Here is a 57,671-nt window from a genome sequence, read left to right on the forward strand (position 1 = left end):
TGGAATCGGTAGACACAAGGGATTTAAAATCCCTCGCTTAATAGGCGTGCCAGTTCAAGTCTGGCCTCGGGTACCATTATTCTTAGTCTTTGCTTAGCAATGATGAGAACTTACATACGTAAGTATGGTGCAAAAAAGCCTCAACATTAGTTGGGGCTTTTTTGTATCTGAAATTTGTTTAAATAAAACTTATTACTCATAATCCCTCGTCGTTTTTAAATAGGCGTGCCAGTTCAAGTCTGGCCTCGGGTACCATTATTCTCAGTCTTTGCTTAGCAATGATGAGAACTTACATACGTAAGTATGGTGCAAAAAAGCCTCAATATTAGTTGGGGCTTTTTTGTATCCAAAATTTATTTTAATAAAACATATTACTCATAATCCCTCGTCGTTTTTAAATAGGCGTGCCAGTTCAAGTCTGGCCTCGGGTACCATTATTCTTAGTCTTTGCTTAGCAATGATGAGAACTTACATACGTAAGTATGGTGCAAAAAAGCCTCAATATTAGTTGGGGCTTGTTTGTATCCAAAATTTATTTTAATAAAACATATTACTCAAAATCCCTCGTCGTTTTTAAATAGGCGTGCCAGTTCAAGTCTGGCCTCGGGTATCATTATTCTTAGTCTTTGCTTAGCAATGATGAGAACTTACATACGTAAGTATGGTGCAAAAAAGCCTCAACATTAGTTGGGGCTTTTTGTATCCAAAATTTATTTTAATAAAACATATTACTCATAATCCCTCGTCGTTTTTAAATAGACAACATCAGTTAAACTTTAGCTGGTCTTTCTTTATTCGATGTACTCAATCAAGACTATCTGAAATAAAAAACACACAATACTGAACCATGAACTAAGTTAGAGTTCTTTTTATCAAGAATATTTGGTTTTATGGGAATATTTTTAATGAATCTTCAAACTGTGATCTAATTATTACCAGAATGTCTTTTGTGACTACTTCCTAAAGTCATACAATGGTATAAATAGAAAAAAAGTTGTTCACTTCAATAGTAGGAAAGATGTAATGATATTTTCTCAAATCCCTCAAGCGCCAGCAGATCCTATCTTAGGTTTAACCGATGCCTTTAAAAAAGATACTCGTACAGACAAAGTTAACTTAGGTGTTGGGATATACAAAGACGAAGCAGGTCAAACTCCTGTACTGACATCGGTAAAAAAAGCTGAAGCCATTTTATTAGAGACTGAGAAAACAAAGAACTATCTTGGAATTGAAGGTGTGGAGCGTTATAACCAAGTGGTTCAAAGCTTATTATTTGGTAAAGACAGTGCCATCATACGTGACAAAAGAGCATTTACCGCCCAAGCACCTGGCGGAACAGGTTCTTTACGAGTTGCAGCTGAGTTTTTAGTAAACAACACTGACTCAAATATCTTATGGGTGAGTAACCCGACATGGGCAAACCATCAAAATATTTTTCAAACTGCTGGTTTAGAGATAAAAGAATACGGTTATTACAAAGCTGAAACCCATGACATGGATTTCGATGCTATGGTCACCGATCTAAATACTGCGCAAGCTGGTGACATGGTGCTTTTACATGGCTGCTGTCATAACCCTACAGGCATTGATTTGACTATTGAGCAGTGGCAAATCATCGGTCAACTATGTAGCGACAAGCAATTGGTTCCTTTATTTGATTTTGCTTATCAAGGCTTCGGCGCCGGCATTGAAGAAGATGCACAAGGGTTACGTGCTGTAGCTGCCAAAGTGCCTGAATTATTAGTCGCTAACTCATTCTCAAAAAACTTCGGTCTATATAATGAGCGTATCGGTGCAGTAACCGTTGTTGCTGAAACAGAAGTTGTAGCACAAAAAAGTTTTAGCCAAATCAAAAAGACTATCCGTGCGAGTTACTCAAACCCTCCAGCTCATGGTGGCTTAATTGTGAGTACCATTTTATCTGATGATGGCTTACGTAAAGAATGGGAATCAGAGCTTAGTGCCATGCGTCAACGTATCGCAGAAATGAGAACCTTATTTGTAGATACCTTAAAGCAAGAAGGCGTATCACAAGACTTTAGCTTTATATCACGTCAAAACGGTATGTTTAGTTTTTCTGGTTTAAATAAGCAACAAGTAACTCGTTTAAAAGAAGAGTTTGGTGTTTATATTGTAGGCTCAGGTCGTATTAGCGTTGCAGGAATGACAAAACAAAATATCCCTGTGATTTGTAAAGCGATTGCACAGGTGCTTTAACGATAATGGGCCTTAAAGGCCCATTATTTTTACTTAATCAGTTATCTAAACTTGATATAAAAGCGCTTAAGGTAGTCCATTTTTAATCTCTATTATTGAAATATTTCAGTCTGTTAAAATAGCGATTAATCGCTTTAAGTCATACCTTCTATTACGTGCAAATCTCGGTATAATCACTAAAAAAATTACATAAAGGCTTTTAATTGAAAACAGGTAGAATTGGAAAGTTTACCCTTGCTTTAGCGGGGGTCATCATTGTTATGTTTTTTATCAGAGCTTGGCTAGTACCAACGATTGAACAAATCTTGATAACCACTCCTGATATAAAAGAAAACCCACAGCTTTCAAATCAAGTGCCAGATTTTTCGAGCATTTCAGATATCCCAACTAAGAAACAAACGTTTTTTGATTACATGACGCCTGCAGTCAAACATCAAAATGCAATTATTAGTGCAGAAAGAAAATTTTTAATTGTTATTCTCAATAACCTTCGTAATGGGCAACCGCTTACTGATGCTGATATTTTTAAATTGCAAAAGCTAACTCAAAAATATCGATATCAAGTAAAAAAGTTTGATTTAATCACTCTGACACCGTTACTTGAACGCGTCGATACCTTGCCAGTTAAAATGGTACTAATTCAAGCCGCCAATGAAACTGGTTGGGGCAGCTCTCGCTTCGCTACAGAAGGTAATAATTATTTTGGGCAATGGTGCTTTTCTAAAGGCTGTGGTTTAGTGCCGCAATCAAGAACCCCAGGGCTTAATCATGAAGTTGCATCGTTTGATACCCCAGAGGACTCAATAGCTGCATACCTGCTTAATTTGAATACTAATTCGGCTTACCATTTATTACGTTCAATCAGGGCGGATCTAAGAGCCCAAGATATTGAGCCCACTGCAGAAGAATTGGTCTTTGGCCTGTTACATTACTCAGAACGTAAACATGAATATATCGACGAATTACTTCAAATGATGCGTCATAATAAAAATTATTTAGCTGGATTATAGTTAATGAAAATAACAACAAGATTAGCAATGGCTACAGTGGCTTTCTCGGTAAGCTTTTTTTCAATTGCCGATACGGTATCTATTCCTTATGCCGGTTTTTACGAAAGATTAAAGCAGGTCAACAAAGCCAACTATCAGTTAGTTGAAATTGTGTTTAGTGTGCCTAAAACTCAAGCTTGCACTATTTTAAGCGGGGATATCAGTACTGAGAAAAACCAATATCCATTAACTTTTAATGAGCAGCAGCGGCTTTTTTTACCTTATGATGCTCAGTTAAAATCTGATCGCGGTTTAATTAACTTAACCATGAAGGGTGATCCCACAGGATGTGGCATAGCAATGCAGGTGAGGGCGAAGCAACAGCTTAAATCATATAATCAGCAGCAAATCCTTGCGGTAAAAGATGATATGGATGCGTTATTGGATGGCCAGCAAGGTTTTCCAATGAAGTATTTTAGAAAGCCAATATCTGGTGTTACATTCAGTTTTAACGATACTGACTATCCGGTAACTGTTAGCATTGATAATAAACAGCAGCTTATTAGTGAGCCGCTACAATTGGCTAACTTTACACTCAATGAATTAAATGAGATTTCTTTTTCTGTTACTCCTGCAGTCATTAGCCCGTTTGTCGAGTAAAACATTTTAGATAGATTGAAAAAGCCCTCAATAGAGGGCTTTTGTATATCTACAGCACTTATTAAAGTGCTGTATAATCGAACGTTATGTGGTTACGGCTTGTAGGTACTCACAACATCAATTCTTGCTGCAGCATCAAGATTAATATGGCCGTTGTTACTCATATCAAGAAAATCAAATGCAGGTAGCTCTGATTCAGCCACAGCGCCAGACATAGGTGCGTCAGCATTTCTTTCAAGTGATAAGAAATCAAATTGGTTACGATCAACACCTTGTGACGGCGAGGTATTTTGCATCGCCGTGAAGATGGATTCGATTCTACCAGGGAAATCCACATCCCACTGTTTTAGCATGTCTTTAACTGCACCACGTTTTAAATTTTCTTGTGATCCGCAAAGGTTACATGGAATAATCGGGAACTGTTTCAATTCTGCGTATTCAGCGATGTCTTTTTCTTTACAGTAAGCTAATGGACGGATCACCATGTTAGCCCCATCATCCGAAAGTAATTTTGGTGGCATTGCTTTCATCTTGCCACCAAAGAACATATTTAAGAATAATGTTTCAATGATGTCATCACGGTGGTGACCTAAGGCAATTTTAGTGGCGCCGATCCGCTGTGCGAAACCATATAGGGTTCCTCTACGAAGGCGAGAACATAAAGAGCAAGTGGTTTTACCTTCAGGGATCTTATCTTTGACTATCGAGTAGGTGTCTTTTTCTAAGATATGGTAGGCAACTTTTAAACTATCTAAATAGGCAGGTAGAATATCTTCTGGAAACCCAGGTTGCTTTTGATCTAAATTTACCGCGACAACTTCAAAAGAAATCGGGGCACGTTTTTGTAAATTTAATAAAATATCAAGCATGGCATAACTGTCTTTGCCGCCTGAAAGGCAACACATAACAATGTCACCTTCTTCAATCATTTGATAATCGCCGATAGCACGACCAACTTCATGGCGGAGCTTTTTTTCGAGCTTATTTTGACGATCCAATTGTAGTTTGTTTTGTTGTTGCATTTGCGACATAAAAAAGCGCCCAGTAACCATTTGTTTCAGGGCGCGTATTATTCCAGCATTCTGCCTTAGGGTAAAGGATTTACTCTTCTAGAGGTGACTTATACCCATCTGGCTTGATAGCGAGCAGATCACAGTTAATGCTATCAATAACATGTTCTGCTGTATTACCAATTAGTGCGGCAGAAAAACCTGTACGACCCACTGTACCTAAAATAACTAACTCAGCGTCTAACTTTGTGGCTAATTCAGGAATAATATCTTCAGGCAGACCTTCTTCAACATGGCAATTTTCTAATGGAATATCAAAGCTATGGGCGACAGATTGGATCCGTTGTTCATGCTGCATTCGGACCGTGTCGTTATAACTTGCGGCATCAAACTCTGGCAATTCTATGGCTAAATTGACAGGGGTACCTGGATAGCCATTAACTAAATGCACTTTAGCTGAAAACTTATCGGCTAAATTTAAGGCGTTTTTAATAACTTTGGTATTAAGAGTCTGATGATCTTCATCTTCAGACGCTACATTTATTGCGCAAACAATATTACCTGCTACTGGCCAATCGTGTTCTTTAACCATAAGAACAGGAATAGGCGCTTTACGTAATAAATGCCAATCAGTAGGGGTGAAAATAATTGATTTGAGTTTATCGTGCTCGTGGGTGCTTTTGACCAACAAATCAAATTGTTCATCGATAGCGTATTTAATAACACTTTCAAATGGGCGATTGTGCCAAACTACTTTCGCATCAATAGACATTCCAGTCTTAGTATAACTTTCGATGGCTTCATTTAACCAGGTTTCACGTTGAGCTATAACGCCTTGACGCATAGCTTCACGCTCATTACTGGATAAAATTGATGTCATCTCGTAGGAGAAGTCAAAAATAGTGAGAAATGCAGTGATAGTTGCGTTGGACTTACTCGCTAGCTCAACAGCTCTAGCTAACGCAGGTTGATGATCTGTCATAGGGTTTATGACAACGAGTATCTTATTATAATCCTTCATAAAACCTCCAAGCTAAAATGTTAAACTCTGTTAATTAACTATCACTGTTATTGCCATAAAATACTTTGAGAGAGATCAAACTTTGAAAAGTTGTTAGGCCTAGGTTGCAATCCGCGAATTACCCGCTAACTGACTCAGTGCTTTATGATCAACAATAGTGATGTATTTGCCTTTAACTTCAATAAAGCCTGACTTTTGAAAACGGCCAAGTAAGCGGCTAATTGTTTCAACTGTTAGCCCAAGGTAATTACCAATATCACCACGGGTCATGGTTAATCTAAATTCATGAGGTGAGAAACCGCGGCTACCAAAACGGTTAGCCAGATTGCTGATAAATGCGGCTAGGCGTTCTTCGGCATTCTTTTTAGATAACAACAAAATCATTTCTTGATCGCTCATGATCTCATTACTCATGAGACGCATTATCTGTTGTCTAAGTTTTGGCATACTGCCCGCTAAGGTATCTAAAGTATCAAACGGTATTTCACATACCATTGCAGTTTCTAATGCTTGGGCAAAACTCTGATGAATTTGAGAATGAATTCCATCAAAGCCGATAACGTCACCAGCTAAATGAAAGCCAGTGATTTGTTCATCGCCTTGCTCTGTGATGGTGTAGCTTTTAATTGTGCCAGATCGAATAGCAAATAAAGACTTGAGAGGATCACCAGACTTAAATATTTGGTCACCTTTTTGCACTGGCTTTTTACGCTCAATAATCTCATCGAGTCTATCTAACTCGTTGTTATTAAGCGAGAAGGGGATACATAATGATTCCATACTGCAATCATGACAATGTATCGCACAACCTCCGGTTGATGCTCGAAGTTGTTTAGTTGGGTCTATAGGCATATGTACTCTCAATTAATTACTACTTAGCCATGTTAAACTAATAACAAAGTTACAGCTAGTTTAGCTGCATGATGGCGATATATATAGTTTGTAGCCCAAATACTACAATCAAGATCCCACTTATCATTCGGACCTGCTTTTTTTGTACCCATTGAGCTAACGTTTTCGCCGCTACACCGGCACTGAGTAACGCGGGCAATGTACCTAAACCAAAAGCTAACATGATTAAGGCGCCATCAAGGGCATTACCAGCCGCAACAGCCCAAGTTAGGGTGCTATAGACTAAACCGCATGGTAACCAACCCCATATTATACCAGCCATAACGGCTTGATGTTTATGTTTAATGGGTAACAATTTGTTAGCCAATGGCTTTAAAAAACGCCATAACATTTTGCCCACTTTTTCGATTTGCACAATACCAAACCAAAGCTGGGCGATGTAAAGCCCTGTGGCTATCATCATAATGCCAGCAAAAATACGCAGGCCGATAAGATAGTTATCAAGGTCAAACATATAACCTAAGGCTGCGGTACTGGCTCCAGCTAATGCACCTGCTAGGGTATAACTGAGTATCCTGCCTAGATTGTAGCTTAATAAAAAACTTAACTGATTGGCGAGCTGATTCGATGCTGTATTGGGTAAGTTAGATGCAAATGCGCCAACTAAACCACCACACATGCCAAAGCAATGTGCCGCACCCATTAATCCAACTAAAAAAGCACCCCATACATTGTATTCAATCAATTCTTTTTCTCTGATTCTGTTTCACTTGGTTTATCTTCATCAAATAAAATAGAAACACTTTGACGGTCTAAATCGTCGAATTGTTCACTTTTGACTGCCCAAAAGAAGATGGCAACAGCAATTGCAACAAATAGCATTGCGATAGGAATTAGTACGTAGATGATACTCATATTTTTATCCTGAGTAAGCGTAAGCTGTTAGATACGACAATAATCGAACTAACTGACATTCCAATCGCTGCAATATACGGTACTACATGACCGGTAACCGCTAGCGGTAGAATAATGACATTGTAAGCAAACGCCCAAATTAAGTTTTGTTTTATTATTTTATTTGTTAACTTTGAAACTGTAATTGCTTGATTAAACTTAGATAGTTGATCACCAAGTAAAATCAAATCAGCACTATTTTTAGCGATAGCGCTGCCACTTCCCATCGCGACGGATAAATTGGCTCCGGCTAAAACGGGAGCATCATTAATGCCATCTCCAAACATTGCCACATCTTGTGTTTGTTGTAATTTGTTTATCAAATCTAGTTTATCTTTAGGGTTAAGTCCTGCATAACTATTTTTAACATTAAGCTGCTGCGCGATAGCGTTCACATGGCTGGCACAGTCACCACTAGCAATACTAACATCGATATTTTGATGTTGAAGTTGTTTTATGGTTTCTAGACTATCTACCCTGAGAGCATCCTTTAGGGAAAAACAGGCTGTAATAATGTCATTCACAGACAACCACAACAGTTTGCCGTTACACTGATTGGCATCGACTCCCACAAATTCAGCATTACCAATTTTAACGACATCAGTATTAATGTTACCTGATATGCCTAAGCCAACGTGATGCTGTATGTCGGTGGCACAAATATCACTGTGAGCATGGGCTTTAAATGCACTGGCAATTGGGTGAAGTGAGCCAGTTTCTAATGCGGCGGCATAGGCTAAAACGGTTTGTTCATTTTGGCTATCGGTTAATACAATACTTTCAAGTGAAATAGTGCCGCAGGTTAAGGTACCGGTTTTATCGAATACGACATGGTTGATACGAGGCAGTTTTTCAAATACCCCAGCTTTTCGGGTGATTATACCCAGTTTGGTAAAAATAGCCGTCGCGCAAGTAATCGCAGTTGGCGTAGCAAGGGCGAGGGCACAAGGACAGGTTGCCACTAATACCGATAATGTCACCCAAAAAGCATCTTCTGGTGAAATTTGTAACCACACCACATAGGTTAACGACGCAATTGCTAAAATCGTACCTGAAAAATAACGCGCTAACCTATCAGCCAGTTTCGCAATAGCAGGTTTGGTGTTTGAAGCCACTTCTTGCAAGCGAATAATTTCAGCGACGAGTTGATCTTGTCCTAAAGCGGTGACTTTTACCGTCAGGGCTTGATCAATATTAATTGTGCCAGCAAATACACTGTCATTAATGGTTTTAATGAGAGGCATTTGCTCACCTGTGAGCATTGATTCATTAAGACCCGATTTCCCTTCAATAATATCCCCATCAGCGGCAACGATATCGCCCGGTCTAACAAGGATAATATCGCCTAATTTTAATCGCTTGGCAGGTATTTCTGAAATATCACCATCAAGTTTTAAATGAGCTGTTAATGGCACCAGTTTATGAAGATTACTTGAATTGACGGATGCAGTTTGTTTGGCTTTTTGTTCAAAATAGCGGCCAAGTAATAGGAAGAAAGTAAACATGGAGACAGATTCAAAATACACTTCTCCATTGCCATTAATCGTTGCAAAACAACTGGCAATATAAGCTCCGGCGATTGCAATTGATACCGATAAGTCCATATTGAGTTTACCGCTAAGTAAACTTCTTATGGCGCTGAAATAAAAAGGCTGAGCAGAATAAAATACCACTGGCGCGGCCAAGGTCATACTGACCCAGCGAAAGTAATCGCGCATTTGAGTATCTTGGAGGGTGAAGTAATCAGAGTACAAGGCCAATGCAAACATCATCACTTGCATGGTAGCAAAACCAGCTAAGCCTAAGCGTAATAAAAACTTTCGGCCTTCTGTTTTACTTTGCTTTTCTTGCTCATCCACTTGATAAGGCGCAGCCTGGTAGCCAATACGGCTTATCGCCGCAAGAATTTCACTGAGTTTCAGTGACTCTTCATGCCAACTAACTAAAGCGCGCTGCGTGGTAGAATTTACGCTTATGTTAGTAATACCCGCTAATTGTTTTAGCTTATGTTCAATTAACCATGCGCATGCCGCACAGGTTATACCGTCAATCGAAACTGAAATGGTATTGATACCATCAACTTTGTGGGTAAGGTCTTGTTGAACTTCAGGGATATCATAAGCTGAGTATTGGGCTAATTCAGCTGGGACCAGGGCAGTTTGTTTGCTACCCGGTTCACTTCGATATTGGTAATAACTCGCAAGACCAGAATCAATAATAGCTTGTGAAACCGCCTGACAACCAGGACAGCACATAAGCTGATCTTGGTTGTCGATAAAAGTGGTGAATTCATTGCCAGTTAAAACAGGTTCATTACAGTGATAGCAGTTTTGCATTATATATATTAATTCAACCAGTATTCGACATCATCATGAATTTCAATACGTTGCTGGATTCTCCAGCTTGCATCAAAGCCTTCAAGTCGGACATTCCATGGCCCAGAAATCGCTTCTGATAAACCAATTCGATATGTGCCGTTGCCATCAGCAGTGGCATTAATGTTGAAATCTTTTTCTTCAAGGGTTGGGTGAATAAAACTGACTTTCAATACGGCTTGGTATGCAGGACCGCCATGTTGAGATATTTTAAGTTCGTGATCGTCAACTTCAATTAAGTATTGCATGCCTAAGTTTTTAGCTTGCTTAATTTTACGCAAATCCATATTGATGGCTTTGCCTTCTTTGTAATAATCATCTGAAACCAAGGAGTCAGCATTATCAATGGCGATACTCATCGCAACCATGCTTTTAAGGACAACAACAAAAAGAAGAACAACGATAAACCAAGGCCAAAAGTGCTTATACCAGGGAAGAGGAGCAGACATAAAACGGTCCTAATTATTAACTTTTATTATTAATCTATTTTAACCTGAAAACCATTAATAATCACTTAAAAAAAAGGCCTCGTTTAAACGAGGCCTTTTTTGTTATCAAGCTGTAACTATTTGTTTGATAAGCTATAAACGTATGCAGATACTACATGAACTTTTTCTTCACCTAGGATATCTTTCCACGCTGGCATAACACCTGAACGACCATTTGCAATTGATTGCATAACTTGTAAACGGCTTCCGCCATATAACCAAGCATCATCAGTTAAATTAGGTGCGCCCATAAACTTATTACCAGTGCCATCCATACCATGACAAGCAAAACAGCCTTTCATGAATGAACCTTGACCTTGAGCTGCTAACGTAGCGTCATGATCACGTCCTGATAGTTTAAACACGTATTCAGCTAAGCCACGAATTTCACTATCTTCGATGGGTAATCCGCCTTTAGGAGGCATCATGCCGTTACGACCATTCATCAGCGTTGTCTTAATAGTTGCAGGATCGCCACCATATAACCAATTACCATCGGTTAAATCTGGGAAGCCAACACTACCGCGAGCATCCGAACCATGACATTGAGCACAGTTTTGTAGGAATAAACGCCCACCAACTTTAAGTGCCTCTTCGTCTTTAACTAGCTCTTCAATTGGCGTAGCTAAATAAGCAGCAAAGATAGGGCCGTATTGCTTGTCAGCACTTGCGACTTCACGATCGTACTGAGAAAGGCGTTGCTCTGCAGTAGCTAACTCAACCGCTGCTTTAGACTCTTCGATTGAACGAACACTTTGGTTCGAACTTGTCCAACCAAATAGCCCTTGATAGCTGCCAAGACCGGGGTAAAGTGCTAGATAAATCAAACCAAACACGATACTGATGTAGAACATATAAGACCACCACTTTGGTAGTGGGTTATTGAGTTCTTCAATGCCGTCAAAGCTATGACCCATTGATTCCCCTTCATCAATTCCTGTGTTGTTCTTAGAGCAAGCTCTAAGCAGGAAAAAACAACCGGCGATAACTAATAATGTTGGAAAAATAATCCAAACGTTCCAAAAGATACTCATTACTTATTATCTCCTGAATTATTAGCGCGTGTCGCGATTTCTTCTTCAGAAAAAATCAGATTAGCAGCTTCATCAAATTTGGCTTTGCTTTTTGAGCTATAAGCCCAATAGAAAATACCGGCAAATACCACCATAACAATAATGGTTAGAATGCCTTGTAATGTTCCATAATCCATAACTGCCTCCTTATTTCAGTGCATGACCTAAAGACTGAAGATAAGCAATTAACGCTTCAAGTTCAGTTTTGCCTTTAACAGCAGCTTCAGCACCTGCAATTTCTTCCGCGGTATACAAATTATGATCCGGGTGGAAATTACTTAAGATTTGCATTTTATTGCCCGTTAGTTTTCCATCTAATTTGGTATCTGCTAACCAAGGGTAAGCAGGCATATTAGATTGAGGCACTACACTACGTGGGTCGATTAAATGCACTTCATGCCATTTATCACTGTAACGACCGCCAACACGGGCTAAGTCAGGACCAGTACGTTTAGACCCCCACTGAAATGGGTGGTCCCAAACTGATTCGCCAGCAACAGAGTAGTGACCGTAACGTTCAGTTTCGGCACGTAAAGGACGGATCATTTGGCTGTGACAGTTGTAACAACCTTCACGGACATAAATATCACGACCTTCAATCTGCAAAGCATTGTACGGCTTTAAACCTTCAACTGGTTCAGTAGTATCTTTTTGGAAAAGCAAAGGGGTGATCTGTACTAGACCACCGAAACTAATTGCGATTACAGTAAAAATACCAAGCAGGCCGATGTTTTTTTCGATTATTTCATGATTAAATTTCATCGTTCTGCTCCTTATGCTTTGGCTTCAGCTAATGCTGGAAGGGTGTCTTTAGGGGCATTAACGGTACGCAACACGTTATACGCCATGATAAACATACCCGTTAAGAAGAACACACCACCAATAAAGCGAACAAAGTAGAACGGATAAGATGCTTCTAAGCTTTCAACAAAGCTATAAGTCAAAGTACCGTCAGAGTTAACTGCGCGCCACATTAGACCTTGCATCACACCAGAGATCCACATTGATACTATGTATAAAACTGTACCAATTGTCGCTAACCAGAAATGGACGTTAACTAGGCTAGTACTGTACATACGGCCATGGCCAAATAGCACAGGAATTAAATGGTATAAAGAACCAATTGAAACCATCGCAACCCAACCAAGCGCACCAGAGTGAACGTGACCAACAGTCCAGTCAGTGTAATGAGACAGTGCGTTTACGGTTTTAATTGCCATCATTGGTCCTTCGAAGGTAGACATACCATAGAAAGATAATGAAACAACTAAGAAACGTAATACTGGATCTGTACGCAGTTTATGCCAAGCACCAGACAGTGTCATAATACCGTTAATCATACCGCCCCAAGAAGGTGCGAATAAAATTAGCGACATCACCATACCCAATGTTTGTGTCCAATCAGGTAAAGCAGTGTAATGAAGATGATGCGGACCTGCCCAGATATATAACGCAATCAATGCCCAAAAGTGAACAATTGATAAACGGTAAGAATATACCGGACGACCAGCTTGCTTAGGTACAAAATAGTACATCATACCTAAGAAACCTGCTGTTAATAAGAAACCAACAGCGTTATGGCCATACCACCACTGCACCATGGCATCTACTGCGCCAGAATACATTGAATAGGATTTGAATAAGCTTACTGGTACCGCCATTGAGTTAACAATGTGCAATACTGCAACCGTAATGATGAAAGCACCGAAGAACCAGTTTGCAACGTAAATATGCGATGTTGTTCGTTTGATAATGGTACCAAAGAACACAATTGCATAACTCACCCAGACAATGGTAATGGCGATATCAATTGGCCACTCAAGTTCTGCATATTCTTTACCAGAGGTGAAACCCATTGGTAATGTAATTGCAGCAGAGAGGATAATGGCTTGCCATCCCCAAAACGTGAAAGCAGCTAATTTAGGTGCAAACAGTTTGGTTTGACAAGTGCGTTGTACGATATAGTAGGATGTTGCGAAAAGAGCTGAAGTACCAAACGCGAAAATCACGGCATTCGTATGTAAAGGTCGTAAACGACTATACGTTAACCATGGAGTTTCAAAGTTTAGTTGTGGCCAGATTAACTGGGCCGCAATCAATACACCAACTGCCATACCAACGATTCCCCACAATACTGTGGTTAATGCAAATTGGCGAACAACGGTGTAATTGTAATCAGCGCCTGTAGGCTGGGAATGGTTCATCATAATGCTTCCACGGCTTATTACTTTTACTTTAAAATTAGTAAAGAAAGATCTTTACCTGTTTAGGGTGACAGGTGGTTAAAAAAGTATCTGTTTTAGAGTTGCTTTTTTAATTATTGTCAAGGTGTTACCTCATGTTTTTTATAACTATCACGAGGCAATGTAATGATACTTGAGCTAAGTCAAAAAAGATATATGTGAGCTAGGTGTAAACTTGATCTAGATCAATTTCCTAAAGATAATGTTATCAATATGAATCGAGAGGTTAAAAGTTGTGCAGTTTTTAACAAAATGGATTGTTGGCTCTTTTTTTATAGTGTTTTTAGGTGGATGTAATCCTCAATCAAACACTAAAACAGTAACATCTGCTGTAATAGACAGCAGTTTGTGCCAATTTCAACAAGGGGTATGTAAGTTAAATGTTAACAGTGTCGACATTATGCTGATGATTAACCCCGTTTTCACACCAAGTGAAAAACCTTTGAGTATTGATTTACACTTTTCCGTCCCTGTCACTGATGTAAAAATGCGAATCGAAGGAAGAGACATGTTTATGGGGGTAATACCGGTAAATCTTACTGCAGAAAAAAACAGTAATCCTAACCACTATAAAGGTAGTGCTATTTACGGTTCCTGTAGTAGTAATTATATGGTTTGGCGCGCGCTAGTTAACTATTCAATTGACGGAAAGCCGCAATCAACATGGTTTGATTTTTTAGCTGACAATAAATAGTCAAAGATAAAGACTGAATCTTATTGATAATCATTCTCAATTAGTTATAATAGCCAAAAAATCAATTGAGAAAATAGTATGTCCCAATTAAACATTTCAATATCCATCGATAAACTTGCTAAGTTAATTCAATCAGGCCAATTGTGCGTTGCTGACTTTAGAAGTTTAGACACTCAAACAAAGCAACAGTTATGGCAATTATGTCTGCTCAGTTGTAAAGAACGGATACACTGCCAGCATCCTGCCGATAACCCTAACAACTTAATAGAAATGTTTTCTGAGTTAGGGTGATTTAAGCATTATGAAAACTAAAATCACCTTCTTTAAACCAAGTTAGTACTACCGACATAGTGAATGTCAAACTTCATTAGTAGATGACGAGTTGGTACCTCAAAACGTTAACAGTGCTTAACTACAGCTTGCATCAAACTTTCAAATCAAAGCCAATATTATTGATTAAGTCTAGGTTCAGTTACTGACAAGCTTTTAACGGGCCAATTAATTGTTAGTTTAGTTATTTGATGCCGCCATAATCATTTTATTACGAAGCCACTTATTAGCGGGTTCTTTATCGACATTCACATGCCAATATAAATGCACGTCAATGCCCGGCAATTCAACAGGCATCGGATAAATGTTGATATCAAACAATTCACTGTACATCTCAGCTGCTCTTCTAGGCAATGTGAGCAACATATCGTTATTGGTGATAATACGGCATGCCGAAAAAGGATGTTGGCAGCGTAATGATATTTTACGATGTAAGCCTAAGCGTGATAATTCAAAATCTTCAAGTCCTGGCCCTGTTGAGCGCGAAGACACTAAAACATGTTGAAGATGTAAATAAGTATCCAAATCTAAGCTGCTATTAATAGTTGGGTGCTCCTTGCGTGCCACCACCACCACTTGATCTAGTTCTAGTTGGGTATGCAAAATATTATTGCTAACAGGAATAAGTGCATCAATGGCTAAATCGATATCGCCACTGGCTAATTTATTTTCTAAATCACTACGCCTTACTCGTTTATTACTGCGTAGATTTATCGTCGGAGACTCTTTAGATAAACTTTGCTGTAGTGGCGGTAAATAGTAGGGTTCTAATGAACCATGCAATGACAGTGAAAAATTTTCACGGGAGGTTGACGGCTCAAACTGCCTTGATTGCACCAAACAAACCTGTAGCTGATGTAAGGCTTCACGCACATCCGCAATAACATTCTTTGCCACCGGCGTCGGTCTCATTTCATTACCTTGTCGCACAAATAAAGCATCATCAAAGTGAGCACGCAACTTACCTAAGGAATGACTGACTGCGGGTTGAGACAAATTTAGTACAGAAGCCGCTTTTGTAATATTTCCCTCACAATAAATTGCATCAAAAACCACAAACAAATTTAAATCTATTTTCATGCTGACACCATTGCATCCTTGCTAAAAATCTACACTGCTAACTTTAATCAAAAAAATTCAACCTACGCTGGTTAAAATTTATCAGCCTAACTATTTAAAATATAAATAGTAGGGTATAAGAACTATTCATTTGTTTAATCTAGGTTGCAACCTTAGCATAGTCAAGTCGATTTTAAACAGCCTGATTACAAAGGTAACTAAACCACCAGCAGTTGTTAGTCAATAAACGTGCAGGTGGTAATTAAAAGCTATAAACAAATTGAAGCATCAATAAACGTTTTTTGTTTCGCTGCTTAAAACCCAATATCACACTGAGTATTTATATGGCTGCAATATATTTGATAAGACATGGGCAAGCTTCTTTTGGAAGTGCTGATTACGATCAGCTGTCAAAAAAAGGTGAACAACAAGCACAGCTTCTTGGTGAATATTGGCGCGCAAGAGCCCAGCCAAGTAAGTTTTATTGTGGCGATCTGTTACGCCATGGGCAAACATTATCTGGATTTAATAAAGGTTATCAAACCAGCACAGTACCGATGATTATTCACTCGGGCTTTAATGAATTTGACCATGTTGATATTTTAAAAAAACACCACCCTCAATGGCAAAACTTCCCCAAGATGAGTGAAGATATCAATAAATTGCAGCACCCCAATAAAACCTTTCAAAAAGAATTTGCACTGGCGTTAGAACGCTGGATGTTCAGTGATAAACATGACGAATATAAAGAAAGCTGGCCGCAGTTCAAGTTACGCTGCATCCGTGCGCTACAAAATATAATAGATCAAGAGTTGGCCACTAAACGCCAGCTTAGTGCTAATGATGACAATGCAAAAAAATCAAAAGATATATTGGTATTTACTTCCGGCGGAACAATTTCAGTCATCATTCAACATATCCTTAAATTAACCAATAAAGAATTATTGATGATAAATCAGCAGGTTAGAAACACCAGTGTTACTAAATTATTATTTTCAGAACAGATGCTAAGTATCGATTATTTAAATAATTATAGTCATTTAGAGCAAGCAGGAGAAGACTGGGTAACCTTTAGATAACGCCGCATAAAACAACTTAAAAATAGATAGGGATTAAGCATGGCAGAGATCAACTTATTTGATTTAACAGGGAAAGTAGCATTAGTCACTGGCGCGAGTCGTGGTATTGGTAAAAGTATTGCGAAACTTTTAGGCCAGTACGGCGCGCATGTTATCGTTTCAAGTCGAAAACTTGATGCGTGTAATAAAGTGGTCGATGACATTGTTATCGCTGGCGGCAGTGCAGAGGCAATTGCATGTCATATTGGTGAGATGGAACAAATAGACTCGCTGTTTGCCGCTATTACACAAAAGCATGGCAAGTTAGATATTTTAGTGAACAATGCCGCCGCTAATCCATATTTCGGCCACATTATGGATACTGATTTAAGTGCCTTTCAAAAAACTGTCGACGTTAACATTCGTGGCTATTTCTTTATGTCTACCCAAGGCGCTAAATTGATGAAGCAAAGTGGCGGTGGATCTATTGTCAATGTGGCATCCGTTAATGGCGTTATCCCGGGTGATTATCAAGGTATATATTCGATAACCAAAGCTGCGGTAATTTCAATGACGCACGCTTTTGCCAAAGAATGTGCTCAGTTTAATATTCGAGTTAATGCGTTACTACCTGGCGGCACAGATACTAAATTTGCCTCGGCATTAGTCGACAACCCTAAAATCCTCAAACAAATGATGCATCACGTGCCAATGAAACGTGTGGCGCAGCCAGACGAAATGGCCGGCACAGTATTGTATCTCGTCTCTAACGCTTCTAGCTATACCACAGGCACCGCGATTAATGTGGATGGTGGCTATTTAATCGGTTAATTAACGAGATTTTGGCAAAAGCCGTTATTAATAGCAGTCAATTCGCATCAAATAACTAAAAACAATAACCAATAAAAACCCGTGTTAGGAAAAAAATTATGAGCAGTCAAAACAGCACTATTTCAAGCAACAGCACTATTTCTAACAACAGCACTCCGAATAACACCAATAATAGTATCGATAAACTATTTGAATCTTTCAGCAGCAAAAGTTTGTCATTAAAAAATAAAACCGTGATGGCACCAATGACACGTGCCTTTTCGCCAAACTATATGCCTACTGCAGATGTTGCGGCTTACTATCGTCGCCGCGCAGAAGGTGATGTAGGTTTAATTATTACCGAAGGTACCTTTATTTCCCATAAAGCGGCTAACGGTTATGAAAACGTGCCCGCGATTTATGGAGAGAAGGCCCTTGCAGGCTGGAAGCATGTGGTAGATGAAGTACACGCCGCTGGCGGAAAAATTGCCCCTCAGCTTTGGCATGTGGGGTCTGTCAGAAAATTAGGCATAGGTCCAGATAAAGAAGCGCCTGCCCATAGTCCGTCTGGTTTATACAAACCTGGCGCAGAAAATGGTGTCGCTATGACTCAGGCCGATATTGATGACGTTGTTGCTTCATTTGCCCAAGCAGCATTGGATGCGAAAAATATTGGATTTGATGCTATCGAAGTGCATGGGGCACATGGTTACTTAGTTGATCAGTTTTTCTGGGAAGGCACCAACCAACGCCATGATAAATATGGTGGCTCACTTGAAAATCGCACTCGTTTCGGTGTTGAGATTGTCAAAGCCATACGTGCAGCTGTAGGTGCAGACTTTACAATTATTTTCCGATTTTCTCAGTGGAAACAACAAGATTATAGCGCCAAGCTTTGCCAAACCCCTGAGGAATTAGAAACTTTCTTATGTTTACTCAGCAATGCCGGTGTCGATATATTCCACGCCAGTACCCGCCGTTTCTGGGTTGCTGAATTTGCAGGTTCAGATCTTAATTTAGCGGGCTGGACTAAAAAACTGACTCATAAACCCGTAATTACAGTGGGTAATGTTGGTTTAGATGCAGACTTTATTGGCGAAGGTAATGCTGACTTGTCGGGTACCTCCAATCCAACTGGAATTGATGAACTGTTAGTGCGTTTAAATAATGACGAATTTGATCTCGTCGCAATTGGCCGCGCCTTGTTAGTAGACCCGCAATGGGTTAACAAAATAAAGACCAATGCGATAAATGATATTAAATCGTTTAATAAAAAATCTTTGATGTCGCTGAGTTAGTCGAGCCAAATATATCAATGCTGTCAACATTATAAGGACATATTATGAATTTTGAATACAGTGACAAAGTGCAGCACCTGATTGAGCGTATCAGTCAGTTTATGGATTTACATATTTTTCCTAATGAAGAGGCGATGCATCAACAAGTTGAACTTGAACCATGGTCAACGCCTCCATTAATGGAAGAATTAAAAGCAAAAGCTAAAGCACAAGGGCTGTGGAACTTATTTTTACCTGTGACCTATGGAGAATACAGTGCTGGATTAACCAATTTAGAATACGCACCGCTAGCAGAACTAATGGGCCGCGTGATGTGGGCGCCTGAAGTATTTAACTGCGCTGCACCTGACACTGGCAATATGGAAGTATTAGCTCGTTACGGTAACGAAGCCCAAAAGAAACAATGGTTAGAACCATTACTGGAAGGCAAAATTCGTTCAGCTTTTGCGATGACAGAGCCAGAAGTCGCTTCAAGTGATGCGACCAATATTGAATTACGTATAGAACGTGACGGTAATGAATATGTCATTAATGGCCGTAAATTCTATATCAGTGGCGCATGCCGCAAGCAATGTGAAATTATGATTGTGATGGGTAAAACGGATCCAACAAATAGCAATCGCTACGTACAGCAGTCACAGGTGCTGGTACCAATGGATACCCCTGGTGTGACTTTAGTCAGGCCGATGAAGGTATTTGGTTTTGATGACTCGCCAGAAGGCCACGCTGAAGTCATGTTTGACAATGTCCGTGTACCTGTTGCAAACATTATTGTTGGTGAGGGCAAAGGTTTTGAAATCGCTCAAGGTCGCTTAGGCCCTGGGCGGATACATCATTGCATGCGCTCAGTTGGCATCGCCCAGCGGGCTTTAGATTTAATGTGTAAACGTGTCAGTGAACGTATTGTGTTTGGTCAGCCGATGATAAAACAACAATCGGTACGTGAAGATATTGCAAAGTCAGCCTGTCAGATTGAACAAGCGCGATTGATGACGTTAAAAGCAGCCCAAAAAATGGACACCGAAGGCAATAAAGCCGCTAAAGATTTAATCGCCATGATTAAAATTGTTGCCCCGAATATGTCCCTTGATGTCATCGACCGTGCAATCCAATGCCATGGGGCTGTGGGTGTTAGCCAAGATACATTTTTAGCTCATGCTTGGGCTGGGCAACGAACCTTACGTTTAGCTGATGGACCCGATCAGGTGCATATGATGCAACTGGGACGTGACTTAGTTAAGAAGGTAGCGAATTAACATCTGGCATCACCTGACTGTAATCAAAAGGGTGAAGTGGTTTTGATTCGCGACACTAAATTAAGTTAACTATTGACCCTAAGTGGTCTAAAAGAGAATTGCCAATGTTAGACGATAATTTAATAGACCTTAAACAATTAACTCAGTATCTAGAGCGCCATATTGCGGGTTTTAAGGGTCCCATTACGCTTGAAAAGTTTGCCGGTGGCCAGTCTAACCCGACGTTTAAATTGCAAGCGGCAACAGGTAACTATGTGCTGCGCAGGCAACCACCTGGCAAGTTGCTAAAGTCAGCCCATGCTGTGGATCGCGAATATAAAGTGATCAAAGCATTGCAAGATACTAAGGTGCCAGTCGCAAAGGTATATCACTTATGTGAGGACCCAAACATCATCGGCTCGATGTTCTATGTGATGGAGTATTGTGATGGCACTGTGTATTGGAGTGCATCTTTATCTGACATAGCCACGAATGAGCAACGTACAGCAATGTATGATGAAATGAACAAAGTATTGGTAGCGCTGCATAGTGTTGATGTCGAGCAGGTAGGGTTAAGTGATTATGGTAAAGCAGGTAACTATTTTGAGCGTCAATTAGCCCGTTGGACTTCTCAATACCGCCAGACTGAAATTACCCCCATTAAAGCGATGAATGATCTAAGCCAATGGCTAGAAGCGAATTTACCTAATGATGACGGTCGAAGCTGTCTAGTCCATGGCGATTTTCGCCTAGACAATATGATGTTTGCCAAAGACTCAGCCAAGGTCATTGCACTGCTGGATTGGGAATTATCAACGTTAGGCCACCCGTATGCTGATTTAGCTTATCAATGTATGCAACTAAGAATGCCTGCAGGTATGGGTAGCATCGACGGATTGAAAGGTGTTGATCGTACTAGTTTAGGTATCCCTACCGAAGAGGAATATGTAGCCCGATATTGCCAAAGAATGGGTATCGAGCGCATTGAAAATTGGGTGTTTTATCTCGCATTTAGTTTCTTCAGGTTAGCCGCTATTGCTCAAGGCGTTGCTAAACGCGCATCCCAAGGCAATGCATCAAACGAAAATGCTAATAAAGTCGGCGCATTTGTCGAACCGTTAGCAAAAATGGCCCTACAAGTAATCGCCCAAAAATAACTTGCAGCTTTCACTGCTATAACCAAATAAACCACGAATTACAGGAGTTATCTCATGGATCCATTATTAGATTTTAGCGGTAGAGTCGCCATCATAACCGGGGCGGCACAAGGTTTTGGACAACTACTTGCCCAAGAACTAGCAAATCGCGGCGCTAAACTAGTGATCAGCGATATCAATGAAGCAGGTGTTCGTAAAGTGGCAGATGATATTGCGGCAACAGGCGCAGAAATTCTAGCCATGAAATGCGATGTTTCAAAAAATGACCAGTGTAAATTAATGGTAGACACTGCCATGGAGGTATTTGGTCGTGTAGATATTGGAGTCAATAACGCCGGGGTTGCCCATGAGTTTATGCCGTTTCATCAGATAGATGAATCTATTATGGATAGCCAATTTGCGGTAAACGTTAAAGGTGTGCAATTTGGCATGCGTCATCAAATACAACAAATGCTGACCCAAGGAGAAGGGGTCATTCTTAATGTCAGTTCTATGGCGGGTATTGGCGGCGCGGCATTAGGCAGTGCTTATTCAATGGCAAAACATGCGGTTATTGGCTTAACCAAAACCGCTGCGGTTGAATATGGCCGCGCCAATATACGGGTTAATGCAATTTGTCCATTCTTTACGCTAACCCCTATGGTCACCAATTTTGCAGATGCTGAGCAGCAACAAAAAATGAGCCGCGGCGCACCTATGAAACGCCTTGGTGAGCCCAAAGAAATAGTCGCGGTGATGTTGATGATGCTATCGCCAGCAAATACCTATATGACAGGCCAATGTATCGCAGTAGATGGCGGAGTATCAGCCCTTTAAAAGGTAACTTTTAGCCAGAGTGAGTTAGTCACGCTTAGGGAATCACTGTTTTACAGGATTTACAGCGAGTTTTTGACCAATAAAGAGAACAAATTATGCCAGCTCGTTTAATGAATCAACGCGATCTTGAATTTATGCTTTATGAACTGTTTGATAGTGAGGCTTTGATTACTCGTGAGCGTTACCAAGATCATGATCGACAAACATTTAATGAAGTCGTTAATACCGCTAAAGCCATTGCAGAGAAGCATTTTCTTCCCATTCGCCAAAAGTTAGATACACATCAACCGACATTTGATGGCACTAAAGTGCATCTCATACCTGAATTAAAACCTGCTATTGATGCCGTCAATGAATCAGGTATTGCTGCAGCCACCGCAGATTACGATGTCGGTGGAATGCAACTGCCGCCAATTGTCGCCAGTGCAGCTGGCGCTTATCTTAGTGTGGCTGGGGGCGTAGGTATGGGTTACAACATGCTAACAACGGCAAACGCCAATTTACTTGAAGCCCACGGCAGTGATGAACTGATTGAAACCTGGGTTAAACCAATGCGTGAAGGTCGCTTCATGGGTACCATGGCGATGACTGAACCGGGAAGTGGCTCTGGTTTAGGGGATTTAACTACCAAAGCGATTAAAGCTGAAGATGGCAGTTATCGCATAACGGGTAATAAAATATTTATTTCGGGCGGTGATCACGATCTCAGTGAAAATATCGTCCATTTGGTGCTTGCCCGTCTCCGTGGCGCACCGCAAGGGGTAAAAGGTATTTCACTTTTTGTCGTCCCTAAATTTTTATTAAATGAAGACGGCACAATCGGTAACGATAATGAAGTGGCATTGGCAGGATTATTTCATAAAATGGGCGGCCGGGCGCAAACCTCAACGGCGCTGAATTTTGGTGAAAAAAATGGTTCAATAGGTTACTTGGTGGGTGAAGAACATTGCGGTTTGAAATACATGTTTCACATGATGAATGAAGCCCGCATCATGGTCGGCATGAGTGGCGCTGTACTTGCTGTCGCCGGTTATCAGTACTCAGTTGATTATGCCAAAAACCGTCCACAAGGTCGTTTACCTTCTTGTAAAGACCCGTTATCCCCTATGGTCAATATTATTGAGCATGCAGATGTAAAACGTATGCTATTAGCGCAAAAGGCCATTGCAGAAGGTGCTTTATCATTAGTGTTATACGGCACCCAATTAAGTGATGACGAGAAAACAGCGCCAACCATAGAGCAACGACAATATGCTCACACGCTATTAGACTTTTTAACCCCCATCATTAAAACCTGGCCATCTGAATATGGGCCTAAAGCCAACTCCTATGCGATTCAGGTAATGGGAGGCCATGGTTATATTAATGAGCATCCTGTGGAAATGTTCTATCGTGATAACCGTCTTAATCCGATACACGAAGGCACAACAGGCATTCAATCATTAGATTTAATGACCCGCAAAGTGCCTATGAACAAGATGCAGGGTTATATAGCAACATTGGACGAAATAACTAAAACCATTGCTGTAGCAAAAAAACACCCAAATTTAAAAGTGTTTTCGAGTCGGTTAAGTGATGCAGTAAGGTTATTAAAAGTTACTACTGACTCAGTATTAACGGCAATGTCGACTGAAAATATAGACTTAGCATTAGCAAATTCAGTTAAATATCTGGAATTGTTTGGCCACATTATTATTGCATGGCTATGGTTAAAACAAGCGATAGTAGCCACAGAAGCACTCAGTAAAAAGCCGCATCAAGCAGATGAAAACTTTTATCAAGGTAAGCTGCAGGCTCAGCAATATTTTTATCGATTTGAACTACCGAAAATTGAGCACTGGTCAACCATTTTGTTAACCTCTGACAGTACAAGTTTTGATATGCAACCTGATTGGTTTTAAAGGTTGTATTGTGTATCTGGTGATTTTGAAGCTTAACTTATAAATTAATTTATAACCCCCTCAAAAGCATGATTGATTTTATCAGTCATGCTTTTTTATTATCAGGGTAAATTTTCATTCAATTTATCTTTTTAACTTCCACATCTACTATTCGCTACGGGAATGTGAAGGTATCAAAACTATTCATTTGTTTAATCTTGTTGCTCACATTAGCATGAGTTAATGCTTAATTTTTATTCATTAATTAAATGTGACAAGGGAATGACAACATAATGCCAACAGTAATTAATAGAGAAGACATTGGAAAGTATATCGGCTTTCAAGCTGAGGCTACTGATTGGCATACCATTACTCAAGAGCAAATAAACCAATTTGCAGATTGCACGCTCGATCATCAATTTATCCATGTAGATGAACAAAAAGCCAAATCGACCCCCTTCGGCAGCACCATTGCTCACGGTTTTTTATCTTTGTCTATGTTGTCTCATTTTGCCGAAGACTTCAGCGTCATCATCGATGGTTTTTATATGGGCTTAAATGCCGGTTTCGATAAAGTGCGATTTTTACAACCTGTAACGGTTAACAGTCGTGTTCGTGCTTTTGCAAAAACCTTATCTATTGAAGAGAAAAAACCAGGACAATTTAGATTATCTACCGAAGTAACAATAGAAATAGAAGGCTGTGATACACCAGCGCTGGTTGCTCAATGGATTTCAGTACAAATGGTTAAATAAAGACTTTTCTGGAACCACAATAACAAGAAAGAAATATAACAATTAGGAAATCATTATGACGATGAGTTTTGACGGAAAAGTGGCAATAGTTACTGGCGCTGGAAATGGTTTAGGGCGTTCTCACGCATTAGAGTTAGCTAAAAGAGGCGCTAAAGTGGTGGTTAACGATTTAGGCGGTGCTCGAGATGGCAGCGGCGCTTCAAGTGCAGCCTCTCAAGAAGTGGTTAGATTGATTGAGACTATGGGCGGAGAAGCCATAAGTCATGGTGCAAATGTGGCTAATTTTAACGAAGTGGAAGACATGGTGCAGCAGGCCATGGCGAAGTGGGGGCGGGTTGATATTCTTATCAACAATGCTGGTATCTTACGCGATAAATCATTTTCTAAAATGCTCCTAGATGACTTCAAGTTAGTGATGGATGTCCACGTTATGGGATCAGTGAACTGCACTAAAGCGGTTTGGGAAATCATGAAACAGCAAAATTATGGCCGTATTGTGATGACCACATCCTCAAGTGGCATGTACGGTAACTTTGGCCAGTCAAATTATGGCGCGGCGAAAATGGCGGTGTTAGGTTTGATGAATACCTTAGTACTTGAAGGCGCTAAAAATAACATTCGAATTAATGCGTTAGCGCCTACTGCAGGTACACGAATGACGGAAGATTTAATGCCAGAAGAAATTGTAAAAGCATTCGCACCTGAGGCGGTAACTGCTGGGATGCTAACCTTATGTGATGATGAAGCGCCTAATCGATTCATTTTATGTGCCGGAGCTGGCGGGTATTCTAGCGCAAGCATCTTTGAAACGGACGGGTGCTTTTTACCTCAATCTTCACAAACCCCAGAACAAGTCCGTGCTCATTGGGATGAGTTAACGGCGCAAGAAAGCCAAACAGAACTCACTTCAGGCGCCAAGCAAGGTGAGAAATTTGTTATGAAAGCAATGGCGTTTATGCAATCTCAGCACTAATTCTTAAACTAATAATTTTACATACAATCATAATACATTTAGCGACTCAGTTTTGTTTGCTTTATACCGAACCTAACAATATAAAAACTAAAATAATTAAAATAAGAGAGGGGATTTATGAGAGAAGCCGTCATAGTTTCAGCTGCACGTTCACCGATAGGCAAAGCTTATCGGGGCGCTTTTAACGATCTTTCTGCGCCGACTTTAGCAGCTGCTACGGTCACAGCCGCCATAGAACGAGCTGGAATTGAGCCAAGTGATATTGATGACTGCATCTTTGGCGTGGTGTTAACTCAGGGCAATCAAGGAATGAATTTTGGCCGTCAGGTTGCCATGGCGGCTAATTTACCCGTTTCAGTTCCCGGAATGACAATTGATCGTCAATGTTCTTCAGGCTTAATGTCGATTTCAATCGCGGCCAACCAAATTGTCTGTGATGGTTCGCAAATCGTTGTCGCAGGGGGCTGTGAATCACTGAGTTTAGTGCAAAACGATAAAATAAATAGCTACAGGGTAGTTGATCCAAACGTAAAAGCTTATCGCCCCGCCATTTATATGCCGATGCTTGATACTGCTGAAGTAGTCGCAAAGCGTTATAACATTTCTAGAGAACAACAAGACCACTACGCTTTATTATCACAACAACGTACTGCAGCAGCGCAAGCGGCTGGAAAGTTTGATGATGAGATAGTGCCAGTAACTTGCACTAAATTAGTCATGGATAAAGAAACAGGAGGGGTTACACCGCAACAGGTAACCTTAACTAAAGATGAAGGCAATCGTCCATCAACCAATTTAGCGGGTTTATCGGGTTTAAAAGTCGTTAAAGACAATGGCTCCATAACTGGCGGTAACGCATCACAGTTATCAGATGGCGCTGCTGCAGTGGTTGTTATGGAGCGTGAACTCGCCAAAGAGCGAGGTCTTGAACCATTAGGGGTTTATCGCGGTTCAGTGGTGACAGGCTGTGAACCCGATGAAATGGGTATTGGTCCTATTTATGCCATTCCTAAATTACTCGAGCGTCACGGCTTAACCATGGATGACATCGGTTTGTGGGAAATAAACGAAGCTTTTGCTGTTCAAGTGTTGTATTGCGCAGAATACTTAAATATTCCAGAAGATCGGTTAAACGTTAATGGTGGTGCAATTTCTATCGGCCACCCGTATGGTATGAGTGGCACTCGAATGGTAATGCATGCATTAATTGAAGGTAAGCGTCGTGGGGTTAAATACGTAGTCATAAGTATGTGTATTGGTGGCGGACAAGGTGCAGCGGGCTTGTTTGAAGTGCTTTAAGGTTTAACAATAATAAATAAGAGGCAAGTATTATGGAAAAGATTTGGCTTGAAAAAAGTTATCCACCTGGGGTTGAATTTGAGATTGATCCAGATAAATACAGTTCATTAGCTGAGTTGTTTTTTAAATATACCAAGTTATATAAAGACAACACCGCCTTCGTTAATATGGATGTTGCTATTAGCTATGCAGAACTTGAGCAACAGGCTACTGATTTTGCGGCCTATCTACAACAAGAGCTAGGGCTAGTAAAAGGTGATAAATTTGCAATTATGATCCCTAATTTATTGCAATATCCCATAGCCCTGTTTGGTGCGCTGATAGCTGGGCTTACTGTCGTCAATGTTAACCCGCTTTATACTCCTCGGGAACTTGAGCATCAACTCAAGGATTCTGGCGCCAAAGCTATTCTCATTCTCGAAAACTTTGCCAATGTACTACAAGCCGTTATTGATAAGACCGCTGTAGAACAAGTGATTATCACTGCTGTAGGTGACCGCTTAGGAACAATTAAAGGTGCTTTAATTAATACCGCGCTAAGACATGTAAAAAAACAAGTCCCAGAATATAACTTACCTCAAGCAATAAAATTTAATAAAGCCTTAGCTTTAGGCAGTAAATTATCTTTTACTCCAGTTGAAATTGTCGGTGCTGATTTAGCTTTTTTACAATACACCGGCGGCACGACAGGCCCATCAAAAGGGGCTATGTTAACCCACCGTAATATGGTGGCAAATATAGAGCAATCTAAAGCTGTAACTAAGAATGTTTATGAAATAGGTAAAGAAATCATGATTACGGCTTTGCCGCTTTATCATATCTTTGCACTTACATCGAACTGCCTAGCCTTTATGCCTTTTGGTGGTAAAAATATTCTAATCACCAATCCACGTGATATGGACGGCTTTGTTAAAGAGTTAGCTAAATATCCTTTTACTGCTATTACAGGGGTGAATACCTTATTCAATGGCTTATTACATACCCCAGGTTTTGACAAACTAGATTTTAGTTCTCTTAAAATGGGCTTTGGTGGCGGTATGTCAGTCCAACGGCCCGTCGCAGAACTGTGGGAAAAAGTAACTAAGACTCGCTTATTAGAAGGTTATGGATTAACAGAATGCGCCCCATTAGTCACCATGAGCCCATATAACCAACAAAGTTATAACGGTTCCATTGGCGTGCCAGCCTCGTCAACGGATATCCGCTTAGTAGGCCCCGATGGTGAAGACGTTGCCAATGGTGATCCCGGTGAAATGTGGGTTAAAGGCCCACAAGTGATGAAGGGTTATCATAATCGCCAAGATGCTACTGATGAAATCATTATCGATGGCTGGTTAGCAACCGGCGATATTGCCACCATGGATGAAAATGGCTTTTTTACCATTGTTGACCGTAAAAAGGACATGATTATTGTCTCCGGCTTTAACGTTTTCCCTAACGAAATTGAAGAAGTACTCGTTAGCCATGAAGGCATATTAGAAGCCGCTGCTGTTGCAGCGCCAAGTGATGCAACTGGAGAAATGGTCAAAGTGTTTGTGGTTAGAAAAGATCCTGATTTAGACGAAGCCGCGGTATATGAGCACTGCACTGAATTACTGACTAATTATAAGCGCCCTAAAGAAGTGACCTTCTTAGATGAATTACCTAAAAGTAATGTCGGTAAAGTACTTAGAAAAGAGCTTCGTTCTTAGTCAATAACCTAGTAGTAAGATTGCATTTGAATTTAACGTTCTAAATTTCAATACTTTAATAGCAGATCAGGGGCATAATGACCTGATCTGTTTTCCGCTGCCATGATTTAGCAATCATTATAGATATTCATTAATGACAAAGCTTAGTTTCTTAGTGTGACCCATCTGAAAAATAACAAGAAATACAGGAACAAATATATGAAATTTAAAAAACTGCCCATAAGCCAACTGTCAGTTTCTATTATGCTATTTTTAGCAGGCTCAGTAACGTTACAAGCTAATGATTTAGCAGAGGTGGGTATTGAATTAGATGCAGCTAAAGCTGCTATTGATATTGATGAAAACAGCTTTAGCTGTATCCGCGATATGACACCAGTAAGGCATTTTTATGTGGACAACATACTTGGTGATCTTGACGCAACATTGGCAGTAGCCAATGCCCCTGAGGGAGCAAAATATCCTCCAGGCTCAGTAGTACAGTTGGTACCAACAGAAGTGATGGTAAAAGGCAAGGCGGGTTCATCTCCTGTCACAGGTGATTGGGAATTTTTTGAGTTAGAAGTCAGTGAGGACGGCTCAAAAATAGTTAATCGCGGCTTTGTTGATGTCAATAACCGTTTTGGCGGCAATTGTTTTACTTGTCATTTACCTGCTCGCGATAAGTGGGACTTTATCTGTGAATCAAATCATGGTTGTGAACCCATTCCAATCGATCACAGCATGACGGGGGCGCTGCAACGCTCAGATCCTCGCTGCGGCGAAGAAGCACTTGAATCTGGCGACAGTATGGCGTTATTTAAATTAAAAACCATGGTGGTTATTGGTTCGGTTAAAAAGTGGTTTGAAGACCTTTTTTAACCACACTGCTATTAAGAGTAAAGTGAATAAGCTTTGCTCTTTTTTATGGAAATTTTAAAAGTAAGATTAACCAAGTCAGGGATGAACATGAATGAAGTCAAAACCCATTACCGAAATTGTAATATTTGTGAAGCCATGTGTGGCTTGGAAATTAAATATCAAGACAAACAAATCTTATCGATAAAGGGCGATCAAAACGATCCTTTTAGTAAAGGTTACAATTGCCCTAAAGCCACCGCGTTAGAAGATTTTTATTACGACAAAGATCGTTTAAAAACCCCCATTAAACGTACTACATCAGGTTGGGTTGATATCTCATGGGAAGAGGCATTTGATGAAATAACCGAGAAATTCAAAGCGATTCAACATAAACATGGCAAAAACGCATTGGCAGTTTATTTGGGCAACCCTAATGCCCACAGCCTTGGCAATGCCATTTTGCTAAAACCCTTTTCAAAGTCTTTGGGCACCATAAACCGTTTTAGCTCAGCTTCGGCTGATCAATTACCCCATCATGTAGCATCTAACTTCATGTTTGGTGCCGGTATGTTAATCCCAGTACCAGACATTGATCGCACCGACTTTATGCTAATTATTGGTGGTAACCCTGTTGTGTCAAACGGCAGCATGATGACAGCGCCAAATGTTATCGGGCGCATGAAGGCGATTCAAAAAAGAGGTGGTAAGGTTGTCGTCGTCGATCCTAAATGTTCACGTACCGCTAAAATTGCCGATCAGCATCTGTTTATTCGCCCAGAAAAAGACGCTTTACTGCTATTTGCGCTGATCCATTGTGTATTTACGTCTAACAAAGTGAATTTACGTCACTTAGCCGCCATGACTGATGGTGTTGAGACACTTGAATCTGTCGCAAAAGACTATGCGCCTGAAGATGTTGCTGAATTTGTTGGTATCGATGCACAGAGTATTCGCCAGCTAGCTGCTGATATGACCGCCGCAGATTCAGCCGTTTGTTATAGCCGTATGGGCGCCTCAACACAAACCTTTGGTGGTTTATGCCAATGGTTAACCAATGTACTGAATATCATCACAGGTAATTTTGATCGTGCTGGTGGCGCTATGTTTCCTCAGCCTGCTTATGATTTACTAAGAAACCACGTAAAAGGGCATAAATCATCATTTGGCCAATATCACTCTCGGGTTAGAAAGCTGCCATTTTTTAACGGGGAATTCCCAGTCTCCACCTTGGCTGAAGAAATACAAACACCAGGTGAAGGTCAAATAAAGAGTTTGATTACTATTGCGGGCAATCCGGTACTGTCTGCGCCCAATGGCAAGCAATTAGCGGATGCATTTACTGAGTTGGATTACATGGTGTCGGTGGATATCTACCTTAATGAAACCACAAAATACGCCGATATTATTCTACCCGGCACCACTGGCGTTGAAAATTCGCATTTTGATATCTTCTTTAACTCTTTTTCAGTAAGGAACACGGTTAAATACTCAGCGCCATTGTTTGAAAAAAATGCTAATCAGCGTAGTGACTGGCAAATTTTAAAAGAAATATCATCACGTATGACCAATACCCCCATGGATCCTTATACACCAGAGATGATCTTAGATATGGAATTAACCCAAGGGCCTTATGGCGAAGAGGGTATGAGTTTACAAAAGCTTATTGATAACCCACATGGGATTGATATCGGCCCACTCATGCCGTGTATTGAACAAAGGATTAAAACAGCTTCAGGTAAAATAGATTTAGCGCCGCAAATATACCTCGATGACTTATCACGTTTAAATGCGTTGATGACCACTGCGCCAAGAGATCAAATATACCCATTTGATTTAATCGGTCGCCGATTAGTAAAAAGTCACAATACCTGGACGCAAAACTCTGCGCGTTTAGTTAAAGGTAAAAATCCCTGCACCTTAGAAATCCATACCCAAGATGCGCAAACCCTCGGTATTAAACAAGGACAATTGCTTAAGGTGAGTTCTCGGGTGGGTGAAATCCACATAGAAGCCGCAATTACCAATGACATTCTCCAAGGCGTGGTGTGTATGCCTCAAGGTTGGGGGCATAATCAACAAGGTACACGCATGTCCATTGCAGCAACACAGGCGGGTGTCAGTATGAATGACTTAACGGATGCAAGTAAGGTCGACACGTTAACGGGTAATGCCGTACTTAATGGTATACCCGTTGCTATTGAACTTGCGTAACTGTAGGGGAAACATGACAGATGAAATACTTTACACCGTTATTTGTTTTTATTGCTGGTTGGATACTCTTAATATTTAGTGATACTTTGGTGACAATTGATCTTGTTAATGGTTTGCTGCAATTACTCATGTTCACCTTGGTGGTATGTATACCTACATGGCGTACAGGCCGAATGTCCTAGGTTGATATAGGTTGGCCATGGGGCTCACACTCATTGGTATTATGACTTGGTGTTACAGTGACGGCGATTCAACCCGTGTCGCATTAGTCAGTATGGCTTATATTTTTGCTGGTAGCCGAATGGGGTTTGGGGCGTTAAAACTGTGGACATCAGGTCACCTGCAAAAAGAATTGCCACGTTATGAATACCAAAAACGTCGCTGGCAACTAACGTGGCGTTAGCGCAGCAAATAGAGGCGATAATACAAGGTTTGGCCAATGCATCTTATTTGGCTTTACCTGCATTTATTATTGCAGCCAATACAGACTCACAAATTTCAATATTTGAAATTATCGGCATTATTGTGTGGCTGGCTGCATTTGCGATGGAAACTATTGCCGATATACAAAAGTTAGCTTTTTTGAAAGCGATGAAATCGACAGGGATTAAGAATCAGGTTTGTAATGTGGGCTTATGGCGATTTAGTCGTCATCCAAATTATTTTGCTGAATGGATGGTGTGGAATGGATTAGTCATTGCCGCTATTCCATCATGGCTAGCCTTATACCAACAAGAGACAGTGGTTGTTTGCGGATTATTAGGTGTAGGTTTACTGATTACCTCCAAAATAATGTACACCACCTTAGTTGTTTATACTGGCGCAGTGCCTTCTGATTTCTATTCAGTGCAAAAACGCCCTGAATATAAGGCATACCAACAAACAACTAATATCTTTTTCCCTGGGCTGAAAAAAAACGGTAAATAAAACACTAACTAACATTAAAACTAGCATTAGAACTAAAACTAAAAATATAACTATCACCAATAGGTAAAAGCATGTTTAAAAGTACTGACAACTATATTGCGTCAAGCGATCTCACTATGGCTGTGAATGCCGCCATCGCGTTAGAAAAACCGTTATTGATTAAAGGCGAGCCGGGTACCGGTAAAACACAATTAGCGGAAGAGTTAGCTAAATCTTTAAATTGTAAGTTGTATCAGTGGCACATTAAGTCGACTACTAAAGCGCAGCAAGGATTGTACGAATACGATGCGGTGTCACGCCTTAGAGACAGTCAGTTAGGTGACGCACGTGTGCATGATATTTCAAACTATATCGTTAAAGGTAAGTTATGGCAGGCTTTTGAAGAAGAGCAAAGACCGATCTTACTTATTGATGAAATTGATAAAGCTGACATCGAATTTCCCAACGATTTACTGCAAGAGTTAGACAAGATGGAGTTTCATGTTTATGAAACTCAGCAAGTGATTAAAGCTAAACAAAGACCCATTATCATCATTACCTCAAACAACGAAAAAGAACTGCCAGATGCCTTTTTAAGACGCTGCTTTTTCCATTACATTAAATTCCCGACCAAAGTTGAAATGGAAAAAATCATCGATGTGCATCACCCTGATGTGAAGCAACAACTACTCAAGCAAAGCTTAGAAGTATTTTTTGACCTACGAGAAGTGAATGGTATTAAGAAAAAGCCGTCAACCTCTGAACTTATTGATTGGATCAAGCTATTAATATCAGATGATATTTCTCAAGCGAGCCTATTGGATAAAAATTCTGACGTTATTCCGTTATTTGGTGCGCTGCTTAAAAATGAACAAGATGTGTCACTACTTGAAAAACTGGCTTTTATGAGTCGAAGAAATCGCTAATCGCTAAAGAAAGGTAGTGAAATCATGTTTATTGATTTTTTTCTTACGTTGAAAAAACATAACGTACCTTGCAGTTTGCGTGAGTTATTAGATCTTATTGCCTTATTAAAAAAAGGCGTGGTGTTTGCAAGCGTTGAAGATTTTTATAATTTAGCCAAAATCGTGATGGTAAAAGACGAAATTTATTACGACAAATATGACAACGCTTTTGCGGAATACTTTAAAGGCATAGAAAGCATTGATGTGTTCGATCAAATCTTGCCTGAAGATTGGCTACGTAAAGAATTTGAAAAGCATTTAAGTGACGAAGAAAAGCAAAAACTCAAAGCGCTAGGCGGCCTCGAACAGCTTATGAAGGCACTAAAAGAGCGACTTGAAGAACAAAAAAAACGTCATGCTGGTGGTAATAAATGGGTCGGCACTGGTGGCACATCACCTTTTGGCGCTTATGGCTATAACCCTGAAGGCATAAGAGTGGGGCAAGAGGGTAACCGTAATAATAGCGCCGTTAAAGTCTGGGATAAACGTGAGTTTAAAAACTTCGACCAAGACCGAGAGCTAGGTACCCGTAATATCAAGTTAGCATTAAAAAAATTACGTAAATTTGCCCGAACTGGTGCCAGTGAAAAGTTAGATATAGACACCACTATTCGCTCCACTGCTCAAAATGGTGGCTTGTTAGATGTACACATGGAGCCTGAGCGTCACAATGCGGTAAAAGTGCTGATGTTTTTTGATGTTGGCGGCTCAATGGATGATTACATTCAAACCTGTGAAGAGCTTTTTTCTGCAGCCCATACTGAATTCAAACAATTAAAATTTTTCTATTTTCATAATTGTTTATATGACAAAGTATGGCAAGACAACAGCAGACGCTATCAACAAACCATTGACCTTGAAGAAGTCATCAGAACATACGGATCAGATTATAAAGTCATATTTGTCGGCGATGCGACAATGGGGCCTTATGAAATTGTCGCCCGCGGTGGCAGTGTTGAACACTGGAACGACAAACCTGGCAGTGATTATATGAATCGGCTATTAGGCCACTTCAATAAAGTGACCTGGTTAAATCCACAACCAGAGCAGCATTGGTCTTATCATCACTCGATATCGATAATTCAGCAGTTAATGGATAACAAAATGTACCCTCTAACTGTTGATGGTATTGGTAGGGCAATCAAAGAACTTAGTTAACTCGCGATATAAAATCGACAAGCTACAGCTACAAATTAAGCTAAAAATAATTCAAGGAAGAAATAAGCGGTTTTTGTGAAGTATCCCAAAAACCGTATTTAAAGTTATGATTATAAAAGATATTAATATCACTCAAAAAGCCATTGAGCTGTTTTTATTCACCATTGTCGTCAGTGTTTTTCTAAATGACATTATCATTAATGAACATACCTTAGCCGCTAACCATCTGTTGTATTCAGTGTTAGCGGTTATCCTATTAAGTCTATATCGGCTAGATATTCGTCCCGACCAGCAAAATAAAATTCACCATCAAGGTGTAAAAAAAACATTTATTTATAGCCTACTGTTTATTGTAATTTACCTTTGTGGTCCAATCGCCACAGCAAGATATGGTCATGTTTTACTGACTACGCTAGGTAAATATGAGCATGTTAACCATGAGTTCATTGTTAAATATGTGAGTACAGCCTATAGCAGTCAATATTGTACTGGCGCTGTTTACATTAAAAGTTACCAATTATTCGGCAATGACCGTATATGCGGCGTACCTAAATCACTTTGGTTTAGGTTAAAAAAAGGTGATACATTAACCGTTAAAGGTAGACAAACTAGCCTAGCGTTTGAATATCAGACCGTGAAGTTAATCAACAACACTAGCGGAAGCTAACCGCTGTAACAACAAGGTTTTATGAATAAGGATTAGGTGTGAATAACATACAAAAAATAGCTGGCGTTGCTGCACTTTTTGAAGCTGTTATTTACATATCAGCTTTTATATTTTTTGGTGCGTGTTGGGATTACCCAGTCAGTGCAGGTGATACACAAAAACTCAGTTATCTAATTCATCATCAATCAATTTTATCAATCGTTAATTTTGTTATGTATGTCGCTTTTGGGCTTTTTTTAGCCATATTAGTTATAGCGATCCATCAACGGATGAAAACCAAAGCGCCTCTTTTGTCACAAACGGCTACAGTCTTCGGTATTATTTGGGTTGGCCTTGTCATCGCAAGTGGCATGATTGCAAATGTTGGATTAGCAGCTGTTATCAATTTGTCAGCCCAAAATCCACAGCAAGCAATGACCCTTTTAATGGTTATAAACACAATCGTTGAGGCTTTTGGAGGCGGCAACGAAATTGTCGGCGGCTTATGGGTTCTATTATTGAGTGTTGCAGGGTTAAAAGCGATTGAATTACCGAAATGGTTACACTATTTCGGACTATTAATTGGAACTGTCGGTGTTCTTACAATTTATCCTGCTGAAATCCTCACTGAAATATTTGGCTTAAGCCAAATAGTGTGGTTCTCTTGGCTAGGTATGGCAATGCTTGTAAACCTTAACAGCGAATAGGGCGTTCAAACGGCTGAATGACCATTGCAGTCACTAAGTAAATTACTATGGAGTTAACTTTAAAGATAAATATGCAAAAAGTTTCGCACCTTGTAGTAAATAAAAATAGGCCGCCAGAAGCTAAGACTATTGTTAGTTTTACTTTATAAATATAGCTGACTAATTTAGCTGCTATTAAGTAATAACATTATTAATACCATTAGCGTTGTTACCAGTCTTTGACTATGGCCTTAATCATATTGGCAGTATTTTGTGGTTGCTCTAGGGGGAACATATGACCACCATTGGGTATCATGGAAACTTCAATGTTGTTTAAGTTTGCAAAGCGAGTGAAATACTTAACCGGGAATACGTCAGTTTTTTCGCCATAAATAAGTGCAGCTGGGACCTTAAGTTGGTTTTTATATCTGGCTAAGTTACAAGGTAAATGTCTGAAAATATCGGCTTCAACTTCGGGGGTAAAGCTTAATTCTAAGCGTTTATTGCGCTGGGTTACACCATGGTCAACGTAATCTTTTAAACACCTTGGATCAAAGTTTTTAAATAAATTTTTCTGTGCGAAGTAACCAACTAAGTTAGTGTTTAGCGGCCAATGACGTTGACGGTTTTGTGCCCGGCCTGCAGGAGACCATTTATCAATAAGACGAGTCTTTTTAACAACTTTAAGCACATGACTGAAAGGACCTGTCACCACAGGCGGATCTAACATGATTACACCACGAAACAACTCTGGATGTTGGCATGCTGCAAGAAATGACAGAATGCCACCAAATGAATGACCAATACATATCACTTTTTCATCTTGCTGTTTTAAATAATCAAGCAACTCAGTAACCAAGTGCTGCCAATTAGTGTGTATAGGGTATTTATGATTATGCCCATATTGATCATGAGCAATGGTACTGAACTTTTCATTAAATTCACCGAGAAATGTTTTATAACTTCCTGCAGGAAATCCATTGGCGTGAACGAGGTTAATCAGTGGCTTGGTCATAGTTACTTCATACCATGTTTGATTACTTTTGGTTTAAAATCTTTTTATAAAATCTTGTTATAAAAGCTTTTATAAAAAGGCTATTGTCGATTTAAACACTGTTTGGTTAATTCAATCGAGCAATAGCCCTACAGCGAGTTAGAATATTTTTGAATTATCAATTGGTGTTAGCTCTTGAAACTCTGGTGCTCGTTTTTGCGCTTTGGCAGTAAAAGTTTCCATCATGTCATTTTGCGGTTGGAACATACCACTTTGCCAAGCCGCCATATAATTTAAGCTGTCTGCTACAGAATGATCGCGGCCATAATTTATCATCTCTTTACAGCCTGCTACCGCCAATGGTGAGCGAGCAGCAATTTCAGCTGCTATTGCCATTACGCCTGTTAACATGCTTTGTTGATCTTCAAATACCTGATTAACCAGACCTGCATCTTTGGCTTCATTGGCTGGCATTCTGCGACCGGTATAGGCTAATTCTTTAACTAAACCCATTGAGATTAATTTAGGTAAACGCTGTAATGTGCCTAAGTCAGCGGTCATGCCTAATTTAGTTTCTTCAATACTGAAAAAAGCATCACTGGTACAATAACGACAATCAGCAGCGCTGACCATATCAACCGCGCCACCAATACAACCACCTTGAACGGCCATTAATACTGGCATTCTGGCACTTTCTAATACGTTGAAGCACTCTTGTAGCCTTAATACTAAGCGGCGTAATTGCTCATGTTTACGGCCTAATTCAATATTCTTATCATTATTACTTTGGGTAAAAACGGCTAGATCCATTCCTGCACAGAAATGTTTACCTGTTGATGAAATAACAATGACACGAGCAGCAGCTTGATCATTTATCTGTTGAATCACTTTTGGGAATTCATCCCAAAAATCAATATTCATTGAATTAAATTCATCAGGACGATTAAGCTTGATATGAGCAATTTTAGCGTTAACTTCTACAGTCAAACTGTTAAACTTTTCATTGTTATTCATAGTATTAACCTTATAAAATTAACGTGCTTTGGGCATCGATTTCTATCGCGCTATCTAACGCGGCAAGGATTGCGTGACGTTCTTTTAGTTTGGTGCCGTGATGTGATTTCATATCAAGAGATTGCATATGCTTAGCCACTGCATAGGCAGTTGCCATCAGGTGCTCAGGTTCAACAACTTGATCAAGAAAACCTGCTGAAACCGCTGTTTGTGGGGCAAACAGTTCAGCGACTATAACTGAACGAGTAAGATAATTACGTGGGATACGATTTCGCGCAAGCTCAATACCGGCATTGTGCATTGTCATGCCTATAGCGACTTCATTTAAACCAATTTTAAAATCACCCGCACAGCCAATACGGTAGTCACAACTGAGTAATAAAAATGCCCCTTTGGCAATCGCGTGTCCGTTACATGCCCCAATAATAGGGGTCGGGAACGCCAGCATTCTGCGGGCTAACTTAGAGCCTGCGGTTACCAGTGCTATTGCAGCCTCTGAACTAGACTTCATGGTTTTAAGATCAAAGCCACCTGAAAATATTCCGGCTTGGCCTGTTAAAATAACTACGGCTTGTTGCTGCTCAGCAGCATCTAAAGCGACATTAATTTCTGTAATTATCTCTGGCGAGATAGCATTAACTTTGCCATTGTTTAGCGTAATTACATGTATATTGTTGTCGATTTCGACCTTGATAAGTTCCATTTGCTACCTTTTTAGTTTTAGTTGTCTGTTTTTATTGTCAATCGTTGGTTGTAATATTGTTGCTGTTAATTACTTTATACAGTATTTACTCTAATAAAAAGTCCTATCCGTGTTTTAACACTAATTGATAGGCCGCTCTTTGTTGAACTTTGCAGAGGTAAGCTTTGATATTGTCTTGTCCCTTGAGTAATTTTAAACTCATGGCTATCTCTAACATTATGGTCATCATGATATCGGCGGCGCTAAAGTCATTGCCTGCAAAGTAACTGTGGCTTGCTAAATATTGGTCAATATAAGCAAAGTCGATTGCTAATTCTTTGGCAATATAACCATCTAGTGGGTAACTACCGGCACGGGGTTCCATTTGCAATAATAAAGTCGTGATAACGGGTAAAGCCAGTGAGCCTTCGGCAAAATGTAACCATTCAAGGTATTGATAATATTGGCTGCTATTTGTGTCTGGTCTTAAATGCGTTGAATAATCTTGGTTTAAGATATATTCCATAATGGCACCAGACTCACATATGGTTATGTCATCATCAACCATGATGGGGGATTTACCCAGAGGGTGTATGGCATATAACGCCTTCGGTGCGAGGTTAGTGTTTGGATCACGCTGATGTATGATTAACTCATAGGGTAACTTCATCTCTTCAAGTAACCATAAAACGCGTTTAGATCTTGATTTAACTAAATGGTGAACTGTAATCATATGAGTATCTTCCGTGTTGTTAATTTTTTAAAGGGCTTCATTTCGCGATATCTAACTGCACTTTCGGTTTATCGGCGCGATTAAACTTTGAATTAAATATTCTGACGAGTACACCTGCAGTAAATAGCATGGTTAACGTATAAATAGCAGGTGTAAATGACATTTTATAATTGGCCAATAAGGTCAGCGCCATGAACATGGATAAAGTACTATTTTGTAAACCTACTTCGATGGTAATTGAAGTGCGCTGAGCAAGGTTTAAACCAAGCCACTTACTTGAATAGTAGCCCAGCGCCATGGTTGAAATATTGAGCAATATTGAAACTGGCCCTGCAGCGATAAGGGCTGAAACCACAATGTCTTTTTGAATGTATGTCAAAAAGATAATTAATAAGGTTAAAAATAAAATACCAAATTTAGACACATGAACTTGTGTACTGTCAGCTAATTTGGGGGCAAATCGCTTTATTAACATCCCGATGCCAATAGGCAATATTGTCAGCTTCATTAAACTTATCATGGTGGTAATAATCGGTAATGAGAACTCAGTACCTTTACCCATAAAGTGCTCAAGCGATAAGTTAAGTATCACTGGAATGGTAAATACCGTTATGATGCTGGCTATTGCTGTCATCGAAACTGACAGCGCGACATCTCCTTTGGCTAAATGGGTAAACATATTCGAAGTCGTACCACCTGGACATAGTACTAACAGCATGACGCCTACGGCATATTCTGGTTCTAAAGGCATGACACTTGCCAATACAAACCCTATAAGCGGCAAAAGTATGAGTTGATTAACCAAACCGATAGATACAGCTTTAGGGTACTTTACCACTCGCTTAAAATCTTTAGGAATAAGAGAAAGCCCCATTCCCATCATGATTAAAAATATACAAATTGGAATCACTTTTGTGTTTACAAATTTGACTAATTCAATACTTTCCATACGAACCTCAGGTTTAACAGACCTTGCTGCTGGCCAATTTAAATGAATTGATATTATTAATTACCAAGAAACAATTTGGCCCACAGATGCATCGGCTTTACCTGCTAATACTTGTTGGTAAATGGCATCTAATTCAGTAACGTTATGAGTTGTGTTGATGGTTATGTTCACACGGCAAAACTCAATGTAACGCAGTAATGCTAAATTCATCTGGTTCATCATTTCGGTGGCACCATATTCTGCAGCACGTTTTTTAAGCTGGTTTGGTGCAAAAAAGAACTCTGGTTTTGCGCCCGGCAAGCTAGCAACGTTAAAACCATCCGAGATATCAATATCTTGGTGATGAGTTGCCCCTATTCGACACGAATAACGCAGTGAGTCTGCAAAGTGGTAATGTATTGCTGAAAGTGTTGATTGACCGCCAGCCATATCAACTAAAATTGATGTGACACCGCTGTCGAGTGACGCTATTTGTTGGTAGCTGACAACTTGATCATAACAAGCTAATGACTCAACAAATTTACGATTAGATTCAGAGGTGATACCAATAGCAGGGCGTTCGCCTCTGTCTTTAATTGAGAAGGCCAGGGCAATGCTGGTTTTACTTGATGCACTGGTGATGAGGTATTGAGCTGCGTCAAAGTAATTATTATCAAACATAAAGTCATCAACTAACCATGAAGTGGTAAATAAACCTCGAAGTAAAATATCAAATTCTTCGTTATTTATCTGATAATAAGGATTAGTATTAACCCGATCAAAGCGACTATAAACAGGTGAAAGACCTTCTCGGCATGGATTTATATCAGAAAATCCCGTTGTAGCGATATTGCCAGCAATAACGGTTAAATGAGTCGCCATTGGCATAAATCCCCAAAGCCTTTCTCCCACTTTAATATGTTGGCAATTTGAAGCAATAACATCTGCATAGCCCATTACTGGGAGTCGCCCCCATTGGGCTTGCTCAGTGCTATTTGCCGTTGGGAAAAATCGCCAATAACCTAAAGCATCTCCGGTGACGCCGTAGCTAATGTTGTTTGCTGTAAGAGCAAATTTATCTACTTTCAGCAGTAATTCATTTTCAGCTAAAGGCTGTTCAATATTAAGTGGTACTACTCGGGTTTGGATTAAATTTGATTTTGAAACTTCAAAAACAAATGCACTGTGGGTTAACGTTTGTGATTGGGTCATAACAAGCCTTTATTTTTGTGATTATGTATTAATAAAATGATTCATGACGTGGTTTATCTCTGCAGGTCTTTCGTGTTGTAACCAGTGACTGCAATTTTTGAAACGCACTATGGTGCAATCCGGAACGTATTGGTTAATATCGGTAAGATTCTCATTAACAAAGGCTTGGTCTCGTTCACCCCATAAAATAAGCGTTGGAAGGTTAATACGTATATTGGGTATTTTTATTGTCGCGATGTCTTTAATTGGACTCAATTGACCCGAGTCTTCACTTTTTGACGAGCAGTTATTTTGTTGTTTTAGCGCAGAATGATTAGTGTTTTCTTTTGCCGCTAATTGCGGCATTGCACGGTAATATTGCAGCATGCCATTAATGCCGCCTTGTTGACTCCAAACCTGACGGTACTCAGCTTTGGTTTTATTGCTAAATGTACTTTTATAAGCACTTACCATGATGTTCTCAGCTAGGTATTGATAGTTATTTTGCTGTAATAAATGCTCTGCATTTTGACTAATTAAGTCATGAATATAGGTACTCTTTTGGCGTTGTAGTGGGTTGTTAACCATTTCTCGGGTGAAGGTACTTGGATGCGCGGCATTCAAAATAATCAGTTTACATATTAGTTGTGGATGAAAGGCTGCAAGGGGCCAAGCGATGGCGCCGCCCCAATCATGGGCAACTAAAATCACTGCGCTATTTGGGCTAATGTGTTTAATAAACTTTGAAAAGAAAGCGATTAAATTGGGGACAGAGTAAAAATCAACTTCAGTAGGTTTATCACTTAAGTTGTACCCAGGTAAATCAGGCGCTATAACCCGATAATTTTCAGCGAAATAACTTAATTGCTTACGCCAAACGCCCCAATATTCAGGAAAACCATGAAGGAAAATGATCGTTGGCTTTGCTTCTGTGCCTGATACAATATTCGATTCAACATAGTGAATGTTGGTCTGATCTATTAACGCAAACTTATGCTCCAACTGCATGTTGATTCTCTTTTAATGTCATATATAAAAAGGCATTTATTCGAAAAAACTGACTGCATTATCGATTAACTCTCTGTCTGTTCTGGTTTTATTTACAGGATTAGTGTCATCAGCAAAGCCAAAAGACATGCCAAATAAGATGCCGCGTTCCTCAGGTAGGTTTAATGCTTCTCGCACAGGATCAGGAAATTGACCTAAGGCACCTTGCATACAATTTGATATGCCATGCTGAGCAAGAACTAATGAAAGTGTTTGCGCGTAAATACCTAAATCTACTGCACCCATAATGTCTAAATATTTATCCATGGTAAAAAATACCGCATGGGGAGCATCAAAGAATTGCCAGTTACGCAGCATTGCCATTTGACGCGCTTTCTTATCTTCTCTGGCTATGCCTAATTCGGTGTAAAGCGCATTTGCTGATCCAAACTGACGCTCGCGGTGTACGCCACTGTATTGTGCCGTCCAGTTAAAGTCTGGGTTTGGCTTGGCGCCGCTCATTAATAATTCCATGAATTGATGTTGTAATTTGTGTTTTGTTTTTCCCGACACCACACAGGCTTGCCAAGGTTGAACATTACAATTGGAAGGGGATAATTGCACCGTTTCAAAAATGTGTTTTAAGGTTTCTTGTGGTACAGGCTTATTCAAAAACGCACGTGCTGAATAGCGTTGTTTTAAAATCGTTTCAATAGGCATTTGCTTACTCTTTACTTAGTATAAAAATGTAGAGTGTTATTAATTGCGTTAAAGGTTAAAGCCAACAGCGACAATGTAAGTCATTGTCACTATTGGCTTTCTCTTAACTAAAACTCATAGGAAATGTTAGCACCGAAAGTACGAGGTTGATTTGGGTAGCCATTAAAACTACCTGCTTGAATCGGAGGCGGGAATGCTGACAATAAGTATTCGTCGTTGGTTAAATTACGTACCCAAAGCTGTAGATTGATACCATTGCCAAAGGCTAATCCGGTGCTGGCATTAACGGTATTAACTTCGCGAGTTAATGAATCAGGCACGTTTTCAGCTAATTTAGTGTCACTTTCATATAAGTAATCAACTCTAGCGTAGCCATATATGTCCTCACCGATTTCATAATTATAAGCAAGTCCTGCTGTCAGGCTTAAATCAGAGATACCAGCTGGTTTTTCACCGGATAAATCCACAGGCCCGTCTAGACCTGATGCGCCAACAAAGGAATCATAAACAGGGTCAAGGTAAGTCCCAGCAAAGGTGATTGACCAATCACTGTTTAAATTATATTTGGAGTCAAATTCAATCCCTTGAGTACTTTGCTTACCTGCATTAGCTAGCACAAATCCAGTACCGATAAAGATAGATGATTGAAATCCTTCAATAGTTTGATCAAAAAATGTGGCATTAAAAGCGCCATTTTCAAAACGTGTTTTAATACCAAGCTCGTAAACGGTAGCTTCTTCAGGAGAGGCATAACGTCCGCCATAAGCTTGGTTAGGTTGTGAAATACCGGCAGTTTCTAATGCCTCTTGATCTGATGCAAAAGGGCTACTATAACGGGACAAATTCCATGACGTTGCTTTAAAGCCTGTTGCAGCTGTGGCAAATATATTGACGTTATTGTTGATTTCGTAGGCTAGGCGAAATGACCAGGTGGTTTTGCTGTCATCTGTTTTATGGTTTTCTACCACGTTAGGTAATTCCATCATTGGCGGTAAAAATTGTAAGCCTTTCAATACTGGAACTGCAGGAGCTAGTTGGGGGATCGAACCAATGGGCACACCAAACAAGGTAAGATCATTATCTAAATCAATTGCAGAAAATACATCAGTATTAGTTTGTTCTATGGTGATGTCTTTTTGGTCATTAATATAACTGACACCAAAAATAGCCGTTAGCTGTTCAGTGATATGGTAATCAAAGCTTGCGAACAGAGAATAGGAATCATTTTTTTGTTCAAACTCTGAGTTAACGGCTGAGGTGTTTGAAAAAAATGTTCCTGGTTCAAGACCATATACTCCTTCAACACCTGCTAATAACCCTGGGGCACCGCCTGCAGCGGTTAATACATCAAAGTAGTTTCGAATATCATTACCGTAATATAAAGTATCGCCAGTAATCACTTCTTCATGGAACAGATAGGCACCGACCATCCATTCAAAGTCTCGCTCGCCTGTTGAAGTTAAGCGCAACTCTTGAGTGACGGTTTCTATTTCTGTGTGACCACCTTCAGTGAGAATATCTAAAGACGTGTAATCAACATCATTCTTAAATCCTGAATCATTACTGCGATAAGCACTGATTGACGTTAATGCAAAACCATCAAAATCAACGTCAATTTGTAGTGAGGCACCGCCATCTTCGACATTATTGTCAGGATTTGAATTAAGTGCAGATTGATAAGAAAATGAATCATTTTCGTCGATAACAATGCCACCTAATGCGCGAACGGCAGCAGTAGTAGGTCCATTAATTGAATCTTCAACAGCGCAGCAGGCCTCTTGAATTTCGCTATAGTCGGCTATTAAGCGAAATTTAACATCTTCAGTGGGTTCATATAAAGCTTGCCCTCGAATGTTCCAACGGTCGCGGTCATTAACATCTGACAGACCAACAATACTTTCAGCATAACCATCGCGAGCGTTATAACCGCCCGATAAACTCACGGCAAACGTATCAGAGAGCCCATTAGTTATATAGCCTTTAACTATTTGTTGATTGTAATTGCCATAGCCTAATTCAACCATGCCTTCTAAATCATATGAAGGTTCCATGGTAGTTACGCTGATCACACCAGCAGATGCATTTTTACCAAATAAGGTACTTTGGGGGCCACTGAGCACTTCTATTTGTTGAACTCGCGGTAAGTCACCTATTTGCGCCGCTGCGCGGGAGCGGTAGACACCATCAATGAACACACCAACCGATGGCTCAATCCCGGTATTATTGGTGCCATTACCAAATCCACGAATTGAGAAGTTAGTATTGGTAGAGCGCTGTAATGGCGTAACCCGTAAAGTGGGCACCAATGTTTGTAGATCGTTAATATCAAGCGTATTTGACTGTTTAATTGCAGCGCCGTCGACTACGGTTACCGCCACTGGTGACTCTTGCAGGCTTTTTAGGCGTTTAGAGGCTGTGACATAGATGACTTCGATATCATCTTTTTCTTCTGAGTTGGTGTTTACTTCTTCAGCAATAGCCGATGAATTAAGTACCCCACAAACGGCTAACGCGGTTAAAGAGTGCTTAAAGATTTGTACTGTTTTTACATTCATATTTATCCCCAAGAATGACCAATAGTTATTAAGTAACCTTGTCAACAAACTGATTTACTTAAGTTATTTGTGACACTTGAGTGCTTTATTAATAACCAGTAAACATCTAGTTTTTATTTGCGTTATTCAATAACTGCAAGGGAATAAATTAGAAGCTAACCTAAGCTTCTGAATATAACTAACTACCACTTTTATGAACGTTTAAACGCCAAATCATGCTATGTGGAGTTTCTGTATTTATCCAATCAATTGTTTTAATAGATAACTATTCATGTAAGGAATACAGGCAGGGCTCAGTCTATGTATATGGTATGGAAATTACATCGAGGAACAAATACCCACTGACCCGATTAACTAAATAGCTTAAATCAATACCATATTATTTTTACTAATAGATCGTCATAAGTATTATGCATTTGGATAATAGCTTTAGTTAACTTAGCATCGAATATTCGGAAATGTTATTTGTGTGAATTATCATCCAAATAGTCAGTTACCACCTTAAATAAAATAATTATTTGGAGAATGACAATGCCTGACTACAAAGCGCCCATACGCGATTTTAAATTTGTGATGCAAGAGTTACTTGGCTGTGAAAGCCATTACCAAGGTCTTGGTTATGAAGATGCAAGTATAGATATGATTGATGCCATCATTGCTGAGGCGGCTAAATTAACTGAACAAGTCGTGGCACCATTAAACCAAATTGGCGACCAACAAGGTTGTACTTGGACTGACGGAAACGTCACAACTCCTGATGGCTTTAAAGATGCCTATAAACAGTATGTAGAAGGTGGATGGCCAACGTTATCGCAATCACCTGAATTTGGTGGGCAAGGCTTACCGCACTCATTAAATATGAACATTGCCGAGATGTTTTCTAGTGCGAATCATAGTTTTGCCATGTATCCAGGCTTAAGTCATGGCGCTTTGGCGACGATTGAAGCCCACGGCAGTGAAACCCAAAAGCAGCAGTTTATGCCAAAACTTGTTGAAGGAACATGGACTGGCACCATGTGCTTAACTGAACCACATTGTGGCACTGATTTAGGCATGTTGCGCACCAAAGCTGAGCTTAACGAAGATGGAACCTATTCGTTGTCAGGGACAAAAATCTTTATCTCTGCAGGTGAACATGATTTATCAGATAATATTGTTCATATTGTTATTGCGCGTATACCTGGCGCACCAGAAGGTAATAAGGGCATTTCGTTATTTATCGTACCTAAGTTTAATGTAAACGAAGATGGCAGTATTTCAGATCGTAATGGCGTGAGCTGCGGTTCTATCGAACATAAAATGGGTATCAATGGTAATGCCACCTGCGTGATTAATTTCGATGCTGCTACTGGCCACTTAATTGGCGAACCAAACCGTGGCCTTAAGTGCATGTTTACCTTTATGAATGCAGCCAGAATAGGTGTTGCAAGCGAAGGGGTTGCTGCTGCAGAAGCTTCATTTCAAGGTGCTTTAGCCTATGCCAAAGACCGTCTACAAATGCGATCAATTAGCGGAGTGAAAAATCCACAAGGACCAGCTGATCCTATTATTGTGCATCCAGATGTACGAAGAATGCTATTAACTCAAAAATCAATTGCTGAAGGTGGTCGCGCTTTATTATCTTATTTAGCCCAACTAGTTGATATTGTCCATGCAGAAAAAAATGAAGCAGTAAAAGCTGAAACTGAAACTAAATTGGCTTTTTTAACCCCAATTGCAAAAGCATTTTTGTCTGAACTTGGTTTTGAAGCGACCAGTCATGGAGTACAAATATTTGGTGGTCATGGATTTATAAAAGAGTGGGGCATGGAGCAACTCATGCGAGACACTAAAATTAGCTGTTTATATGAAGGTACAACCGGTATTCAAGCACTGGATTTATTAGCGCGAAAAATAATAGGTACCCAAGGTGAAATATTAAAACCATTTTCAAAAGATGTGACGCTATTTTGCCAACAAAATATGGACGATCAAGCTATGGCTGAGTTTATCCAACCCATCATGGCATACGCTAAAGAGTGGCATGAACTTACTGTTACTATTGGTGCTAAAGCAACAAAGAACCCTGATGAAATAGGCGGGGCTTCAGTAGATTACTTGATGTTTGCTGGCTACGTTACATTAGCCTTTTTCTGGGCAAGAATGGCAAAAGTGGCTCAAGAAAAGTTAAAGACTGATACATCTGAAAAAGCATTTTACCAAGCGAAAATAAAAACCGCACAGTTCTTTATCCAACGTATGTTGCCAAGAGCTAAAGGTCATGCCGCCTGTATTCAGAACGGTGTAGATTCGATGATGGCATTAGATAGCAAAGATTTTGTTTTCTAAACTTTGAGACCTTATTCATATAACCCGCAAAGTAGGTTTTGCGGGTTATGTGTTTTACAAGGCTAATCAGCCATTTCCCAATGAGCATCCTCAAAACTAAGTTGCTGCAATAAAGCAATTAAACTGCTTAGTACTGGCCCTGATTGATGTTGCCGAGAAACTAAGCAACCAACAGGCGTTATCCAGCCTTTGTGTTCATGTGCTACTGGTAAACAAACAATATCATCTGATTGAATTTGTTTAACTAATAATGCTGGCACATTTGCCCAACCAACGCCTTGCTGCACTAGTTCAATTAATGTTTGGTGTGTATTGGCATACCAAAGCATTGAGCTAATACCATAACTAAACCACAGTTCATTTTGTTTAAAACTACGATGCACACATTGACGATAGCGCTTTAAATCGGCTCCTTGAACAATATCAAGATTAGCCAAGTGGTGATCTTTTGATGAAATGGTAAAAAACCTCGCTTGACCCAACAGGAAAAAATCCATATCAACTTTTAGTTCACCATCAGCATATATGATACCTACTTGCACTTTCCCTATTCGAATCCATTCTTCTATATCAAATGAAGAGGCAGTGATAATTTCGACATTTGTAATAGGGAATTTGTCGGCCAATGAGGCTAAAACCGATAACAGTTTACTGTCAACAAGACTTTCATCTATCGCTATCACTAACTCGTGTTCATCCTTGTTCGTCAAGGACTCCACTTTTTGATCAAAATACTGCTGTTGATGCAATATTGATTGGGCTACAGGTAGTAAAGCTGCACCGTTTGCCGTTAATACAGGGATGTTTTTTTCACGGTTAAACAACTCTTGGTTAACCGATATTTCCAGGTTAGCAATAGCCTGACTTACGCCAGATTGTGCTCTTTTTAATTTTCGCGCGGCCGCGGAAAAGGAACCCGTTTCACACACAGTTACAAAGACTTTTAATTGCTCAAAACTATACATAATCTGACCACGAATAAATTAATTACCACAAGGTATCACGAAAGATGATGGCTGTTAACTTTGTTTAGCGGTTTTAAAAGTCATAATAGCGACTTGTTTTATTCAGTAATGCTTGTTGGAGCGATAGTTATGGGTACCTTAGAAAGGGTTTTTCACTCGGTTTTGTTTGAAGTTTTAGCAGTATCAATGTCAATTGCAGGATTGGCTTTATTTACAGATCATGAGGTTAGTTCATTATCAGGAACTATGATAACAATCGCTTCAATTGCCATGGTTTGGAACTATATTTTTAATATGGCATTTGACCGAATAGTTAAGGGTGAAAAAGAAAAAAGAACCTTTTCAACACGTATTATTCATGTTGGTTTGTTTGAAGCTGGGTTATTATTCTTCACGATTCCAGTGATGACTTATATCCTCAAGATCAGCTTATGGGATGCTTTTATTCTTGATTTAGGGGTTACCATTTTTATTACCATTTATGCATTTGTTTTCAACTTAAGTTACGATCATTTGAGAGCATTTTACTTAAAAAATAAAGCAGCTAAAAAGGCATCGTTAGCTCATTCTATATCTTCATAAAGTATGAAATTTAGTTAAATAATTATGCTTAAGTTACTGTTTAACTGCCATAAGACGGTAAAAAAGCAGATACCCTAATCAGTATCTGCTTTTACTTATCTACAAAATAATCTACTTAAATATTACTGTCTTTGAGGTGTAATTAAGTACTTTTCACCAGTCGCTTGCTTAGCATAAGCAGCTATCGATTTTAAATTCAAAACCTCAGCTAATGTCACTTCATGTGTGTAGTGACTTGCAAATGTTGTAGTAATTTCATCAGCTACACGTTTACGCATAGCGACGACAGTTTCTGTGCCGAGTTTACCCAGTGCATTAAATAATAAAAATCCATTAACACCCCAAGCAAAACCGAAGTTACGGTTAAGCGTAATAGGTCCACGGTTTAATGCGCCGTAAATGTAAATATTTTTTAAGTTTATTGAAATTTATAGCTGTTTCAGCAAACGTTCCAATTGAATCTGTATAGTGGTTAAGAATCTCAAATGAAGTTACATAGGACGAATACTTAATGATAAAATCTGCCTAAGCATGTAACCAATATCAGTCGTTCATTACATCAAACAATAAAAATCGGATAATACCTCTCGTATTTTTTCAATTTCATAAGGTTTCCCTAAATGACCATTCATGCCTATTTTCTTATAATATTCAATGTCACCTTCTGTGATATTTGCTGTTAAGGCAATAATATTTAAATCATCTGCACTATAGCTTTTACGTAGTTCTATAGTAGCTTCTTTACCATCCATTATTGGCATTTGAATGTCCATTAATACAACACGATAATTTTTCTTCATTATCAATTCGATTGCCGAGCGACCGTTTTCTGCTAAATCAACATGAAAGCCCAATTTTGTTAATAGTTTTTTGGCTATCAACTGATTTATTTTATTATCTTCAACTAGTAAAATACTATTTTTTCCTTTAACAAGCTGATTACTTTCACTTTTGTAAGCTTCTGAATTTTCCTTTAAAAACAATAGAGGGGTATCAATGTTACTATTAAGATTAATTGTTTTACTTAATGACAAAAAGGTTAACGGTTTAGCTAAATATAAAATTGTGCTCTCTACTGGTGCATGTTTTTCGATGTATGCTTGACTATAGGCACTGCATATAACTAATGTTTCCGGACAACAATTTTTAGTCTTTATTTCATTAATAAAATCTAATCCAGTTTCGCCATCTAAACTCCAATCAACCAAAGCTATATCGAATCTATTTTGCTGGCAAAGATTAATTGCTTCTTTTACGCTACTTGAAACTTTAACAGTTGAGCCAATAGCTTCTGCCATTTTTTGTATCACATTTTGTGTAACTTTATTATTTTCAAGCAATAATAAATGTTTACTATTCCGCTGTATTAGGTTTAAATTTCCTTTATTTTCATCGACTAATCCTAAAGGTAAGGTTACGCGAAATGTTGAGCCATGTGCTAGTTTACTCAAGACATTTATTTCACCATCCATTAAATCGACAAGTAATTTACTAATTGCAAGACCTAATCCTGAACCGCCATATTTTCTCGTAGTCGATTGATCTGCTTGTGAGAATCGTTCGAATAGTTTTGACTGTTGTTCATCTGATAAACCTATTCCAGTATCTTTTATTTCATAAATAATTGTTTGTGACTGCTCATTATCATTCCCCAATGAAGCCTTGAAAATAACATGACCTTCCTCAGTAAATTTTATTGCATTTGATAGCAAGTTTAATAAAATCTGATTCACTCTGACTGGGTCACCCATTATTTCTAATGGTATATCCGGCGATATATCAAAAATCAACTCGATACCTTTGTCTTCCGCTACCATGCCAAGCATCATGATAAGATTATCGATTAATTTATTATGCTCCCAAGGTATATTTTCAATTGTTAACTTACCAGATTCAATTTTAGAAAAGTCTAAAATGTCATTAATTATTACTAACAATGAATCTGCTGAGAACTTAACTTTCTCAAGGTAATTACGTTGTTCTTGATCTAACTCAGTTTGTAATGTCAATTCAACTAAACCGATAACGCCAGTCATTGGCGTTCTAATTTCATGTGACATATTAGCTAAAAATTGTGTTTTGACTTCTACAGCTTTGCGATGTAATTCAGATGTTTCTTCTAAAGCGTATTGATGACGTTTAATAATTATTATAAAGAGGAACAGTAAAGGAAATAAAGAACAAAAAAAGGTAACAATCTGATTGAATTGTATGTTTTCAATATCTTTATTTAGTAGGTCTAACTCTTCTATAATCGAGTCAACTACCCTCATATCAATAAGCCTTTGCCGATAATGAGCGGTTAATTCGTAGTTTTCTAATATGAATACACTGTGCAACTTAACTAACTTTAAATATTGATAATTTTCAACTTGGCCATCCTCTGTAATATCTAATAATTTTCTAAGTGAGGATTCATTTTTTTTATTTGGTAAAGTCAATAACGAAAATATTTGTAAACGTATAGCATTTATAATTTGTATAATATTTTTATCATCTACGTTAGGTTTTTGAGCTATTAATCTTAGAGAAGTCTTCATCGTACTGGCTAACTGTATGTAATGTAATGAGTTTTCTTTATACTCGTTTAGTAAGCCATCAAATTTATTATTAAGCCTCACCTTTAATAGTATAGATTCAATTTCAAATTGTATTTGAGCTAGTTTATCATAGTGCTGCTGGTCACTAAAATTTGCATTTAGTAGCTGTACTTTATGCTGAGGTATTAACAGTTCAAGTTGTTGTAAAGGTTTTACTTTTATTTCTTTTTCTTTGTTTTCTTGAATAGAAATAACCCATAAAGTAGAAAACATTGTAAATAAAAACAAGCATGTAAACTCAGGAATATATTTTAAATTAATCATCATAATTTACCTCTATTACTTGAGAGGTAAATGCATGTAATAGTGCCACTATATCGTCAAGCTCTGAATCAGTTAACTGCCTGCCCAACTGAGAGCTAGCCATAATACGAACTGCTTCTGTTAAGCTTTCAACTGCACCATTATGAAAGTATGGCCCAGTTTCAGTAATATTCCGGAGGCTAGGTACTTTAAAGACATACTTATCTTTATCAAGACCCGTGACTTCAAATTTACCTAAATCTAATGTTAATTTTTTGGGTATTGTATTTATTCTTCCTAATTTCTGAAAAATATTACCGCCTATATTTCTTCCTTGATGGCAAGTACTACAGCCATAATTGATAAAGTAATTTAAACCTCTCTTTTGTTGATCTGTTAAGGCAGTTTTATCCCCTAATAAATACCTATCAATTGGTGCATTCGGTGTAATTAAAGATTCTTCAAAAGTAGTAATTGCTTTGATAATATTTTCAGATGTTATGCCCTCATAGCTTAAGTCTTGAAATGTTTCGCTAAAATAACTATCTTGTTTAAGCTTTTTAATTATCTCAGGCCAAGTAGAACCCATTTCAACCGGGTTATGAATTGGACCTTCGATTTGCTCTCTAAGTGAGGCGGCTCTACCATCCCAAAATTGTCTAAAATTAAATACGGAATTAAGTACGGTGGGGGAGTTACGTACACCTTGCCCATTATTTACTCCAATTGATACAGGAAAACTGTCGTCACCTCCAAAGTCCAATAAGTGGCATGATGAGCAAGAGATTGTATTATTTTTAGATAACAAAGGACTATGAAATAGCGCTTTACCGAGGATTAACCACTGTTTATCAATTTCTAGTCTGCGTGGAATTGGCTGAATAGGGCTATCAACTTTCTCAAAATAGTAGTGAGTTTTTGTATGTGACTTTTCTGCTTTTTTTTCTATCGTTGCCATGTACACAGTTGCAGGAACTACTGAGCAAATCAGAATGCCAGAAATTATCAATATATAATATTTTTTGTACATAACGAGTGTCTTAATCCCTTAAGTATTTAGCTAGAACAAAAAGCTATCACTAACGTTATTATATAATAGTTCAATATTTGAAATATTGTTTGTATACATATCAAAAAAGGTAAATTAATTACTCCAATTCTCATAAATTGTATTACCTATGAGTCCGAAGTGGCACTATACATTTAGCCATAGATATGAGGTTATCAGCCTTTATCTTTTGCTTTTTTTAGTTAAGTCGCTCACTCTATTTTGTACAAAAGGGGTTAGGGGACTTAACAGTTATTGTTTGATTCATTCCACGAAAAACTAGCTTCTAATATTGTCAATTTCAGTTTGCTTTGACCCAACTGTACGATTGTTTATCTAAATAATAAAAAACCTATAACAAATAGAAATAAAACCAATTAATTACTTTGTACAATATATGATTAGAGGTGAGCTTTGATACTGTTATTTAAGGTAATCAAAATCCCAATATAATTACAGATGGTTAAACGAATGCTGTAATAACTTTAAAAATAAACTAACGAGTATCTTTGTCGCGCTATATAATTTTTATGTACCAGGGAAATGACTCCTGAGAGTCTGTGAGGCTATGTGTTTTAGCAATTTATGCACCTCTGTTTAAATTATACAGGCCAAGTCCTTAGTAAAAGTCGCAGATTTCACGTAGCGACGCCTAATTATTAAGCATTTTCTTATTCGAGTTAGCTTGTTTAATAATTGTCTTTTTATCTAAATACTAAACTGTTATTTATTATCTATAAATTTCATACACTTAATGTTAACTAGTATTAATAGGTAATGATATTCAGTTTATAAAGAACACCAGAAAACATACTTCATTAACTTTAGTGTCAGTTTTTGTGTAGTAAATCAATACATGTATGCGGAGTTAACAGCTTACTATATGTTTTCAGTTCGTCTGTAGTTATCTTGCTGAGGGCATAGTTATTGGTACAAGGGCAAATAAAAATCTCATTGCGCCGTAAAATCTCGATCTAAGTGGCAGGGCTGTTAATCCAAGTTAAGAAGTAGATCTTGTGCTATTTAATTTCAAGAACTTACGAGGATTTTGCAAAGATCTTTTTCTACTATTTCTAAGCTAACAGATAGATCTTCATAGCGTTTGCAAGTTAACGACTAGATCTTCAATATCATTCAACGAAATCCATGCATAGCAAGGGCTGCGAGAATTCTCAGGTATATAAATACAATATATACAAATGCTAATAATGTCTATTAATACCTACTCTAAAATAAGCTATAACTTAATGCTTCCTCACGGCTAGCAACAGCCATTATTTTATACATCTCTTTTGCGAATTCAGGGTTTTTCATATTGTTATTGATTTGCTCTATATATGAATTTAATAATACCGTTTGTTCACCCCAACTTTTGCTTTTCAAACATTCATAATCTGGCTTAGGGCTATTATATGTTTCATTAGGTTTATGGTTCATTAAAGCCTTAGCTGTATTTAAGTGTCTGCATAGCTCATAAAATTCACCAAACCATGGTTTGGAATAACTTGTATAGTTAATATTTTTATAATCAAAGTCTAAATCTAACAAGTTTTCGTCCAAATGTTGTGTATGCCTAGAGGTAATTTTTTTAAACTCGTGGCTAAAATAAAACTTGTGAGACTCCATTGGCCAGTCAGTAGTAGAACCAATATTAACCTCTTTACCTGTTGGATATATTCGATCATTTATTGGGTAGTGCGTATGAGCAGAAATGTAAGTCCATTTATTATTTGAGGTTACTGATGATTCAAACAACTCTATTAGCTTCTTACGTTCGCTGGTATCTAGTTCGTCTAATGTTCCATGACCCGCAAAAATAAAGTCTTTACCACTAAATTTGGAGTTTTGAATAATTTCTTTAATATCATTTAATTGATCATCGCCAATACAAGCATGGGTTCCTGCATTTTCGGAGTAAAAATATTTTCCTGCTCTTGCGTTTACACATACTGATGAGTCAAGCAGAACTGTAATGGTATTATTGTCTAATGAATAAGCTTGTACTAAATAAGAACCATAAGGTTTTAATAAGAAGCTTTCAGAAGGAAGCCTTACTTTTCCGTCTTCTTTTATAAATGTTGGCTCGAACCACTTCCCAATTAATATAAAAGGACGTTCTGCAATCGAGGAGTTGGGCTTACTCTTTATAATATATTCATTAAATTGACTATCTTTTGATAGTAGTTCGCTATCGATATCTACATTATAATTATTTAAATGGCTAATATATTTAGCCATCCACCTAATCTTATTCATAGGAGTACTGCTAGAGCCTTGCAAGCACGCATCTCGCCAATTCATTTTGCCGGTTGGCTTTTCTGATAAATTCCACCAACTTGTATCTGAAGGCAATCCATTGGCAATTACTTTTGGAGGCCAAACACTATTAGGTAAAGTGCTAGCAACTTTATCGTGAAGTGTATAACCATTAGTAGTCCCCATTAAGTAACTATCATGATTTCCATGTGCCTTTAGCCAAACAGTATTAGGTGTAGCCTTTGTGATTGTTTTGTAAAAAGTTTCATACTCACCACTACAACCAATATTGGTAGCATCTCCGAGGACAAGAGTTACATTAGCTTCATTTCCGACTTTTAAGCTATTTTCTATAAGTCTTTGAAATGAATATCTGGCTAATATGTTTAATTCTGGAGGGCGAACTGCTACTTTTGAAGCTATATCAGATACACCAAACATTTGTTTCAAGCTGCTACCGTAGATGTTATGAATCTGAGGATCTGCTACAACTACAAAGCTAGATAACTTTTCATCTGCTTCATTATTTTCATTAAGACGAGTTATATTTGTAGCTTCTTCCTTCACTGTTGCACAAGAACATAAAATTATAGTTAATATTGGAAGGTATAAATTTTTCATTATTAAATCCTTTTTAATTCAGCTACGTTTATTAACAGAATTCATTTATCAATCTCATTCTACAATAATTAAAATTAGTCTAATTGACGAACTCTTTATTAATTTATGAAAACAGGCATATCGTTTAAACATTGAGGATTTAAATGTCTAAATGTTTAACATCAAGAATTTATTAGCATTGTCATAAATCATTGCTTTATATTGAGTTTTGTTAATTATTCCTTCAGCTACTGCACGTCTGAAGTTACTAACGGAATTACAAAGATATGCATTTGCCCCTATGTCCTTTGATATCATGTACCAATCTGAACCATAGGTTATTTTGTTAAATAACTCTTTTCCGTAAGCTTGAAATGTCACTAAATCAGACTTCAATGTTTGATAATCTGTATATTCGTGATAACCAAAGTCAGCATAAACATTCTCATAATTCAACATTAAGTCTAAAAAGCCTTCCCGCCAATGTGATCCAATATTCCCACCGGTGTCGCCCATATGTCCAAAATTTACTCGCATATCTTTACGTTGTTTTAAAATCTCTTTCCAATATGTCGATGATGCAAGCTTCTCTGAACCTGGTTGTCCACCCTTAGAATGGGTAGTATGAGATGTAACATAGCCTTTATGTTTTTCAACGATATCGAATATTTTATTTATTCCAGATGAAATAATATCTTTAGTTATTCCTTTACCGCCACATTGATAATTCTCAACACCACTTCTAAAATCTCCAGTTATGGAGTAACCAATTGATGGGTAAAGCTTTACCCCTTTATATATACCACCGTCGAAGGCATCTTCAATTAGGTCGCAATAATTATTATCATGTGCAGCTTTCCAAGGGTTTACTCCAAGTACAGGAATAGCATATCCATTAG

Annotated in this window: 52 protein-coding genes and 1 pseudogene (1 of these 53 running past the window's edge); 26 read left to right on the top strand and 27 right to left on the bottom strand. The window is 38.8% G+C overall.

Translation table 11 applies throughout. The features are described 5' to 3' along the window. Positions 1-1,023: 1,023 nt before the first annotated feature. The 3 genes from Q4557_RS16685 to Q4557_RS16695 all read left to right on the top strand — a co-directional run bounded on the left by Q4557_RS16685 (position 1,024) and on the right by Q4557_RS16695 (position 3,866). Entirely contained in the window at positions 1,024-2,217 is a 1,194-nt protein-coding gene (locus Q4557_RS16685; protein ID WP_102435403.1) for an amino acid aminotransferase, read from the top strand. Between the two features lie 203 nt (positions 2,218-2,420). After that, positions 2,421-3,227 carry a glucosaminidase domain-containing protein gene (locus Q4557_RS16690; protein WP_102435401.1) on the top strand — a complete coding sequence of 269 codons (807 nt, stop codon included), beginning with the start codon at positions 2,421-2,423 and terminating at the stop codon, positions 3,225-3,227. A 3-nt stretch (positions 3,228-3,230) separates the two neighbouring features. Continuing rightward, on the top strand, positions 3,231-3,866 hold the full coding sequence (locus Q4557_RS16695) for a DUF2987 domain-containing protein (RefSeq protein ID WP_198589348.1): 636 nt from the start codon (positions 3,231-3,233) through the stop codon (positions 3,864-3,866). A 92-nt stretch (positions 3,867-3,958) separates the two neighbouring features. Here Q4557_RS16695 and ttcA read toward each other — a convergent pair whose 3' ends face one another. From ttcA to ccoN, 11 genes are all read right to left on the bottom strand, one after another. After that, positions 3,959-4,897 (bottom strand): tRNA 2-thiocytidine(32) synthetase TtcA, encoded by a 939-nt coding sequence (ttcA, locus tag Q4557_RS16700; protein WP_198589347.1) that lies wholly within the window; start codon positions 4,895-4,897, stop codon positions 3,959-3,961. A gap of 70 nt (positions 4,898-4,967) precedes the next feature. Beyond that, positions 4,968-5,897, bottom strand: coding sequence for a universal stress protein UspE (uspE, locus tag Q4557_RS16705; protein WP_303414082.1), 930 nt, complete (start codon positions 5,895-5,897; stop codon positions 4,968-4,970). A 99-nt stretch (positions 5,898-5,996) separates the two neighbouring features. Beyond that, positions 5,997-6,749 (bottom strand): electron transport transcriptional regulator EtrA, encoded by a 753-nt coding sequence (etrA, locus tag Q4557_RS16710; protein ID WP_102435395.1) that lies wholly within the window; start codon positions 6,747-6,749, stop codon positions 5,997-5,999. A gap of 55 nt (positions 6,750-6,804) precedes the next feature. Continuing rightward, entirely contained in the window at positions 6,805-7,494 is a 690-nt protein-coding gene (locus tag Q4557_RS16715) for a sulfite exporter TauE/SafE family protein (protein ID WP_102435393.1), read from the bottom strand. Continuing rightward, positions 7,491-7,664 carry a cbb3-type cytochrome oxidase assembly protein CcoS gene (gene ccoS / locus Q4557_RS16720; protein WP_102435391.1) on the bottom strand — a complete coding sequence of 58 codons (174 nt, stop codon included), beginning with the start codon at positions 7,662-7,664 and terminating at the stop codon, positions 7,491-7,493. The genes Q4557_RS16715 and ccoS overlap by 4 nt, the downstream gene beginning before the upstream one ends. Next, entirely contained in the window at positions 7,661-10,039 is a 2,379-nt protein-coding gene (locus Q4557_RS16725; protein ID WP_102520581.1) for a heavy metal translocating P-type ATPase, read from the bottom strand. The genes ccoS and Q4557_RS16725 overlap by 4 nt, the downstream gene beginning before the upstream one ends. 8 nt (positions 10,040-10,047) lie before the next feature. Continuing rightward, positions 10,048-10,527, bottom strand: a complete 480-nt coding sequence (locus tag Q4557_RS16730; RefSeq protein ID WP_076536711.1) for a FixH family protein — start codon at positions 10,525-10,527, stop codon at positions 10,048-10,050. A gap of 116 nt (positions 10,528-10,643) precedes the next feature. Then, positions 10,644-11,600, bottom strand: a complete 957-nt coding sequence (ccoP, locus tag Q4557_RS16735) for a cytochrome-c oxidase, cbb3-type subunit III (RefSeq protein ID WP_102439471.1) — start codon at positions 11,598-11,600, stop codon at positions 10,644-10,646. Next, entirely contained in the window at positions 11,600-11,776 is a 177-nt protein-coding gene (locus tag Q4557_RS16740; protein ID WP_102439470.1) for a cbb3-type cytochrome c oxidase subunit 3, read from the bottom strand. Before Q4557_RS16740 ends, ccoP begins: the two co-directional genes overlap by 1 nt. Before the next feature lie 10 nt (positions 11,777-11,786). Then, positions 11,787-12,401: a cytochrome-c oxidase, cbb3-type subunit II gene (ccoO, locus tag Q4557_RS16745; RefSeq protein ID WP_102439469.1), complete on the bottom strand. Its 615-nt coding sequence runs from the start codon at positions 12,399-12,401 to the stop codon at positions 11,787-11,789. Positions 12,402-12,412: 11 nt separating this feature from the next. Continuing rightward, on the bottom strand, positions 12,413-13,846 hold the full coding sequence (ccoN, locus tag Q4557_RS16750; RefSeq protein WP_102439468.1) for a cytochrome-c oxidase, cbb3-type subunit I: 1,434 nt from the start codon (positions 13,844-13,846) through the stop codon (positions 12,413-12,415). A gap of 271 nt (positions 13,847-14,117) precedes the next feature. On the opposite strand from ccoN, the gene Q4557_RS16755 reads away from it, so the two are divergent. Then, positions 14,118-14,576, top strand: a complete 459-nt coding sequence (locus Q4557_RS16755; RefSeq protein ID WP_303414107.1) for a hypothetical protein — start codon at positions 14,118-14,120, stop codon at positions 14,574-14,576. 78 nt (positions 14,577-14,654) lie between these two features. Beyond that, a complete protein-coding gene (locus Q4557_RS16760) occupies positions 14,655-14,867 on the top strand; it encodes a hypothetical protein (protein ID WP_102439466.1) in 213 nt (70 codons plus the stop codon). 219 nt (positions 14,868-15,086) lie between these two features. Here Q4557_RS16760 and Q4557_RS16765 read toward each other — a convergent pair whose 3' ends face one another. Next, a complete protein-coding gene (locus Q4557_RS16765) occupies positions 15,087-15,986 on the bottom strand; it encodes a LysR family transcriptional regulator (RefSeq protein ID WP_102520578.1) in 900 nt (299 codons plus the stop codon). A 323-nt stretch (positions 15,987-16,309) separates the two neighbouring features. Between Q4557_RS16765 and Q4557_RS16770 the strand changes: the two genes are divergently transcribed. From Q4557_RS16770 to Q4557_RS16860, 19 genes are all read left to right on the top strand, one after another. Continuing rightward, positions 16,310-17,044 carry a histidine phosphatase family protein gene (locus Q4557_RS16770; RefSeq protein WP_102439464.1) on the top strand — a complete coding sequence of 245 codons (735 nt, stop codon included), beginning with the start codon at positions 16,310-16,312 and terminating at the stop codon, positions 17,042-17,044. A 39-nt stretch (positions 17,045-17,083) separates the two neighbouring features. Next, entirely contained in the window at positions 17,084-17,854 is a 771-nt protein-coding gene (locus tag Q4557_RS16775) for an SDR family oxidoreductase (protein WP_303414108.1), read from the top strand. Positions 17,855-17,952: 98 nt separating this feature from the next. Beyond that, complete coding sequence (locus Q4557_RS16780; RefSeq protein WP_303414109.1) at positions 17,953-19,131, top strand: NADH:flavin oxidoreductase; 1,179 nt, start codon at positions 17,953-17,955, stop codon at positions 19,129-19,131. A gap of 44 nt (positions 19,132-19,175) precedes the next feature. Further along, on the top strand, positions 19,176-20,387 hold the full coding sequence (locus Q4557_RS16785) for an acyl-CoA dehydrogenase family protein (RefSeq protein WP_303414110.1): 1,212 nt from the start codon (positions 19,176-19,178) through the stop codon (positions 20,385-20,387). 104 nt (positions 20,388-20,491) lie between these two features. Next, complete coding sequence (locus Q4557_RS16790; RefSeq protein WP_102439461.1) at positions 20,492-21,523, top strand: phosphotransferase family protein; 1,032 nt, start codon at positions 20,492-20,494, stop codon at positions 21,521-21,523. Between the two features lie 54 nt (positions 21,524-21,577). Beyond that, positions 21,578-22,339 (top strand): SDR family NAD(P)-dependent oxidoreductase, encoded by a 762-nt coding sequence (locus Q4557_RS16795; protein WP_303414111.1) that lies wholly within the window; start codon positions 21,578-21,580, stop codon positions 22,337-22,339. Between the two features lie 95 nt (positions 22,340-22,434). Further along, complete coding sequence (locus tag Q4557_RS16800) at positions 22,435-24,240, top strand: acyl-CoA dehydrogenase (RefSeq protein WP_303414112.1); 1,806 nt, start codon at positions 22,435-22,437, stop codon at positions 24,238-24,240. Positions 24,241-24,512: 272 nt separating this feature from the next. Beyond that, positions 24,513-24,974 carry a MaoC family dehydratase gene (locus Q4557_RS16805; RefSeq protein WP_102439458.1) on the top strand — a complete coding sequence of 154 codons (462 nt, stop codon included), beginning with the start codon at positions 24,513-24,515 and terminating at the stop codon, positions 24,972-24,974. A 55-nt stretch (positions 24,975-25,029) separates the two neighbouring features. Beyond that, positions 25,030-25,947: an SDR family NAD(P)-dependent oxidoreductase gene (locus Q4557_RS16810; protein WP_102439457.1), complete on the top strand. Its 918-nt coding sequence runs from the start codon at positions 25,030-25,032 to the stop codon at positions 25,945-25,947. A 117-nt stretch (positions 25,948-26,064) separates the two neighbouring features. Further along, the gene (locus Q4557_RS16815) at positions 26,065-27,246 is read left to right on the top strand and encodes an acetyl-CoA C-acyltransferase (protein WP_303414113.1); all 1,182 of its coding nucleotides are present in this window, start codon (positions 26,065-26,067) and stop codon (positions 27,244-27,246) included. Positions 27,247-27,278: 32 nt separating this feature from the next. Then, the gene (locus Q4557_RS16820) at positions 27,279-28,937 is read left to right on the top strand and encodes an AMP-binding protein (protein WP_303414114.1); all 1,659 of its coding nucleotides are present in this window, start codon (positions 27,279-27,281) and stop codon (positions 28,935-28,937) included. A gap of 198 nt (positions 28,938-29,135) precedes the next feature. Beyond that, positions 29,136-29,795, top strand: a complete 660-nt coding sequence (locus Q4557_RS16825; RefSeq protein WP_241905016.1) for a hypothetical protein — start codon at positions 29,136-29,138, stop codon at positions 29,793-29,795. Between the two features lie 87 nt (positions 29,796-29,882). Beyond that, complete coding sequence (locus tag Q4557_RS16830; protein WP_303414115.1) at positions 29,883-31,985, top strand: molybdopterin-dependent oxidoreductase; 2,103 nt, start codon at positions 29,883-29,885, stop codon at positions 31,983-31,985. A 199-nt stretch (positions 31,986-32,184) separates the two neighbouring features. Next, positions 32,185-32,388, top strand: a complete 204-nt coding sequence (locus Q4557_RS16835) for a hypothetical protein (RefSeq protein ID WP_303414116.1) — start codon at positions 32,185-32,187, stop codon at positions 32,386-32,388. Beyond that, positions 32,379-32,912 carry a DUF1295 domain-containing protein gene (locus Q4557_RS16840; protein WP_303414117.1) on the top strand — a complete coding sequence of 178 codons (534 nt, stop codon included), beginning with the start codon at positions 32,379-32,381 and terminating at the stop codon, positions 32,910-32,912. The genes Q4557_RS16835 and Q4557_RS16840 overlap by 10 nt, the downstream gene beginning before the upstream one ends. 71 nt (positions 32,913-32,983) lie before the next feature. Beyond that, positions 32,984-33,817: a MoxR family ATPase gene (locus Q4557_RS16845; protein WP_102439454.1), complete on the top strand. Its 834-nt coding sequence runs from the start codon at positions 32,984-32,986 to the stop codon at positions 33,815-33,817. Between the two features lie 24 nt (positions 33,818-33,841). Continuing rightward, on the top strand, positions 33,842-35,014 hold the full coding sequence (locus Q4557_RS16850; RefSeq protein WP_303414118.1) for a VWA domain-containing protein: 1,173 nt from the start codon (positions 33,842-33,844) through the stop codon (positions 35,012-35,014). Between the two features lie 106 nt (positions 35,015-35,120). Beyond that, positions 35,121-35,681: a hypothetical protein gene (locus tag Q4557_RS16855; protein WP_303414119.1), complete on the top strand. Its 561-nt coding sequence runs from the start codon at positions 35,121-35,123 to the stop codon at positions 35,679-35,681. 38 nt (positions 35,682-35,719) lie between these two features. Beyond that, positions 35,720-36,367, top strand: coding sequence for a DUF4386 family protein (locus Q4557_RS16860; RefSeq protein WP_303414121.1), 648 nt, complete (start codon positions 35,720-35,722; stop codon positions 36,365-36,367). A 208-nt stretch (positions 36,368-36,575) separates the two neighbouring features. On the opposite strand, the gene Q4557_RS16865 is transcribed toward Q4557_RS16860, so the two are convergent. From Q4557_RS16865 to Q4557_RS16905, 9 genes are all read right to left on the bottom strand, one after another. Beyond that, positions 36,576-37,361, bottom strand: coding sequence for an alpha/beta fold hydrolase (locus tag Q4557_RS16865; RefSeq protein WP_303414123.1), 786 nt, complete (start codon positions 37,359-37,361; stop codon positions 36,576-36,578). A gap of 138 nt (positions 37,362-37,499) precedes the next feature. Next, on the bottom strand, positions 37,500-38,354 hold the full coding sequence (locus Q4557_RS16870) for a crotonase/enoyl-CoA hydratase family protein (RefSeq protein ID WP_102439303.1): 855 nt from the start codon (positions 38,352-38,354) through the stop codon (positions 37,500-37,502). Between the two features lie 10 nt (positions 38,355-38,364). Next, positions 38,365-39,057, bottom strand: coding sequence for a crotonase/enoyl-CoA hydratase family protein (locus Q4557_RS16875; RefSeq protein WP_303414126.1), 693 nt, complete (start codon positions 39,055-39,057; stop codon positions 38,365-38,367). A 103-nt stretch (positions 39,058-39,160) separates the two neighbouring features. Further along, positions 39,161-39,769 (bottom strand): glutathione S-transferase family protein, encoded by a 609-nt coding sequence (locus tag Q4557_RS16880; protein WP_303414128.1) that lies wholly within the window; start codon positions 39,767-39,769, stop codon positions 39,161-39,163. Between the two features lie 37 nt (positions 39,770-39,806). Next, complete coding sequence (locus Q4557_RS16885; RefSeq protein ID WP_102439300.1) at positions 39,807-40,718, bottom strand: bile acid:sodium symporter family protein; 912 nt, start codon at positions 40,716-40,718, stop codon at positions 39,807-39,809. A gap of 60 nt (positions 40,719-40,778) precedes the next feature. After that, the gene (locus tag Q4557_RS16890; protein ID WP_102439299.1) at positions 40,779-41,909 is read right to left on the bottom strand and encodes a DUF2855 family protein; all 1,131 of its coding nucleotides are present in this window, start codon (positions 41,907-41,909) and stop codon (positions 40,779-40,781) included. Between the two features lie 21 nt (positions 41,910-41,930). Beyond that, on the bottom strand, positions 41,931-42,896 hold the full coding sequence (locus Q4557_RS16895; protein ID WP_303414132.1) for an alpha/beta fold hydrolase: 966 nt from the start codon (positions 42,894-42,896) through the stop codon (positions 41,931-41,933). A 36-nt stretch (positions 42,897-42,932) separates the two neighbouring features. After that, positions 42,933-43,595, bottom strand: a complete 663-nt coding sequence (locus tag Q4557_RS16900; protein ID WP_102439297.1) for a nitroreductase — start codon at positions 43,593-43,595, stop codon at positions 42,933-42,935. A 107-nt stretch (positions 43,596-43,702) separates the two neighbouring features. After that, entirely contained in the window at positions 43,703-46,150 is a 2,448-nt protein-coding gene (locus Q4557_RS16905) for a TonB-dependent receptor (protein ID WP_303414133.1), read from the bottom strand. 531 nt (positions 46,151-46,681) lie between these two features. Here Q4557_RS16905 and Q4557_RS16910 point away from each other — a divergent pair. Further along, positions 46,682-48,478: an acyl-CoA dehydrogenase C-terminal domain-containing protein gene (locus tag Q4557_RS16910; RefSeq protein WP_303414135.1), complete on the top strand. Its 1,797-nt coding sequence runs from the start codon at positions 46,682-46,684 to the stop codon at positions 48,476-48,478. A 62-nt stretch (positions 48,479-48,540) separates the two neighbouring features. On the opposite strand, the gene Q4557_RS16915 is transcribed toward Q4557_RS16910, so the two are convergent. Then, complete coding sequence (locus tag Q4557_RS16915) at positions 48,541-49,443, bottom strand: LysR family transcriptional regulator (protein ID WP_303414137.1); 903 nt, start codon at positions 49,441-49,443, stop codon at positions 48,541-48,543. Between the two features lie 129 nt (positions 49,444-49,572). Here Q4557_RS16915 and Q4557_RS16920 point away from each other — a divergent pair, with 129 nt between their 5' ends. After that, the gene (locus tag Q4557_RS16920; protein ID WP_303414139.1) at positions 49,573-50,025 is read left to right on the top strand and encodes a PACE efflux transporter; all 453 of its coding nucleotides are present in this window, start codon (positions 49,573-49,575) and stop codon (positions 50,023-50,025) included. Positions 50,026-50,147: 122 nt separating this feature from the next. Here Q4557_RS16920 and Q4557_RS19935 read toward each other — a convergent pair. From Q4557_RS19935 to Q4557_RS16945, 5 genes and pseudogenes are all read right to left on the bottom strand, one after another. Beyond that, positions 50,148-50,432: pseudogene (locus Q4557_RS19935) on the bottom strand (NADH oxidase); the annotation flags it as partial. A gap of 147 nt (positions 50,433-50,579) precedes the next feature. Continuing rightward, positions 50,580-52,892: a response regulator gene (locus Q4557_RS16930; protein WP_303414143.1), complete on the bottom strand. Its 2,313-nt coding sequence runs from the start codon at positions 52,890-52,892 to the stop codon at positions 50,580-50,582. Next, positions 52,882-53,898 (bottom strand): cytochrome-c peroxidase, encoded by a 1,017-nt coding sequence (locus tag Q4557_RS16935; protein ID WP_303414145.1) that lies wholly within the window; start codon positions 53,896-53,898, stop codon positions 52,882-52,884. Before Q4557_RS16935 ends, Q4557_RS16930 begins: the two co-directional genes overlap by 11 nt. Before the next feature lie 1,245 nt (positions 53,899-55,143). After that, a complete protein-coding gene (locus Q4557_RS16940; protein ID WP_303414147.1) occupies positions 55,144-56,793 on the bottom strand; it encodes a hypothetical protein in 1,650 nt (549 codons plus the stop codon). Positions 56,794-56,940: 147 nt separating this feature from the next. Beyond that, a protein-coding gene (locus tag Q4557_RS16945; protein ID WP_303414149.1) for a hypothetical protein crosses the window boundary here: on the bottom strand, positions 56,941-57,671 show its 3' end. Its footprint extends 925 nt past the window's final position; the window shows 731 of its 1,656 coding nt (coding positions 926-1,656); its start codon lies off the right edge, out of view; it ends in the stop codon at positions 56,941-56,943.

Source organism: Shewanella sp. 5_MG-2023, from assembly GCF_030547465.1.
Lineage (GTDB): Bacteria > Pseudomonadota > Gammaproteobacteria > Enterobacterales > Shewanellaceae > Shewanella.

Coding starts and splice junctions, on each gene's coding strand:
- Q4557_RS16870 (WP_102439303.1), bottom strand. CDS start 38,354: ATGAATAACAATGAAAAGTTTAACAGTTTGACTGTAGAAGTTAACGCT.
- Q4557_RS16920 (WP_303414139.1), top strand. CDS start 49,573: ATGGGTACCTTAGAAAGGGTTTTTCACTCGGTTTTGTTTGAAGTTTTA.
- Q4557_RS16810 (WP_102439457.1), top strand. CDS start 25,030: ATGACGATGAGTTTTGACGGAAAAGTGGCAATAGTTACTGGCGCTGGA.
- ccoN (WP_102439468.1), bottom strand. CDS start 13,846: ATGATGAACCATTCCCAGCCTACAGGCGCTGATTACAATTACACCGTT.
- Q4557_RS16770 (WP_102439464.1), top strand. CDS start 16,310: ATGGCTGCAATATATTTGATAAGACATGGGCAAGCTTCTTTTGGAAGT.
- etrA (WP_102435395.1), bottom strand. CDS start 6,749: ATGCCTATAGACCCAACTAAACAACTTCGAGCATCAACCGGAGGTTGT.
- Q4557_RS16830 (WP_303414115.1), top strand. CDS start 29,883: ATGAATGAAGTCAAAACCCATTACCGAAATTGTAATATTTGTGAAGCC.
- Q4557_RS16850 (WP_303414118.1), top strand. CDS start 33,842: ATGTTTATTGATTTTTTTCTTACGTTGAAAAAACATAACGTACCTTGC.
- Q4557_RS16865 (WP_303414123.1), bottom strand. CDS start 37,361: ATGACCAAGCCACTGATTAACCTCGTTCACGCCAATGGATTTCCTGCA.
- Q4557_RS16685 (WP_102435403.1), top strand. CDS start 1,024: ATGATATTTTCTCAAATCCCTCAAGCGCCAGCAGATCCTATCTTAGGT.
- Q4557_RS16695 (WP_198589348.1), top strand. CDS start 3,231: ATGAAAATAACAACAAGATTAGCAATGGCTACAGTGGCTTTCTCGGTA.
- uspE (WP_303414082.1), bottom strand. CDS start 5,897: ATGAAGGATTATAATAAGATACTCGTTGTCATAAACCCTATGACAGAT.
- ccoO (WP_102439469.1), bottom strand. CDS start 12,401: ATGAAATTTAATCATGAAATAATCGAAAAAAACATCGGCCTGCTTGGT.
- Q4557_RS16835 (WP_303414116.1), top strand. CDS start 32,185: ATGGGGCTCACACTCATTGGTATTATGACTTGGTGTTACAGTGACGGC.
- Q4557_RS16845 (WP_102439454.1), top strand. CDS start 32,984: ATGTTTAAAAGTACTGACAACTATATTGCGTCAAGCGATCTCACTATG.
- ttcA (WP_198589347.1), bottom strand. CDS start 4,897: ATGTCGCAAATGCAACAACAAAACAAACTACAATTGGATCGTCAAAAT.
- Q4557_RS16820 (WP_303414114.1), top strand. CDS start 27,279: ATGGAAAAGATTTGGCTTGAAAAAAGTTATCCACCTGGGGTTGAATTT.
- Q4557_RS16765 (WP_102520578.1), bottom strand. CDS start 15,986: ATGAAAATAGATTTAAATTTGTTTGTGGTTTTTGATGCAATTTATTGT.
- ccoS (WP_102435391.1), bottom strand. CDS start 7,664: ATGAGTATCATCTACGTACTAATTCCTATCGCAATGCTATTTGTTGCA.
- Q4557_RS16785 (WP_303414110.1), top strand. CDS start 19,176: ATGAATTTTGAATACAGTGACAAAGTGCAGCACCTGATTGAGCGTATC.
- Q4557_RS16855 (WP_303414119.1), top strand. CDS start 35,121: ATGATTATAAAAGATATTAATATCACTCAAAAAGCCATTGAGCTGTTT.
- Q4557_RS16875 (WP_303414126.1), bottom strand. CDS start 39,057: ATGGAACTTATCAAGGTCGAAATCGACAACAATATACATGTAATTACG.
- Q4557_RS16725 (WP_102520581.1), bottom strand. CDS start 10,039: ATGCAAAACTGCTATCACTGTAATGAACCTGTTTTAACTGGCAATGAA.
- Q4557_RS16805 (WP_102439458.1), top strand. CDS start 24,513: ATGCCAACAGTAATTAATAGAGAAGACATTGGAAAGTATATCGGCTTT.
- Q4557_RS16940 (WP_303414147.1), bottom strand. CDS start 56,793: ATGAAAAATTTATACCTTCCAATATTAACTATAATTTTATGTTCTTGT.
- Q4557_RS16795 (WP_303414111.1), top strand. CDS start 21,578: ATGGATCCATTATTAGATTTTAGCGGTAGAGTCGCCATCATAACCGGG.
- Q4557_RS16790 (WP_102439461.1), top strand. CDS start 20,492: ATGTTAGACGATAATTTAATAGACCTTAAACAATTAACTCAGTATCTA.
- Q4557_RS16910 (WP_303414135.1), top strand. CDS start 46,682: ATGCCTGACTACAAAGCGCCCATACGCGATTTTAAATTTGTGATGCAA.
- Q4557_RS16815 (WP_303414113.1), top strand. CDS start 26,065: ATGAGAGAAGCCGTCATAGTTTCAGCTGCACGTTCACCGATAGGCAAA.
- Q4557_RS16915 (WP_303414137.1), bottom strand. CDS start 49,443: ATGTATAGTTTTGAGCAATTAAAAGTCTTTGTAACTGTGTGTGAAACG.
- Q4557_RS16740 (WP_102439470.1), bottom strand. CDS start 11,776: ATGGATTATGGAACATTACAAGGCATTCTAACCATTATTGTTATGGTG.
- Q4557_RS16760 (WP_102439466.1), top strand. CDS start 14,655: ATGTCCCAATTAAACATTTCAATATCCATCGATAAACTTGCTAAGTTA.
- Q4557_RS16890 (WP_102439299.1), bottom strand. CDS start 41,909: ATGACCCAATCACAAACGTTAACCCACAGTGCATTTGTTTTTGAAGTT.
- Q4557_RS16930 (WP_303414143.1), bottom strand. CDS start 52,892: ATGATGATTAATTTAAAATATATTCCTGAGTTTACATGCTTGTTTTTA.
- Q4557_RS16895 (WP_303414132.1), bottom strand. CDS start 42,896: ATGCAGTTGGAGCATAAGTTTGCGTTAATAGATCAGACCAACATTCAC.
- Q4557_RS16780 (WP_303414109.1), top strand. CDS start 17,953: ATGAGCAGTCAAAACAGCACTATTTCAAGCAACAGCACTATTTCTAAC.
- Q4557_RS16730 (WP_076536711.1), bottom strand. CDS start 10,527: ATGTCTGCTCCTCTTCCCTGGTATAAGCACTTTTGGCCTTGGTTTATC.
- Q4557_RS16900 (WP_102439297.1), bottom strand. CDS start 43,595: ATGCCTATTGAAACGATTTTAAAACAACGCTATTCAGCACGTGCGTTT.
- Q4557_RS16905 (WP_303414133.1), bottom strand. CDS start 46,150: ATGAATGTAAAAACAGTACAAATCTTTAAGCACTCTTTAACCGCGTTA.
- Q4557_RS16935 (WP_303414145.1), bottom strand. CDS start 53,898: ATGTACAAAAAATATTATATATTGATAATTTCTGGCATTCTGATTTGC.
- ccoP (WP_102439471.1), bottom strand. CDS start 11,600: ATGAGTATCTTTTGGAACGTTTGGATTATTTTTCCAACATTATTAGTT.
- Q4557_RS16885 (WP_102439300.1), bottom strand. CDS start 40,718: ATGGAAAGTATTGAATTAGTCAAATTTGTAAACACAAAAGTGATTCCA.
- Q4557_RS16825 (WP_241905016.1), top strand. CDS start 29,136: ATGAAATTTAAAAAACTGCCCATAAGCCAACTGTCAGTTTCTATTATG.
- Q4557_RS16775 (WP_303414108.1), top strand. CDS start 17,084: ATGGCAGAGATCAACTTATTTGATTTAACAGGGAAAGTAGCATTAGTC.
- Q4557_RS16880 (WP_303414128.1), bottom strand. CDS start 39,769: ATGATTACAGTTCACCATTTAGTTAAATCAAGATCTAAACGCGTTTTA.
- Q4557_RS16800 (WP_303414112.1), top strand. CDS start 22,435: ATGCCAGCTCGTTTAATGAATCAACGCGATCTTGAATTTATGCTTTAT.